Raw genomic sequence first — 57671 nt, forward strand, 5'->3', positions numbered from 1 at the left:
GTATGGTATATCTGAGTGCCTCAACCTATAAAGAATGTATGTAACTGATTTGGTAAATGCAAATTATTGAAAGTGAAAATTTTATAATCGGTCAGACTTTCTGAGCCAGATCGGAGTGACATCCCTTTTTGTTATCAAGGCAAGCCTTGGCACAAAAAAGATATAGCGGAGAGCTGGAATAAGCTCCTGAAAACTCATTATGCTTTAATTTGTAATTGGTTCAAAAGTAATTTTATTTGATGTTGAATTCTTGCAATGGATAAATTCACTTTCTAATTCGATTTTACCAAAACAAGATATTGCCACGGTTGGATATCAAAATGAGTTTTATCCTGAGTAATGTTGATTTCTTTACCTGAGAACAACTCTTTATATTTCCCTTTATAATATTTTGTTTCCAGATTTACGGATGACTCTTGATCTGAAAAATTAATTACAGGCAAAACCGCATCATTATTTTTTTCTCTGTAAAAAGATAAAATATTTTTCATGTTATCATTCGAGACTCTGATCATTTCTCCTCCCCATTTGCCATTCCATAAAGCCTGGTTTTTATGCTTAAGATTAAAAAGGGTTTCATACATTTTCGAAAACCGGTGTTCATTCCATTTGATTAAATCTTTTTCAAAGAAAGACAGGCTTCTGTTAAGTCCGGCTTCCTGTCCGCTGTATACCAATGGCATTCCATTAACAGTACTGCAAAAAACCATGGCAGCTTCAAGACCTTTTCCAAAGTTTGAATATTGATTTCCTTCCCAGGAGTTTTTATCGTGATTATCCGTAAAAGTCATTCTATAGGAATTGTAAGGAAAGCTGTTCACATCATGAGCCATATATTCAAAAAGTGCCGGAGCGCCTTTCCCTTCTACAGTTGCCGATTTCATTTTGTCCCATAGTGACCAGGAATAGGTCATATCAAATGATTTTCTGTACAGATCTCTTGATTCCCACTCTGCCAGCATAAATACTGGTTTTATAAGATCAAGCTCAGTTCGAGCATTTTCCCAGAAATCAACAGGAATAAATCCGGCTACATCACAGCGATAGCCATCAATATCAGCCTCTCTGATCCAATATTTCAATGCACCGGTCATGTATTTTCTGAAATCAGGATTGTTATAATCAAAATCAATAACGTCATCCCAATCGTACCATGGCGTGGGCTGAAATTTTCCTTCTTTGGTTTTTGTATACCATTCGGGATGCTCTTTTGCCAAAGGATTGTCCCATGCAGAATGGTTACCCACCCAATCGATGATGACATACATTCCCATCGAGTGGATTTTGTCAACCAGATTTTTAAAATCTCTCATTGTACCAAAGTCAGGATTGATCCCTTTAAAATCTTTCACTGAATAGTAACTGCCCAATTTGCCTTTTCTGTTGAGCTCACCAATAGGATGTACAGGCATAAGCCATAGAATATCAATCCCCATTTTCTTTAATCTCGGAAGGTGTTTTTCGAAAGCCCTGAAAGTTCCTTCGGGAGTATATTGACGGATGTTAACTTCATAAATGGTCGCATTTTTTGACCATTCCGGATGGTTGATTTCCACGTACTCTTTTGGCTGATATCTTGGATCTTTGTTTTGGGAATGTAGATTGATGAAATAAAGTAACAGAAATATAGAAAATATTTTTGATCTCATAAGTATTATTATTTCATCCTAAGTTAAATAAAAAAAGCGTTTCAAAATGAAACGCTTAATTGATATTGATAAGAATATATTTTAAGAATACATTTTCTCTCTTAATTCTTTAATTTTCTTGTCAGCAAGATATTCATCATACGTAGTTTCTCTGTCGATGATTCCTTTTGGTGTCAGTTCAACAATTCTGTTACATACCGTCTGAAGCATTTCGTGGTCATGAGATGACAATAAAAGGTTTCCTTTGAAATTAGACAATGAATTGTTTAATGTGGTAATACTCTCAAGATCTAAATGGTTTGTAGGCTCATCCAACAGCAATACGTTGGCTTTCTGGAGCATCATTCTGCTGAACATACATCTCATTTTTTCACCTCCGGAAAGCACCTTACAGGACTTTAAAGCTTCATCTCCTGAAAATAACATTCTTCCTAAAAATCCTCTCATAAATTCTTCGTGACGTTCCTCATCATTTTTAGTAAACTGTCTTAACCAATCTACTAAGTTGATGTCTTCCTGGAAGAAAGTAGTGTTATCTAATGGCATATGAGACTGATTTGTAGTAACGCCCCAGGCTACTGATCCTTTGTCCTGTACATTATTCCCAGCTAAAATTTCGAAAAATTCTGTGATCGCAAGAGAGTTTTTAGAGATGATGGCAACTTTATCTCCTTTTTTGAGATTCAAGTCAATATTAGAAAATAACAATTCTCCATCTTTTGTTTTCTCAAGACCTTTAACATCTAAAATCTGATCGCCTACTTCTCTTTCCATTTCGAAAATGATTGCAGGATATCTTCTTGACGAAGGTTTAATATCGTCGATATTTAATTTGTCGATCATTTTCTTTCTTGCCGTTGCCTGTTTTGCTTTTGCAACGTTTGAACTAAATCTGGCGATGAAATCCTGAAGTTCTTTTTTCTTTTCTTCAGCTTTTTTATTTGCCTGTGCTCTCTGTCTCGTTGCTAATTGTGAGGCTTGGTACCAGAATGAATAGTTACCTGTATAAAGATTTAACTTAGCATAGTCTAAGTCACCGATATGTGTACACACGGTATCCAGGAAGTGACGGTCGTGAGATACTACAATTACTGTATTTTCGTAATCAGCAAGGAAATCTTCCAGCCATGCGATGGTATCAATATCAAGATCGTTGGTAGGCTCATCCAGGATCAGTACGTCAGGATTTCCGAACAGTGCCTGAGCCAAAAGAACCTTTACTTTATCCTTGTTCTCCAGTTCGCTCATCATCTGCCAGTGCATATCATCTTTAATACCTACGTTTGAAAGCATGGTCTGTGCATCAGATTCTGAATTCCATCCACCCATTTCTTCATAGATAACTCCAAGTTCACCCGCTTTTATTCCATCTGCGTCAGAGAAGTCTTCTTTAGCATATAAAGCATCCATCTCTTCTTTTATCTCAAATAATTTCTTATTTCCTCTTAAAACAGCATCAAGAACTGTAAATTGATCATATGCGAAGTGATCCTGTTCCAAAACTGACATTCTTTTCCCCGGTTCCAGAGATATGTGTCCTGTAGTTGGATCCTGCTTTCCTGTTAGTATTTTAAGGAATGTGGACTTTCCTGCGCCATTTGCTCCGATGATACCGTAGCAGTTTCCTTTCGTAAACATAATGTTCACCTCGTCAAAAAGGACTCTTTTCCCAAATTGTAAAGATAAGTTAGATACTGTTAACATATTAGTTTGTAAATTTGGCGCAAAATTACGAAAAGAAATCGGGTATTTATAATATTGTAATACTCAAGTTTTAATGTAAGGTAATTTTGTATATTACAGTAAGGAAATTTTAGATATGAAGATCGAAAAAACAGTTAATATATTAAATAGAAGAGCACGTTTTGAGTACGAATTTATTGAAGAACTGGAAGCCGGAATGGTGCTTACAGGGACAGAAATAAAATCTTTGCGCTCTTCTAAAGCATCCATCACAGAAGCCTTCTGTCAGTTTATTGACGGGGAATTATACATCATTAACATGATGATTGATGAATACAAATTAGGAACTTTTTATAATCATAAAACAAAAAGGGAACGAAAGTTGCTGTTGCACAAAAGAGAATTGTTAAAACTCGAAAAAAAACTCAAAGATGCAGGTAACACGATTATACCTTTAAAATTATATATCAACGACAGAGGCAAAGCTAAAGTACTGATTGCGTTGGGAAGAGGTAAAAAGCTTTTCGATAAAAGAGAAGCAATAAAAGACAGAGAAAGTAAACGGAGCCTCGATAGAATATTAAAGAAAAGTTAAAAATCATCCTGAAAACTTTGTTTATAAAGAAAAATTATATTTATTTTGCAATATCAATTATTTAATCATTTAATTCTATGAAAAATCTAAAATTAGGAATTTCAGCATTGGCGCTTACTGTTGCCTCTACTGTGTTCGCTCAGACTACCAACAATCCGTGGATGATCGGGGTTGGTGCTCACGCAGAGAACCATAAAGCACAGGCAGGTAATTTCAGTAATACGTTTTCTGCTAACAATTTGACGAAGACTATGTTCAATATGAACAACTTCTCTATCACTCCACCATTGTCTAAACTTACTGTTGCAAGAAACATCGGTAAAGGTTTGGTATTGGACTGGCAGACTACTGTTGGAAACGTTGAGAACCAAAGATTCAACATGGGTAAAGAATTCATGTTAATGACTGGTCTTGGTTTCCAGGCTAAAGCTGCAGGTTTACTATGGGACGAAGAGTCTTGGTTTGATCCGTATTTAAGAGTAGGTGCTAACTACCTTAGACATGATTACACAGCTTTGACTTTCCCTAGAACAGATTTCAGAGGTGAAACAGTTTCTAACGGAGACAACGGTAACGAAAGCGGTAAAGCTAATCACTTTGCAGTTGCTACAGGTGCTGGTGTTAACTTCTGGTTAACTAAAAACTTTGGTCTTGGTGTACAGGGAGATTATGTTTCAACTCCAGGTGATAAAGCTAACTATGCTAACTTCTGGCAGGCTTCTGCTTCTTTGAACTTCAGATTCGGGAACAGAGATAGAGATAAGGATGGTATCCTAGACAAAGACGATTTATGTCCTGATACTCCAGGTTTACCTGAATTCCAGGGATGTCCTGATACTGATGGAGATGGAGTTCCAGACAAAGACGATCAGTGTCCAGATGTTGCTGGTCCTGTTGAAAACAATGGTTGTCCTTGGCCAGATACAGACGGTGACGGTGTAATCGACAAAGATGATGCTTGTCCTACTGTTGCAGGTCCTGCAGAAAACAACGGTTGTCCTTGGCCAGATACAGACGGTGACGGTATCTTAGATAAAGATGATGCTTGTCCTACTGTTCCAGGTCTTCCAGAATACAACGGATGTCCTAAGCCTAAAAAACAAACTGCAATTGAATTAGAGCAAAACTTTGGAAGTGTATTCTTTGATTTCAACAAAGCTACAATCAAAGCTGATTCAAAAGGTGCATTAGATGCTGCTGCTGACTTGATCAAGAAAGACGGAGGTAACTATCTATTAGAAGGTAGAACTGATGCTAAAGGTGCTGAAGCTTACAACTTGAAATTATCTAGAGAAAGAGCTGCTGCTGTAGTTGCTGCTTTAGATGCAAGAGGTGTAGATGCAAACGCTCTTAAATCTATCGGTGTAGGTAAAGCGAAAGCTACTGTTCCTGCTACTGCTTCAGATACTGAAAGACAAGTTGACAGAAAAGTAGTTGTAACTGCTATTGAAGATGCTGCTCAGTGGAATGCTCTTAAAAAGAGAGATTATGAAGATCCAGCTCCAGTAAAAGTTAAGAAAAAAGCTCCAGCTAAGAAAAAAGCTCCAGCTAAAAAAAGAAAATAATTAATTTTTCTAAATAATAAATACCTCCGGATTTTCCGGGGGTATTTTTTTTATTGTTGATTTTGAGTAATTTTGTGAAAATTAAAATATAAAATGGGAAGAGCATTTGAATATAGAAAAGCTTCGAAAATGGCACGTTGGGACAAAATGGCCAAGACTTTTTCTAAAATAGGTAAAGATATAGCATTGGCTGTTAAGGCAGGTGGTCCTGATCCGGAAGCCAATCCAGCACTGCGTCGATGCATTCAGAATGCAAAAGGGGCCAACATGCCAAAAGATAATGTTGAAAGAGCAATTAAAAAGGCAAGTGGAGCAGATGCGGAAAATTATGAAGAAATCAATTATGAAGGATACGGGCAGGGTGGTGTAGCTTTTTTTGTCGAGTGTACTACAAACAATACGACCAGAACTGTAGCAAATGTAAGAGCTGTTTTTAATAAGTTTGACGGTAACTTAGGGAAAAATGGTGAACTGGCATTCATTTTCGACAGAAAAGGTATTTTCAGTATTGATCTTGCACAAATCAAAATGGATTGGGATGATTTTGAAATGGAGATGATTGACGGAGGAGCCGAGGATATTGATAAAGACGACGAAGAAGTGATGATTACGACAGCTTTTGAGGATTTCGGTTCTTTATCACATAAGTTAGATGAACTTGGAATTGAAGTAAAAAGTGCAGAACTTCAAAGAATCCCAAATAATACTAAAGAAGTAACAGAAGAACAGTTTAAAGCCAATATGAAAATGCTTGACCGCTTTGAAGAAGATGATGACGTACAGAACGTTTATCATAATATGGAAATTACTGATGATCTGTTAGAGTCATTGTAAAATAAGATTAATATCAGTTAGTGCTGATCACTTTTTTGCCACGAATACACATAATGTCAAATCTTGAGCCACCTGAAATTCTATTAACAGGAAATCAAGAAATGTATTTTCGTATTCGTGGCTATTTTATATTATTAGTAGCTGGGAGGCAAAAAATAATATTACATTCATATATAATTCATTTTCATGTAGTTTCTTTGCAAAAATCATATATTCAATCTTTTCAGCATGCAGTTTAATATGCGAAAGGTTGTGTAATTTGTTAGAAAGAAAAAGATCTGTAAATGAAAAGAAACGTAGAATTGGTTGTCATTTCGGATATACATTTGGGAACTTACGGATGTAAAGCTAAAGAACTGCTTAGATATTTGAATTCTATTCAACCCAAAACATTAGTTTTAAACGGTGACATTATTGATATCTGGCAATTTAAAAAATCTTATTTTCCTAAGCCTCATCTGAAAGTGATTAAAAAGATCATTTCATTTGCCACAAAAACGACTGACGTTTATTACATTACAGGCAATCATGATGAAATGTTCAGAAAATTTACCGATTTTGAATTAGGTAAGCTAAAAGTCATTAATAAATTATGCTTGACTCTGCATGGAAAAAAGACATGGATTTTTCATGGGGATGTCTTTGATGCATCTGTACAACACTCAAAATGGATCGCTAAATTGGGCGGAAAAGGATATGATCTTCTGATTGTTATTAATAATATGGTCAACTGGTTTTTAGATAAAATGGGTAAAGAGAAATATTCATTTTCAAAGAAAATCAAAAATAACGTTAAGAAAGCAGTCAAATATATTGGAGATTTTGAATTAACAGCCTCTGAACTTGCTATTGACAATGGATATGATTTTGTAATATGCGGACACATTCATCAACCACAGATACGTGAGGTGACGACTAAAAAAGGTTCCTGCACTTATCTGAATTCCGGAGACTGGATTGAAAATCTTTCTGCTTTGGAATATAATGATGGAGAATGGAAAATCTTTCATTATGAAGATCATCAGCACCTACTTTTAGATGACGAATCTGAAGAAATTCAGGATATGAATAATTCTGATCTCCTGAAAATAGTAACTCAATTCTCTTAGGATGAAAGCTCTAATCCCATTTTATGGTGTGGAAAAACTGTTGAAGTGCTTCACTCATCTATCTAAAATGATAAATATTTACCAATGAAAGTATTGTATGCATTTCAGGGAACAGGAAACGGTCATGTTGCGAGAGCTCAGGAAATCATTCCCATTTTAAAAAAATATGCGTCCGTAGATACTCTTATCAGTGGACATCAATCCCAGTTGAAAACTGATTTTAATATAGATTTTAAACATCGCGGTGTATCCCTTCTTTACAACAAATCAGGCGGAATTTCATATAAAAAAATTATTTTTGAAAATAACTTTCTCAAAGCGGCTTATACAATACGGAATATTGAATTAAATCATTACGATCTGATTATTAATGATTATGAACCATTAACTGCCTGGGCCTGTAAACTGAGAAACCTGAGAATGCTCGAACTCAGTCATCAGGCTTCAATGAGTTTCAAAGAAACTCCAAAACCGGATAAAAAAGATTTTTTAGGTGAATTGGTTCTTGAACATTATTGTCCAAGTACAGATAAAATAGGTTTCCATTTCAATAATTACCATCCACAGATTAAAAAGCCTGTGATCAGAAAGAAAATCAGAAATTTAAATCCTGTTAAAAAAGGATTTTATGTGGTCTATTTACCAAGCTTTTCAGATGAAAATATCACTAAAGTTCTTAATCAGATTCCTGTTGAATGGAAAGTGTTTTCAAAATATACCAATATTCATAACCAAATAAAGAACGTAGAAATTTATCCGATCGATGAAACTCATTTTCTGGAATGTTTTGAAAGTTGTGACGGTATATTATGCAATGCAGGTTTCGAAGGTCCGGCAGAAGCTCTGTTTATGGATAAAAAACTGTTTGTTATTCCTATTCATAATCAGTATGAACAGGAATGTAACGCATGTGCATTAGATAAAATGGGGATTCAAAGTTCAAAATCCCTGAATATAGAAAAAATTAGAGATTGGGTTCATCGGGATCTTCATTTCAAAGTAAATTATCCAGACAATATTGAAGACATCATTTTAAATGAGGTTTTAACGTTCTAAAAAGATGTCTTCCACATCGGTCATTCTTCGCATCACAGCTCTGGCATACGAACAGTGGGGATATACATTCCATTCGTTTTCTCTTGAGAATTTGATTGCTTCTTCAACCAAATATTTCCCCATTCCACGACCTTCAAATTCGGGATGAACAAGAACAAATGAGATAATAAGTTTATTATCTTCAGGAAATATAGTATATGTCAGTCTTCCGACTTCTTTGATTTCGTTATTAAGGGTAATAACCCCACCGTTGTCGGATCTGTTATTTTCGAATTTCATAGGTAAAGGTTTATGTGATACGTATTTAATATTTTTGTATCAAAAATAATTAAAGTAAGACTTGTTTGCTGTTAGAAATGATACAAAATCTGCACCGAATGTGATTATCAGATGCAAATTGTGAATCTGTTATGTTCTAAGTTTAAATAATTATCTCACGTTATATTTAAAATAAAATTGAGGATTATCCTTAATCACTCTTTTCCTGTGTAATAATTATAATCTTTAATTACAACTCCGATAAACTGTCTTTCAGTGAATTTTGTAGGGTCAACCTCCAGTTTTAAAATGCCTTTTATTTTATCTGAAAGTTTGCTGATGATCTGACGGTCATCAATTTTTAAAGCTTTCAGATAATTATCTTTAATAATCCTCATATCATTATCGCTTAAACCAATTACCTGTGGAAAGGTAGGTATGTAATCACTTTTTAAGTTTTCTAAAATGGTATGCGAAATATTGATATTGTTTTTAAGAGAGATAACAGCCGTTCCTGCAGCAATATCTCCAAAACGCTGATTGTTTTTTGTTATAATCATGGTAATGAAACCAATCATCAAAAAAGATACATCAATAACCCGAAAGACCCACCGAATCAGATAATCTCCAAAACCTGCCTGGTAGCCATCAATTTTTACGACACGGATTTTCATTACTTTCTTTCCAAAGGTCTGCCCTTCCATGAGGCTTTCCAGCACTACCGGATAAATAATGGTGGGAAACAGAAGAATACTGTAGACTGCACCAATTGACCACTCGTCAAGACCGTTTAAGATATATCCCAGATCAAAAAAACCAAAAAAAAGATAAAAAATCACGATTCCATATGCAATCTTAATTAAGGAATCAATGATAAAGGCAAGAAATCTTTCACCCACACTTGAAATGTTAAAATTAATATTTACATTTTGTGAGGTATTAATCGCAATTTGAGACATAATTTTTATTATTTTAGCCTTACAATTATGAGAGAGGTTTATTTTATTAAACAAAATAAAGAAAAATGGTTGGGAATCGAACAGGTTATTCAAGGGAAAATCAAAAAAAATCCTGATGACCTGTCTTCATTGTACATTAACCTGATCAACGATCTGTCTTTTGCCCAAACTTATTATCCTAAAAGTAATACAACCGTTTATCTTAATCATCTGTCATCTCAGATATTTCAGAAAATTTACAAAACCAAAAGGGTTGAAGAAAACAGGCTTTTGTATTTTTTCAGGACCGAAGTTCCGCTTCTGGTGTATCAATACAGAAGATACCTGCTGTATGCCTTTATCTTTTTTCTTCTTTTTACCTCCATGGGGGTTCTATCTGCAATTTACGATAAAGATTTTGCCAAAATTATTTTAGGTGAAAGCTATGTAAACACGACAATAGAAAATATCAAAGCAGGAAATGCTGTCGGAGTATATCAGAGTGGATCAAATTGGGGAAGTACTATAGGAATTACTTTAAATAACATCGGTGTTGGTGCAAAATTATACATCTATGGGATTTTTGGCGGCGTAGGATCACTATATGTACTTTTATCCAATTCTGTTATGTTAGGCTCATTTCAGTACTTTTTCTATGATTATGGAGCATTGAAAGACAGTGCAAGAGGAATTTGGCTTCACGGAGTATTCGAAATATTTGCTATGGTGGTGGAAGCGATGTGCGGTCTGATTCTTGGGACATCACTGCTTTTTCCGAAAACACTTTCAAGATTTGAATCTTTAAAAATAGGATTAAAAGATTCGTTTAAAATATTTTTAAGTACCGTTCCATTCACAGTTTGTGCAGGAATTATTGAAGGCTATGTCACAAGACACGCTTTGAAAATGCCGGAATTTTTAAATTTAATCATTATCTTCGGATGTCTGTTCATTATAGGATTTTACTACTTTGTTTATCCATTTATTGTTAACAGGAAAATTAATAATACACCTTCAATCACCCATGATGCAGTTTTATAAAAAAAGAGATTTCGGAACGTTCATCAGTGACAGTTTCGGATTTTTCAAATTATACGGTAAAAATTACTTTAAAAATTATATTCTCCTGAACGGGCTTCTGCTTATCTTGCTTGTAGTAGTGGTGATATTTGGCTACAGAGAGATTTTAATGCAGGTTTTCGGGTCTAATTTAAGCGGAAATGGTTCTTACATGGAAAGTTATTTTGAAGATAATTCAGGGATGCTTATCGCTGTCGGACTGATAACCTTTATGCTTTTCGCCGTTCTGACGATCGTTAACTATCTATACCCTGTTTTTTATCTTAAAAGACTGGCTGAAGGCGAACAAAAAACCGGCACAGAGAATATATTAAACGATTTTAAAAATAATGCAGGACGGATTGGAATTCTCTGTATAGGAATGATTTTTATTATAACTCCCATATCGTTTATACTAATAGGGATTTCTTATGCTCTTGTATTTATTATTATCGGGATACCCATTCTCTTATTTGTATTTCCAACTGTATTTAATGTAATTACATTCCTGATGTATGATTACTTTAACAGTAGCAAAGGTTTTTTTGAAAGTTTAAGCTATGCTATACGTTCACAGTTTTCTTACCCCAACGGGAGGGAATCATCTCCTTACTGGAAATATTGGGGATCCACGACAGTGATATCAATTATTCTTTATGTAATTACCACCATCTTTACCATGGTTCCGATGATTATATTTTTCGGAACGATGATGACCACAGAACCGGATGGTAACTTTGAGCAGAATCCGTTCGTGGGAACGATGGGTATTTTGTTTTTTGTGATGTATGGAATTTCGTTATTGGTGTCATTTTTCCTGTCAAATATAATGTATATCAATTCAGGACTTATGTATTATGACAGCAGGAGAGACCTTCACCAGAAAGTGGAATTAAAAGAAATTGACACGATAGGAATCAATGAATAAAATATTTTTTATCACAGCACTCCTGCTTTTTTCCGGGTTTTCTGATGCTCAGTACGTTGACAGTACAAGTGTTTATGATGATTACTACGAAGAAGTATATGAAGATTCTCTGAATACGTCTCATTATAAAAATATGTACCGTGCTGATTCTGTTTTGCTGAAAAATCCTGTTTCTGAAAACACTGCTCATCCGAAAAGTTTCAAAGAAAATATCAGATCAAGATACAAAGGAAATGAATTTGACTATTCCACTTCAAAACCTAGGGAATCATTTTGGAATAAGCTGATGAGAAAAGTTTTAAAACTGATTCAAAGTATTTTCGGTGATACGAGTTTAGAAAGTTCAGCGCAGGTTACAGTTGTTGTTATACGGCTGTTTGCCATTATTCTGGTTGGATTCCTTTTGTACTTCATCGTTAAATTTATAATTGGAAGAAACGGAAACTTTATTTTTGGAAAAAGAAATAAAAAAGTGATTATTAATGATGAAGAATTACATGAAAATATTCATGAAATTAATTTTCCTGAAAGTATTTCCGCTTTTGAAAGATCAAAAGATTACCGGTCAGCCATACGATATCACTTTTTATTTCTCCTGAAAAAGCTCAGTGATAAAAAGCTCATTATCTGGAATCCTGAAAAAACAAACAGGGATTACACTGCAGAATTAAAAGCTCTGAATATAAAGAATGAATTTTCCGGTCTTTCCTATATTTTCGATTATGTATGGTATGGAGAGTTCAACATAGATGAGGATAGTTATTTGAAGTTTAAAGAACAGTATCAGTCATTCAAACCCTAATTTAAATTTTCACAATGAATAAAACTTTCAAAATATATGCTTTAATTTTCATCATCATCATGGTGATTCTGGCATTGTTTGAAGTTAACAAAAAAGAGGTTGTCGACTGGCGGAAAAATTTTGATGTCAACGAAAAGTCTCCTTTCGGATTGTTTGTTTTTAATCAGGAGGTTAAAGAGCTGTTTAAAAGCAATCTTACAAAAGTTGATGTCACTGCATATAATTACTATAGTCAGAATAGAAAGAAGGCTCATAATATTTTAGTCATCGAAAATGAAATAGATATTCAGTCATGGAATAAAATTCTTGATGAAGTTTCAAAAGGTTCTGATGCCATGTTAATTATAAGCAGAATGCCGAAAGAAATTTCAGACAGCATAGGGTTTTATGATTCGCAGATTTCTTTTGAAGATCAGAATGTTCTGAAACTGACGGACAAAAAATATCAGAACGATTTTATCAAATTGGATAAATTTCCGTCAGGACGTGGATTTTCGTATATCAAACCGGGAGTTCAGGTTTTAGGAAAAACAGTTGAGAATGAAAATACTGATCAAGCCAATTTTATAAAAACAAAATTTGGAAAAGGAACTGTTTATGTACATTGTGAACCTCTCTTTTTAACAAATTATTATCTTTTACAATCAGGAAACACAAAATACGCACAGGATGTTTTTTCTTATCTGGATAATAAAGAAACACTGTGGTTTGTAGAAGCAAATACGAAAGAATCCCGTTTTTTCATGAGATTTATATTGGGGAATCCGGCGTTAAAATATGCATGGTGGATTTTCCTTGGAGGTTTGGTCTTATTTATTTTTTTCAATGCCAAACGAAAACAGAGGATTGTTCCGATTATTGAAACATTGAAAAATACGTCGGTAGATTTTGTAAAAAGTATCGGGAACCTTTATTTGCAGGAAGGTGATTTTCATGATATGATGGCGAAAAAAGCACAGTACTTTCTGAATAAGGTAAGACTTGATCTTTTAATTGATACCCAAAATTTAGATGCAGAATTTGCTAAAAAACTTCAGCTCAAAACGGGTGAAAATATTGAGATCATCAACGAAGCAGTTGATTTACTCAGTAAAGCTCAAAACCCTTACGCCAATGTAATGAAAGAAGATCTGGTCAGAATGAATAAGCTGCTGGATGATATTATTAAAACATAAAGATCAGAGTATAAAATATACCATCCCTGAATTTTAAATTTTTAAATTACCCACAGAATAAACTGTTACATTGAATAGATTTCTACATTGTTACATTAAATATATTGTTACATTAAATAAATTGCTACATTGAATAAACTCTTACATTGTTACATTAAATAAATCGCTACATTAAATTGTAAAAATAAACACTATGGAAAACCAGGAACATCATAATACAGAACAGGTATCTATTAATTTAGAAAAAAAAGATGCTGGATTTGAGTCGAGGATTGATATGATTGAACTTCGCGAAAGTATAGAAAAAGTAAAAGCTGAAATTTCAAAAGTAATCGTTGGGCAGCATGATATGATCGAGCATCTTCTTGCGGCGTTGCTGTCAAACGGGCACGTCTTAATTGAAGGTGTGCCGGGGGTTGCAAAAACCATTACGGCAAAACTTTTGGCAAAAACCATTGATGTTGACTTCAGCAGAATACAATTTACCCCGGATTTGATGCCTTCTGATATTTTGGGAACATCCGTTTTCAGCATGAAGAATTCTGAATTTGAATTTAAAAAGGGTCCGATATTTTCACACTTTGTTTTGATTGATGAGATCAACCGTTCGCCTGCTAAAACTCAATCTGCCTTATTCGAAGTGATGGAAGAAAGACAAATTACAATGGACGGAACACGATACGAAATGGAAGCACCATTTTTGGTAGTTGCAACACAAAATCCAATCGAGCATGAAGGAACTTACAGACTTCCGGAAGCACAACTTGATCGGTTTTTATTTAAAATAAATGTTGGATATCCGAATCTTGAACAGGAAATTGCCATTATCAAAAACCAGCATGAGAGTCGTCAGGAGGAAAAAACTGATGTTGTTAAGCCCGTTATCAGTGCTCAGCAATTAAGTCGCTATCAGACCTTGGTAAAAGAAATCATCGTTGAATCTCAACTAATAGAATACATTGCCAAGATCATCATCAACACAAGAGAAAATCAGTTTTTATATTTAGGAGCTTCGCCGAGAGCGAGTTTAGCTTTGCTGACGGCTTCAAAAGCTTTTGCTGCTCTCAGAGGAAGAGATTTTGTTACTCCGGAAGATATTAAAGAAGCGAGTTATGCAGTACTGAGACACCGAGTAATTGTGTCGCCTGAAAGAGAAATGGAGGGATTGACCGCAGATGAGATCATCCGTCAGATTTTAGAAGGAATTGAAATTCCGAGATAGGAAATACAATAGATAAAGTTAAAATTTTAACTATATTTATTCTAATGACTTTCATTTTTAGTTGTGGCGATGGTTATGAACAAAACTATGAGACATTTGGTGAGTTTAATGAGAAAAATGAAAGAAATAAAGGATAGTTTCCTGCAATTATTTATTCTGATGCAACTGAATTAAAAAAGATTTCATATTTAGATTCCGGTAGTGCTTTTGGAAGATTTGGTTATATTAACTCAAGATTATAAAATAAGAGAAGATATCAAAAGAAAACCAGATTGGTTTTTAGATTTAAAAAAAACTTTACAAATCAAATCTTGAGATAATCAAAAATCGGAGATTTTATATTTTGAAAAATAAAAATGAAAAAAATGTATACTTTATACTTTCTAAATAATTGAACAGGTAAAGTATAAAAATAAAAAATGAAAAATTTATACATCAATAACCGCTTTTTTTTCATGCTCATCGGAGTGGGGATTCTGTATGTTTTTGCATTTTTCTTTCCGTTTTTACTGATAGTTGGTCATGTTGTTTTATTGTTGGTTTTTTTAGCAGGAATGGTTGATTACCTGCTTCTGTTCAGAGAAAAAGATAGTGTTCTAGCTCAAAGGATTTTGCCTGAAAAATTATCTAACGGCGATGAAAATCCGGTGAAAGTTGATATAAAAAATAATTACAGTTTTAAAATCTGTACGAAAATTATTGATGAAATACCATTTCAGTTTCAGAAGAGAGATTTTCTAATCGAAAAATATATTGAGCCAGGGAAAAATACTTTATTTCAATACATTCTGGAGCCGAAAGAAAGGGGAGAATACAGTTTTGGAGCTTTGAATATCTTTGCTTCATCGCCTTTGGGTTTGGTATCTAAAAGATTCACTTTTCAGAAAGATGCTATGTTGCCGGCGTATCCCTCATTTGTTCATCTCCGTAAGTATGAATTAATGGCTTTGCAAAATGAATTTTTGCTTGGCGGTATCAAAAGAGTCAGAAAGCTGGGACATACAATGGAGTTTGAGAAAATTAAAGAATATGTTCCGGGTGACGACATTAGAACCATCAACTGGAAAGCAACTTCCAAGACAAATCGTCTCATGGTGAATCAGTTTCAGGATGAAAAATCACAGCGTATTTTTATGCTGATTGACAAAGGTCGTACGATGAAAATGCCTTTCAGGGGATTAAGTCTTCTTGATTATTCAATTAATGCAAGTATGGCATTATCCCACATTATTCTTAAAAAAGGCGACCGTGCCGGAATGATGACTTTTTCCAGAAAAACCGAGAATAAAGTTGCAGCAGATAATAAATCAGGACAGCTCAGGAAGATTTCAGAATCACTATACAATATCAAAACAGATTTTTTCGAAAGTGATTTCAACAGGCTTTATCAGGATGTAAAATATTCTGTGAACCAAAGAAGCCTGGTTTTGCTTTTTACTAATTTTGAAACTTTAGACGCCTTGAACCGTCAGATGAAATATCTCCGGGGGATTGCCAAAAACCATTTATTGGTTGTTGTTTTCTTTAAAAATTCTGAATTACAGACTTTACTTCAGAAAAATCCTGAAAGCATGCAGGAGATCTATGATGAAGTTATTGCAGAAAAATTTGAATTTGAAAAGAAACTGATCATTCAGGAACTTAGGAAATACGGTATTTATTCGGTTTACACGCTTCCGGAAAATCTCAATGTTGAGGTGATTAATAAGTATCTTGAGATCAAAGCAAGAGGGATTCTGTAAAATATGAAATTTATGATGCGAAGAATTTTAATGATGGCAGGTATTTATTTACTTGTAGTGAGCTGTGAGAATAAAAGGGAAAGAGTAGAAAGAGATGGGAAACAGGAAGTCGTTCTTGTTGAATCAAAGGATGGTGAAATGAATGCCGCTATTGAGAAGGCAAGGAAAACCTTTAAATCAGATTTTCATCAGGCGCTTTTAAGCGAAAATCCAAATTTTTCAAACTTTACAGTTAAACAGCGATTTGATACTCCGAATGGTGGTGGTGAACATATTTGGATTGGAGATATTATTTTTCGTGACGGAAAATACCATGGAATTATACAGAATGATCCAGTAGAACCCATTAATGTTAAGCTTGGTGATAAAGCAGTGGTGAATAGCGATAATATTTCAGATTGGATGTATTATGATAAAAATATTGTGAAAGGAGCATACACAATAAAAGTTTTAAGAAAAACTCTTACAGAGGAAGAACTACAACAGATGGATTCTGAAGGATTGATTTATGAATGATTGGTGATGAGTCATTTACTAGTGGATCCGTAACGGGAGATTTTATAATTTTGCAATAAGCAATAAGCAATAAGCAATAAGCAATAAGCAATAAGCAATAAGCAATAAGCAATAAGCAATAAGCAATAAGCAATAAGCAATAAGCAATAAGCAAATGAAAATTACATTAAACAGAATCAACGACGATTTTTTATTTGAATGTACCAATTCACAGGGGAATTCTATACTTTTGGATAATACTTCTCAGCCTGGCGCAACAGGAGTTTCTCCCATGGAAAGTATATTAATGGCAGTTGCAGGATGCAGCGGTATTGATATTGTTTCAATTTTAAAGAAACAAAGACAGGAAATTACAGATTTTAAAGCTGAAGTTGAAGGTGACAGAGTACCTGTTGAAGATGCAAAACCATTTAAATCCATTACTGTAAAATTCTATTTAGAAGGAAAAATCGATCCCAAAAAAGCTTTAAAAGCATCAGAATTATCATTTGAAAAGTACTGTTCAGTTTCAAAAACTTTAGAACCTAATGTTGAAATAGGGTATGAAGTGTATGTAAATGGTGAGAAATTTTAGGAGACCGAATTGAGGGCATAAAAAAAACCGGATACTGCTATCCGGTTTTGTTTTTTAATTTTTTATTTCTTAATTACTTTAGTACTTTTTAATGTACCGTCTTTCATCATAAATGTCAGAATATAAAGTCCTGCTTTTACACCTTCAAGGCGTAATGCAGACACAGGATTTTCAACGGTTTTCACAACAATTCCTGATAAATCTGTAACAGTTAGTTTCTTAATGTTTTCAGGCTTATCAATAGTTAAAACATCTTGGAAAGGATTCGGATAAACCAGTATTTCTTTAGTATTAGAATTACTCTCATTTACTGCTAATGATGCAGGTACTAAAGTTACTGTTACCTTCCATGTATTATTATCTACTTTATTGTAATCGGCATTACAGTCAGAACCGCCATAAGTACGCCATGCCCTAAGTTCAAAATTTACACTTCCCGTAAGATTATTGGCAATGGAAAGTCCTGATCTGTTATACGAAAATGTTCCTGTATTTGATCCGGATCCTGAAGAAACAGAAGCTTCTGATGTGTTATTCGTTGTGCATACAAGTATACTTTGTTGTTCTTCCATCCAGCCGTTTGATACTGTAGACATCGTATAAGATACATTGGTAGAACTGATTTTGTATCCTGCAGGAACATTTACAGTAAGAGTTCCGGGACACGTAGTCGATGAAGTTATGGTAGGATCTGATTCATACATCGTATTGATATCACCTGCAGTATAAGTGGTTGCTACCTGTCCTGTAGAAAATTCAATCATTTTCCAGAAACCTTTTACGGAGCCGCAATTTGAGCGTATCCAGAAATAGTAGTTTTGACCTGTTGTAAGCCCACTTAAAGTTACTGTGTTTGTGCCGGCAGGAACTGTTCCTGATAATGGAGTAGTAGAAGTAGGCGGAGTGGATGAGGTACTGTAATAATATTCATATCCGGATGACGGAGCAGTTGCAGGAGCAGTCCAGCTTACTGTCGCTCCCTGTATGGCGGAGGTGTATGTAAGATTTGAAGGAGCCGGGCATGAATTATACAAATCGGCAGATATTGCAAAAATATTCGGAATACCGCCAGTTCCTGTTTTTGTAAAAGTTACACTCTGGATGTTTTTTGATTGATTTGCAGCAGATATAGCTAACGGTATCTGATACAATCTTGGATTGGTTCCGTTACCTGATTCAAGAATATTGTTGTTCAGGTTTATTCGTCCTATTCCCTGAATGGCAAAATTGCTCCCTCCATACCAGTCTGATATGCTTAAAGAAGGAAAAGTCTGGTTTGTACCGTCTGAAAAATTAACCACTGCATCTACAGCGGTATCACCACTGCCGCCGGTAGCTAAAACATAGAGGCTTATCGCTGGAGTTGGGGTGGAAAAAGTCAGAGTGCCAGAATTACCGGCAGCAAGTAATCTCAGTGAATTGTTAGAACTGTACGAAGCCAGTGTATAACTCAGACCAGAGGTAGATCCGACAGCTGAATTGATAATCCGGTTAACCGGTAAACCATATGTAAGTGCTGTGCTGGATGCCGTAAGTTGAAAGTCACGCGATAGAAATGCATAACTCACACCATCTACATCATTATTGGTGGAAGTTGATCCTGCACCCACTCCATTAGCAATCACGTCAGCATTAAAACCGCCTTGAATGGTAACAGGCTGGTACTGCTGTGCGTTAATTTGATTAAATACTAAGGCAGCCATAGCAGCGACTCCCTTAAAAAGTAGTTTTGTTTTCATAAATGTTTATTTATTATTTATACTGCGAATATAGTTAATTTGTGAATTATAGTTAATTTAAACTAGTGTTTTTTGTCAAATTTATGTTTGATTGCTGTTTTGGATGTTTCAGTTATATTTTAAATAATAATCTGTCTTTATGTGTTTTTTATAATGGTGAATTCTCTGTTTCATGTAAAAGATAAAAAATGCAGGAACCAAAAAAAACCGGGATATTTAAATCCCGGCTTAATTATTATCTTAAACTTATCATCACGCCAGTCTAGGCTTCATCAGTTTTGCTACTGTTGCAGTCCATCCTGTTTGATGAGATGCTCCTACACCACGACCATTATCTCCATGAAAATATTCAAAGAATGTGATATAGTCCTTAAAGTTTGGGTCGTAATTAAATTTGTAATTTCCTCCATTGAAAGCTCTTTGTCCACTTTCATCTTTTAAGAATATGGAACAAAGTCTGCTGCTGATATCAGATGCAACCTCATCAAGATTTTTATGTTCACCGCTTCCCGTAGGGAATTCAATTTTCAGACTGTTTCCGTAATAAAAATGAAAACGCTGCAGGCTCTCTACGATTAGGAAGTTAATAGGAAACCATATCGGTCCTCTCCAGTTACTGTTTCCGCCAAACATTCTGCTGTCACTTTCTGCAGGTGTGTAGTGAACCACATTTTTATTACCATGAACAGTGAATACAAAAGGATTTTCTTCATATACTTTTGACATTGCACGGATCCCGTAAGAACTTAAAAATTCTTTTTCATCAACCATCCTTTTCAGAACTTTTTTAAGCCTTGTTCTACGGAGAATGCTCATCAGATGTTTTCTTCCGCTTCCCTCTTCATCCCAATGTGAAACCAAATTTGCCAATTCAGGCTTATTTTTGAGTACCCATTCCATTCTTGCTTTAAAATTGGGCATTTTATCTAAAAGATGATGATCGATAATTTCTACAGCAAATAAAGGGATCAGACCTACAATACTTCGTAAACGTAAAGTCACACTTTCTCCGTTTCCAAGTTGTAGTACATCATAAAAGAATCCATCTTCTTCGTTCCAAAGACCTTCTTTGTCTTCACCCATGCTTTCCATTGCTTCAGCGATATAAAGATAATGTTCAAAGAATTTGATCGCCATATCTTCATACACCTTATAATACTGTGCCAGCTCCATAGCAATACGCATCATATTCAGGGCATACATTGCCATCCAGCTTGTTCCGTCAGCCTGTTCCAGATGCTCCCCGTCTTTCAGTTCCATATTTCTGTCAAATGCTCCGATATTATCAAGTCCGAGAAATCCACCGCCAAAAATATTTTTGCCATTCTTATCTTTACGGTTAACCCACCAGGTAAAATTTAGAAGCAATTTCTGAAAAACCTTTTCTAAAAACAACAGATCGGGTTTGCCGTTCGTCTTCTCATCAATTTTAAAAACTCTGAAACATGACCAGGCATGTACGGGAGGATTGACATCGCTTAAATTCCATTCGTATGCCGGCATTTGTCCGTTCGGATGCATGTACCATTCTTTCGTAAGAAGAAGAAGTTGGTTTTTGGCAAAATCACCGTCGATGATTGCGTAAGGAACACAATGGAATGCCAGATCCCATGTAGCATACCAGGGATATTCCCACTTATCAGGCATTGAAATAATATCTTTATTATGAAGATGATCCCATTCAGTATTTCTTACATAATTATTAAAATCTCTAGGGGCTTCAAGATTAGGATCGCCTTTCAGCCATTTACCTACATTATAGTGATAAAACTGTTTGTTCCAGAGAAGTCCTGCAAAGGCCTGACGCTGTACATTTCTTTCATCCTCGTTGCAGACATCCTGCTGGATTTCTTCGTAAAATTCATTGGCTTCAGAAATTCTGGTATTAAAAAGAGTTTCAAAATCATGAAATGCATCATCCATTTCATGAGGTGCCAGTCTGAATTCAAATACTTCACACTGTCCCGCTTTCACCTCTGCTTCAACAACAAATGAAGCTTTCGAACCTCTTTTATCGGGATTTACAGTATTTTTCTGATGAACAATATAATCATTAATTCCGTCCTTGTAATAACTGTTTTCAACTTCCGGACTTCCGTAAAGTTTAGGATTATTGGTTTCATTGTCACAAAATACCCTTTGAGCATCCTTTCTTTTAGAATAAAACTTTTTTAACGGAACGCTGTCATGATTGATATTGATACATCCATCATGAGAATCTTCCAACTGCCCCATATATTCATTATATCCCCACTTCCAGTTGTTTCTGTACCAGCCTGTAGGTATTACAACGATGGGAGCATCCTGATTACTTCGGTTACAGACAGTCACCCTAACTAAAATATCATCTATATTACTTTTGCAGTATTCAATGAAAATATCAAAATACTCATCATTATCAAAAATACCTGTATCGATGATTTCATATTCAGGATCCTTCTTGCTCCGTCTGCCATTTTCTGACACCAGATCTTCATACGGAAATTGATTAATAGGATATTTGTAAACCAGCTTCATATAGCTGTGTGTCGGCGTATTGTCCAGATAATAGAAGATTTCTTTGATATCTTCCCCGTGATTTCCCTGAGGGTTGCTCAATCCGAAAAAACGTTCTTTGACTCTTTCATCATTCTTATTCCAGAATGAAAGTGCGAAACAAAACAGCTGCTTGGTATCAGAAATTCCGGCAATACCTTCTTCTGCCCAGCGATAGGCGTAGCTTTCGGCATTGTTATGATTTGCAAAACGCCAGGCATCACCATTTGTGCTATAGTCTTCACGTACATTTCCCCACTGCCTGTTACTTACATACGGACCCCAATTCAGCCAGTTTTTATCTTTTAGTCTCTGTTTTTCAACACTCATATAACATCATTTTCATAGCTAAGGTAGATTTTTTAGCAAAAAGAAACAATTTTTTTCAGCTTAATAATTCTTAACATGCTGCTAAAATGCTTCTGATGAAAGAAATTTTGACGGAAAATATTTTTTTTAATATTTAAGAGAAATGTTATATATTTGCATCACTCGTTCATTTACATATTGAAAATGTTATCAAGAAAGGTTGAGGGATAGACCCTGTGAAGCCTTAGCAACCCTTTGTGCAAACAAAGAAGGTGCTACGTTCTACCAAAAATTTTATTTTGGACAGATAACTTACTGAAGTTCTTTCAGCCATTCCTTTATGGCATTTTCAAGTTTATTTTAATAATATAAAATTGAAAACAGAACTGCTACATATTAATTTTTTGTATAAAACCGATTCTCAAAAAGAATATCAGATCCCATTAAGCTATCAGCTTTTTGGGAAAGAACTGTTTACAGCACCTTTAATTTTAGTAAATCATGCTTTAACCGGAAACTCTAATGTTACAGGAGAAAAAGGATGGTGGAAACAGCTGATCGGTGAAAATCAGGTTATTGATACAACTCAATATACAGTGCTGTGTTTCAATATTCCAGGAAACGGATATGATGATTTTTTTATTGAACAGTATTCAGACTTTACTCCTTCAGATATCGCCAATATATTTCTGAAAGGTCTTGAAAATTTGAATATCAAAAATATAAATGCTATTATAGGCGGTTCACTGGGAGGAGCGATCGGTTGGGAAATGCTGTCTAAAAATCCCGGTTTAGCAGAGCTTTTTATTCCAATAGCCTGTGATTCTAAAACACACGATTGGTTGCACGCCCAATGTCTTGTTCAGCAATTTTTGCTTAGTGGAAATGAAGAACCACTAAAGAAAGCAAGAATTCATGCAATGCTGTGCTATAGGACCCCACAGTCTTTAAATGACCGGTTTAAAAATAAATTCAATCAGGAAAAGCAGCAGCTGGAATCCGAAGAATGGCTGAACTATCACGGAAATGTTCTTGCGGAACGGTTTAATTTAAAATCATATCAACTGATGAATCATTTGCTTATGAATATCAATACCGATGATAAATCTCTAAATAAGATCAAAGCACGAATGCACATGATCTCTGTAGATACAGACTTATTCTTTCCTGCTTCCGAAATACGGATGTGTTTTGAAAAGCTGAAAAGTAAAAAAGAAGACGTTTTCTACCACGAGATCAAATCAATTCATGGGCATGATGCCTTTCTGATGGAATATGAACAGTTAAATTATATCATAAAAAATATTTTATAGAATACAGCTTTACGAATTGTATCCTATAGTAAATTAAATAAATACATAAAACATGAAAAAGATTAATGCAAACGAAATTAAATTTTTTAAAAACAGATCAATCATTAAATTTGAAGGAGCAGATTTTCTGGGTGAAATAGGGATCGACGGACGTGTTTTTAAAGCACTGACTTTAGCGAGGATCAGTGTGGGAGTGATTTCTCAGCAGGCAGTTGAAAACGGTCTTTCAATACTTGTACACGAAGATGATTCTGAAAAAGCAGTGACCTGTCTGATTGAAGAATTTGCAGACGAAAGAAAATCCGGTAAAGTTTCACAGATTTACAGCATCAACAATGTTTCTGTCATCGGTTTTATAGCCGATGATTTGAATAAAATACTTACAGAGTTAGCAAGAAACAATGTTTTTCCTTTGATCCTAAACCAAAATTCAAGTGAGAAGAGAATCAATATTGTTGTTACTTCTTCTCAGGATGAGAAAACTAAAAATATTATAGAGTCCGAAATTTTTAAAAAACCTAAAACGGTGCACCTGGCCATTATCGGGCATGGAAATGTAGGGAAAACCCTAATTGAACAGGTTTTGCATTCTTCGGAAGAAATAAAAAGAAGGAAAAATATACACCTGAAAGTGGTGGCAGTTGCCAACTCCAGAAAAATAGCTTTCAATAAAAAAGGATTTGACAGCCAATGGAGTGATGAGGTTTTTGCATCTGAAAAATCTTCAAGTGTTGACGAATTAATTAATTTCTCAAAAGAAAACCAACTTGAAAACCTGATCGTCGTAGATAACACAGCAAGTGCAGATTTTGTAAAAAACTATCAGGCTCTTGCGGAAAATGGCTTTGATCTGGTTTCATCGAATAAAATTTTCAATACGCTTCCTATAGAGGAATATCGGAAATTAAGATATATATTGAATAAAAGTAATAAACGTTATCTGTATGAAACTAATGTGGGGGCTGGATTGCCTCTAATTGACACCATCAAGCTTTTACACTTGTCAGGAGAAAATATTACCAGGATCAAAGGGGTTTTTTCAGGAACATTGAGCTATGTTTTCAATAACTTTTCCTTGAGGAATGATAAGTTTTCGGTTATTGTTAATGAAGCTTTGGAAAAAGGTTTTACGGAACCTGATCCGAGAGAGGATTTGTCAGGAAACGATGTGGCCAGAAAACTGTTGATTTTAGCAAGAGAATTAGACTTAATTAATGAGTTTAATGATATTAATATTCAAAATTTAGTTCCCGAATCCCTGCTTTCTGTTTCTAAACAGGAATTCCTTTCACGATTGGAAGAATTGGATGATAAGTATGATAAAATTAAGAGAGATCAGCAGCCCGATCACGTATTAAGATACGTAGGTGATTTGCATGGTGACTTACAGAAAGAAAAAGGTGAACTTGATGTAAAATTGATTTCAGTACCCGCAACTTCTGCTTTAGGACAGTTAAAAGGTTCAGATTCAATTTTTGAAATTTATACCGAAAGCTACGAAGAAAATCCAATTGTTATTATGGGAGCGGGAGCCGGAGCTAAAGTTACGGCAAGAGGAGTTTTCGGAGATATTTTAAGGTTAAGTGAAACTAAATAAAGAAGAGATTAATGTAACAGTATAACAATCTTACAGTTTAACAATGAGAGTTTCGGGTATTTCCTTAAAACTGAATTGTTACCCTGGCAGATTGATAAATTTAAATTTTTATGGAAAATTTTGAAACCCTCGCAATAAGAACTCAGACTGAAAGAACTCAGTTTGATGAGCATTCTACTCCGCTGTATCTGACCTCAAGTTTTATTTTTGAAGATGCTGAAGACATGAGGGCGAGTTTTGCAGAAGAAAAAAGCAAAAATCTGTACAGCAGGTTTTCAAACCCTAATGTCACAGAATTTACTGATAAAATAGCACTAATGGAAGGTGCTGAAGCCGGTTATGCTTTTGCAACGGGTATGGCAGCAATTTATTCAACTTTTGCTGCGCTTCTCAATGCGGGTGATCATATTGTAAGCTGTCAGTCAGTTTTCGGTTCTACTCATACATTGTTCACAAAATATTTTCCAAAATGGAATATCGAAACTACTTATTTTAAAGCAGAAGATTCTGAAAATGTAGAAAATTATATTCAGCCCAATACAAAGATTTTATATCTGGAAACACCTACAAACCCGGCAATCGAGATTTTAGATCTGGAATTTTTTGGAAAGATTGCCCAAAAGCATAATCTGATTTTCATTGTTGACAACTGTTTTGCTACACCATATCTGCAACAACCAATTAGGTATGGTGCTGATATTGTTGTGCATTCAGCTACGAAATTGATTGATGGTCAGGGAAGGGTTTTAGGCGGGGTAGCTGTCGGAAAAGAAGATCTGATCAGGGAAATTTATCTTTTCGCAAGAAATACGGGCCCTGCTATGTCGCCGTTTAATGCCTGGGTACTGTCAAAAAGTTTGGAAACTTTGGCAATCCGTGTTGAAAGACATTGTGAAAATGCATTAAAAGTTGCAGAATTTCTTGAAAGTCATCCGAACGTAGATTTGGTAAAATATCCGTTTTTAAAATCTCATCCAAATTATGAAATTGCAAAGAAGCAAATGAAATTGGGAGGAAATGTCGTTGCTTTTGAAATTAAGGGCGGTATTGATGGCGGTAGGAATTTTTTAGATAAAATAAAAATGTGCTCACTTTCTGCCAATCTGGGAGATACGAGAACAATTGTAACACATCCTGCATCAACAACGCATTCTAAACTGTCTGATGAAGAAAGGAATGAGGTGGGAATTACCGCGGGATTGGTCCGTTGTTCCGTAGGCCTGGAAAATGTGGATGATATCATTGCTGACTTGAAACAAGCTTTAGGTTGATATTATCATTCTAAGCAGAGATTTGTTTCAGGAGCAACAGAGAAAGTCTTCAAAACAAACTTCTACCCGCTGTCCGCTATATCTTTTTTATTTTGAGAAAACAAAAAAGGATGCCGCTTCCATCGGGGCTATGTTGAAGATTTGTACTTCAATTCATGAATGAAAATGATTTGGAAAACTTAAAGATTTTCAGATCAAAGTCGCAATGGGACGATTTTATAAAGTATAGGATGCAATCCTGTTAAAATAGGTCATAATAAATAAAATGAAAAATTCAGAACAACTATATAAAGTATTACAAGAACGCATTCTCATTCTCGACGGAGCTATGGGAACCATGCTTCAGAGATATAAATTTCAGGAAGTAGATTACCGTGGCGAGCGTTTCAAAGATTGGGAGCATCCGGTACAGGGGAATAATGATCTTCTTTCGCTTACGCAGCCTGAGGCTATCGAAGAAGTTCACAGAAAATACCTTGAAGCCGGAGCAGATATTCTGGAAACCAATACATTTTCCGGAACAACCATCGCAATGGCAGATTATCACATGGAAGGTTTGGTTTATGAGCTCAACTATGAATCAGCAAAAATTGCCAGAAAAGTCTGTGATGAATTCACTGCCAAAAATCCTGATAAACCAAGATTTGTTGCGGGTTCTATTGGACCAACTAACAGAACGGCAAGCTTAAGTCCGGATGTGAATGATCCGGGATATCGGGCAATTACCTTTGACGAATTGAGAACTGCCTACAAGCAGCAGTCTGAAGCTTTGCTTGATGGAGGCTCAGATATCCTTTTGGTTGAAACCATTTTTGACACCCTCAATGCAAAAGCAGCCCTGTTTGCGATTGACGAAATTCAGGAAGAAAGAGGAATAGAAATCCCGATCATGGTTTCGGGGACAATTACCGATGCTTCAGGAAGAACGTTGAGCGGTCAGACTGCTGAAGCATTTCTTATTTCAATTTCACATTTAAATTTATTAAGTGTAGGATTTAACTGTGCTTTGGGAGCCAGTCAGTTAACGCCATACTTAGAAACTTTAGCACACAATTCAGAATTTTGTGTCTCAGCATATCCCAATGCAGGACTTCCTAATGCATTCGGTCAGTATGATGAATCTCCGGAACAGATGGCTGGTCAGATCAAGGAATACGTAGAAAAAGGATTGATTAATATTATCGGAGGATGCTGCGGAACAACTCCTGAGCATATAAAAGCAATTGCTGATCTGGTAGATAAATACGAGCCAAGGAAATTTAATGTATCAGTATAATAATTTTAATAATGTAACAATTGATGTTATTATTATGAAATCAAAAAAACGAATTGTTGCCTGTTACGTCGATACATTACTAAATTAAATTATGAAATATTTAAGATTATCAGGCCTTGAGCCTTTGATTATAACCCCGGAAAGTAATTTCATCAATGTTGGTGAAAGAACCAATGTGGCCGGGTCTAAAAAATTTTTAAGGCTAATTAAAGAAGAAAAATTTTCCGAAGCTTTGGATATTGCGAGGGATCAGGTAGATGGGGGAGCTCAGATTCTTGATGTTAATTTTGATGACGGACTGATCGATGGTAAAGCCTCGATGATTAAATTCCTTAACCTTATCGGTTCTGAACCTGACATTTCCAAGATTCCCATCATGGTTGATTCTTCAAAATGGGAAATTCTGGAAGCTGGTCTGCAGGTTGTTCAGGGGAAATGCGTGGTAAACTCGATCAGTTTAAAAGAAGGAAAAGAAGAGTTTGTAAAACATGCAAAAGCAATTAAAAGATATGGTGCAGCCGTTATTGTTATGGCTTTTGATGAGGTCGGACAGGCTGATAATTATGAGCGAAGACTGGAGATTACAAAACGGTCCTATGATATTCTGGTTAATGAGGTAAAGTTTCCCGCAGAAGATATTATTTTTGATTTAAATATATTTCCGGTTGCTACCGGGATGGATGAACACCGCAGAAATGCAATTGATTTTATTGAAGCAACCAGATGGGTGAGACAGAATCTTCCTTATGCTTCTGTAAGTGGCGGCGTTTCTAACGTCTCTTTCTCTTTCCGTGGAAATGATACTGTGCGTGAAGCCATGCATTCAGTTTTTCTTTACCACGCCATCCAGGCAGGAATGAATATCGGAATTGTAAATCCTGCAATGCTGGAGGTCTATGATCAGATCAATAAAGAACTTTTAGAGCTTGTAGAAGATGTTATTCTTGATAAAAGAGAAGATGCTACAGAGCGTTTATTAGATTATTCTGAAAGAAACAAATCGGTTAAAAAAGAAAAAGTTGAAGAATTAGAATGGCGTACGTATCCTCTGCAGGAGAGAATTACACATTCTCTGGTCAAAGGAATTGACCGTTTCATCGAAGAAGATGTCGAGGAAGCCAGATTGCAATCTGAAAGACCGCTTCATGTAATTGAAGTCAATCTGATGACAGGGATGGGAGTTGTCGGAGATTTATTTGGTGCCGGAAAAATGTTTCTTCCGCAGGTAGTAAAATCTGCGCGTGTCATGAAAAGAGCTGTTGCCTATCTGCAGCCATTTATCGAAGCTGAAAAAGATGTGGCTCAGAAACCTAACGGAAAAATATTAATGGCTACTGTAAAAGGAGACGTTCATGATATCGGAAAAAATATTGTAAGTGTAGTTTTGGGTTGTAATAATTATGAAATTGTCGATTTGGGAGTAATGGTTCCTGCAGAGAAAATTATTCAGGCCGCAATTGATCATAATGTAGATGTTATTGGCCTAAGTGGATTGATTACGCCTAGTTTAGATGAAATGGTGTATATCGCATCTGAACTCGAACGCCAAAATCTTAATTTTCCACTGCTGATCGGTGGTGCTACGACTTCAAAAGCGCATACTGCAGTCAAGATCGACTTAAAATATAAAAATGCAGTGGTTCACGTTAATGACGCTTCAAGAGCGGTAAATGTTGTAAGTTCTTTGCTTGGTGACAGAAATAAAGAATACGTTGATGATCTGAAAAGCGATTATTCAGATTTTCGTGAGAAGTTTTTGAACAGACAAATTGATAAGGATTACGTTTCGCTTGAACAGGCGAGAGCGGATAAATTTAAAATCGATTGGGACAACGAAGAGATTTTTACCCCAAACCAATTGGGGATTCAGGTTTTTGAAAATCAGGATTTAGAAGAGTTGATTCCTTTCATCGACTGGTCTCCATTTTTCAGAAGCTGGGATCTGCACGGTAAATATCCTAACATTCTTCAAGACGAAGTTGTAGGTGAACAGGCCAGAGAATTATTTGAAGACGGAAAGAAAATTTTAAAAAAAATTATTGATGAAAAGCTGTTAGTGGCAAAAGCAATATTTGGAATTTTTAAAGCCAATGCTAACGAAACCGATGATATCTTAATTTATGATGAAGATGATCAGGAAAAGGTTAAGTTTTTAACTCTGAGACAACAGGTTCAGAAATCAAAAGGCAAAGATTATATCGCATTAAGTGATTTTATTGCTCCAAAAAGTCTTGGAAAAACTGACTATATGGGTGCATTCTGTGTATGTACAGGTTTCGGAACAGATGAATTATCGGATCAGTATGAAAAAGACAACGATGATTACAACGCCATTATGGTAAAAGCAATCGCTGACCGTTTTGCAGAAGCTTATGCGGAATTTTTGCATAAAAAAGTGCGTACAGAATATTGGGGGTATGCGAATCAGGAAAATTTAAGCAATGAAGATCTGATTGCTGAAAAATACAAAGGAATACGTCCTGCTCCCGGTTATCCTGCATGTCCGGACCATTTGGAAAAGCATGCGATTTGGGATCTTTTAAAAGTAGAAGAAAATATAGGTGTTTACCTTACTGAAAGTTTAGCAATGTTTCCTACTGCGGCCGTTTCCGGATATTATTTTGGAAGCCCGCATGCTAAGTATTTCGGTTTGGGAAAAATAACAGAAGAGCAGGTAAAAGAATACTCAGTGAGAAAAGGGATCTCTTTGAGAGAGGCAAAGAAATGGCTTTCACCCAATTTAGCAGACGGAATTTAGGGCTTTTATCTTCCTCAAAAGCGATGAGTCATTCAGAAAAATTAAACTTACTATTTATTAAATGAAAATCACAGACCATATAAAAAATGCCAATGGCAAAACTCTGTTTTCTTTAGAGGTTGTTCCGCCTCAAAAAGGAATAGGGATTGAAGATTTATATACGAATATTGAACCTTTAATGGAATTTAAACCTCCGTTTATTGATGTTACTACTTCAAGAGAAGAGTATATTTATATTGATAAAGGGAATGGTTTGATGGAGCGGAGAATTACAAGAATGCGTCCGGGGACTTTGGGAATCTGTGCAGCGATACAGCATAAATATAATGTAGATACTGTTCCCCATCTGCTTTGTGGTGGTTTTACCAAGGAAGAAACAGAGTACCTTTTGGTAGACTGTATGTATTTGGGGATTGACAATATCATGGCACTTCGCGGTGATGCGATGAAAGGGCATCAGTATTTTGAGCCAACTCCCAACGGTCATGCAAGTGCTATGGACCTTGTGCGTCAGATCAGTGATTTGGGGAGAGGTAAATATCTTCATGATGAACAGGCGTGCGAGGAGCACAACAAATTCTGTATCGGCGTGGCAGGATATCCGGAAAAACATATGGAAGCTCCATCCATGAATTATGATTTGAAGTGGCTGAAACAAAAAGTAGATGCCGGTGCTGATTATATTGTTACACAAATGTTTTTTGACAATAAAAAATTCATTGAATTTGTTACCAAAGCAAGAGAAATGGGTATTACGGTTCCTATTATTCCAGGAATCAAACCAATAGCCACCAAAAAACATTTGAAATTATTACCGCAGGTTTTTAATATAGATCTGCCTGAAGACTTAATTAATGCAGTAGAAAATGCAAAAAATAATGAAGCCGTAAAACAGATTGGCGTTGAATGGGCAGTCAGTCAATGCCGTGAACTTCTTGATTTTGGCGTTCCGGTCCTGCACTTTTACTCGATGGGGAAAAGTGATAATATTAAGAAAGTGGCAGGGGAATTATTTTAGATAGTTAGTAATAATAAAAAAGTAGGGCTTTAGAATATTCTAAAGCCCTACTTTTTTATAGTTCGTTTTGGTATTGTATCAATCTGTCAAATACACTTTTGGTTGTCGGTTTTGAGGAGTTCGTATTAAAAATAAACATCCCGCTTTCTATATTAAAAAAATATTTTTTAGAATTATCACTGATTGAAAACCATTTTAATAAGCCGTTGACCAGATTAACATCTTCCCATTTAATTGTCGATTCATCTGCAATAAATGTGTGTGGGTTAAGATTCAAAGTATCCCTGAAAATAATTTTGCGGTCTTCGATATAAATAATTCCACTTCCCTGAAAAGCCTTTAATTTAAAGAACTGATCCTGAGTGTTTCCCATATTATAACGAACGAAAGCATAGTATTCAGGAGTACCAATCTGTTCTAAAAGCACATTTTGTTTTTTCTTTCTGCTTTTAGCGGCCAAATAGGCAATTAGGAATATAATTGCAGGGATAGATAAAATAAAAAGAACGAACAGTATCAATACGAAAATTAATGAATCCATAAAATTTATATTTTAGATTAAACAACCGGATGTTTCTCAAATTCCTTATTTCTGTCAAACAAATATCTGTAAGTTGCCAGCTTTCTGGTAACTTCAGTGTCAAGATGTTTAGCAAGACCAAGCATCTTAGGGTTAAAATCGCCAATCCACTGCATTTCGAAATCTTCGAATCTCGTGGCAACCTGAAAATGTTTAGCTGCTTCTACGATAAGGTAGCCTTCTACTCCTTTGTTCTGCCACTCTGGGAGAACTCCAAAAATCAAACCAACAAATTTAGAATTATGCTTGAAAGTTTTATAATATAGAAATTTCAGTTTTCCCCATATTCCGAATTTCCCATTAAGATATTTAAACCACTGATTAAGATCAGGGATGTTAATCCACATAGCGATCGGATTGCCGTTTTCATAGGCAAACCAGGCTATGTGTTCATTCATGACCGGTTTCATATTGTTGAAAAGCTTTTTTACTTCATTCAATGACATTTGTTTTCCTCCTCCGTGACTTTCCCATGACTTGTTATAAATGGTATAAAAATCTTCTGCAAATTTATTAATATTCACTTTCGTGACAGGCTTAGCTGAAAATGCTTCATTCTTAGAATGCTTTGCATGCATGATATTAAAGATTCTTGAAGTGGGAGCGTGAGCTTTTCTGCTGAAACATAACTGATTGAAATAAATTTCAAATCCGTAATTTTCAAAGAGTTCCCTGTAATAAGGGAAATTATAATTCATTCCATACAGAGGCTGGGAAAAACCTTCAATCAGCACGCCCCAGAATTTGTCCCGTTCTCCGAAATTGATTGAGCCGTCCATTGCTTCCATTCCTTTTTCCTGAAGCCAGTCTTTGCAGTAATCAAATATGAAATTGGCAGTTTCCTGGTCATTGATACAGTCAAAAAAACCAATCCCTCCTGTTGGCTGTTTTTCAATATACTGGCTGTTAACAAAAACAGCTGTTTTTCCTATGGTTTCACCTTCACTGTTCTTAAACAGAAAACGTTTGCTTTCGCCATGGGCAAAACATTTATTCTTACTGATGTCAAATACATTTTCGATATCTTTATCCAAAGGACGGATATACGCTTTGTCGTCTTGATAGAGTCTTGCAGGAAACTCCAGGAATTCTTTTTTATGTGCGTCACTCAGTACTTCTTCAACGGTAATCATAAATATTTAAGATAATTGATGGGAAAGGTAATTCAAATTTGAGCTAAATTAAAATATAGAATTAATTTTATCCGTATTTTTGTTGCAAAATAAATAAAATGGTTGATTTTACCGATAACGATGATGATATTTTTACTGGAAAAGAGCATACGCCTATCCGTGAAGATGCTTTTGAGAAATCGCCACAGGAGAAAATAGAAATTATCACGAAGCTTTTCGGAGAAATTATGGAAACTTTGGGGTTAGACATGGATGATGATTCTTTAAAAGATTCTCCGAAAAGAGTTGCTAAAATGTATGTTAATGAAATTTTCGGTGGACTTCTACCTGAAAACAAACCCGGAATTTCTACGTTTTCAAATAAATATAAATACCGCCAGATGTTGGTGGAGAAAGATATTACCGTATATTCCTTTTGTGAACATCACTTTTTGCCGATTATTGGAAGAGCACATGTTGCCTATATTTCCAATGGTGATGTTATAGGGCTTTCAAAGATCAACAGAATCGTAGATTACTACGCCAAACGGCCACAGGTTCAGGAAAGGCTGACAATGCAGATTGTTGATGCTCTGAAAGAAGCTTTGGGAACACAAAATGTAGCCTGTATCATTGATGCAAAACATCTTTGCGTCAACTGCAGGGGAATCAAAGATACCGCAAGCTCTACGATCACAGCCGAATTGAGCGGGATTTTCAGAACCAATCCTATTACAAGACAGGAGTTTCTACATTACGTAGGAAGCCACGCCAAACTTGATTATTAGAATAAAGAAATGATAAAATTTAGAAAAGTTTCAAACAAGATTTTTTTCATAACAGTTATTTGTTGTGGATAATTTTGTCATGAATTAATTTCAAACCTCAAATTTCAAATCAAATAATGCAGCTAAAAATATACAATTCGCTTACAGCGGAAAAAGAAATATTCAATCCGATTTTAGAAGGAAATGTCGGGATGTACGTTTGTGGACCTACCGTCTACAGTAATGTACATTTAGGAAATGTGCGTACGTTTCTATCTTTCGATTTTATTTACAGAAGTTTAATGCATTTAGGCTATAAGGTAAGGTATGTAAGGAACATTACTGATGCCGGTCACCTGACGGATGATGGAGATGTAAATAACGACAGATTCGTAAAGCAGACCCGACTGGAAAAATTAGAACCCATGGAAATTGTACAGAAATATACAGTCGATTTTCATAAGGTTTTGGAAATGTTTAATCTTCTTCCTCCCAATATTGAGCCTACTGCAACGGGGCATATTGTTGAGCAGATAGAACTGACACAAAAATTAATTGAAAAAGGTTTTGCTTACGAGAGCAACGGATCGGTTTATTTTGATGTTCTTGAGTACAACAAAAGGGGCCTGAATTATGGTGAGCTTTCAAAACGAAATATAGAAGAACTTTTTGCCAATACCAGAGATCTTGATGGACAGGGAGAAAAGAAAAACCCACAGGATTTTGCTTTATGGAAAAAAGCATCCCCCGCACATATTATGCGCTGGAACTCTCCATGGGGAGAAGGTTTTCCGGGATGGCATCTAGAATGTACTGCCATGAGTACAAAGTATTTGGGAGACAGATTTGACATTCACGGAGGTGGAATGGATCTTAAATTTCCACATCACGAATGTGAGATTGCCCAGGGAAAAGCATGCAATGATGTAGAGCCGGTTAATTACTGGATGCATGCCAATATGCTGACAATGAATTCCCAGAGAATGAGTAAGTCTACCGGAAATTATATTTTACCGAAACAGTTAGTTTCAGGAGAAAATGATTTCTTTGAAAAGCCTTTTCATCCCACAATTGTTCGCTTCTGCTTTTTACAGGCGCATTACAGAAGTGTTTTGGATATTTCCAATGACGCCATGATTGCCAGTGAAAAAGGCTTTACCAGATTAATGGACGCATTTAAAATATTAAATTCAGTATCTCCAAATGACCAGAAAGAATCTGGGTTTAACCTGAAAGATTGGAAAGTCAAAGCATATGATGCATTGACGGATGATTTCAATTCTCCGGTTTTGATTGCGCATCTATTTGAAGCTGTAAAATTTATTTTTGCGTTAAAAGATGAGAAAGAAACAGTTTCCACAGAAGATCTGAAAGATTTGAAAGCAACTCTGAGTGCGCTTATATTTGATGTTTTGGGTCTTCGGACGATTGAAGAAAACAATAATGAAAAATTAGACCAGACATTGCAGGTTTTGATTGAATTGAGAAATCAGGCAAGAAAATCTAAAAACTTTGATCTTTCTGATCAGATCAGAGATAAACTTTTAGCTGAAGGTATTGAATTAAAAGACGGAAGAGACGGAACTTCTTATGTTTTAAATTAAAAATAAATTTCCCTAAGCTTAACAGAGCTCTCGCAGAATGAACGGACTATCCAGATTTAAATATAATTATCTGCTTGTCCATTCAGTCTTCGGGAGTTTTTTATACAGCTGAATGTCATAGGAAAGATGTGAGATCGTTATGAAAACTTGAATTCAGACAAACAGATCAATTTTAATTCTAATTTTTTTAAAAAGCAATTTGAAAATTGTTTAACTTAGTAACAATAAAACAATTACAAATAAATTAATACCTATGAAAAAACATTTATTCCCTATTATTCTATTAATACTTGGAAATACAGTCAGTGCACAGCAGGATTTTTTTGCGCTTACAGGAAAAGATTCTCCCGGAATTGAGTTCAGTGATTTTCGTGCGATGAATGCAGACGGAACTTCTGGTCAAAGTGTTTTTGGGGTATCATCAGAAGCAAAGGTGATTTCCCAGTCCAAAAAAACTTTAATTACTGAAGATAAGACTTCGTTCGGTCATGCACAGTCTGCTTCTTTAGCAGCTTTGGCGTATGATTATTCAGGTGATAATCTGGTTTATATGCCGATGTTTTCACCCAATATTTATGTTTTAAACCGGAAAACAAAAGAAATTACTTTAGTTGAAAATACAGTTGCAAGAGTTACATCTTGTGATATCAATTCACATATCACCAGAATGACTACAGGTTATGACGGAAATATCTATGCTGTCAACAATTCAGGAACGCAGTTTATTCAGATCATTAAAAAGAACAATCAGTTTGTAGTTAACGACCTTGGAATTATAGAAGATGATGTCTCAAACGGCAAGAATTCTTTCACATCATTGGAAACAGGTTTTGGTGGTGATATGATTGCAGATGCAGATCATAATTTTTATGTTTTCGCAACATCGGGAAATGTCTTTAAAATTTCACCCAAGGAGTTAAAAGCGAAATTTATAGGAAAAATATCAGGACTTCCGGAAAATTATTCAGTGAATGGAGCGGCTGTAAATTCGCAGGGTAAAGTGGTCATTGCAAGTGCTAAAGGTGCAGCGTTATATGAATTAGGTCTTGAAAATCTTGAGGCTAAACAGCTTCCGGGGAAAACTAATTTACATATTTACGATTTGGCAAGTAAATATTTTGCAAATGACAGAGCAGTTTCTGCAAGTGTTCTTGCTAAAATAGATGTTTATCCGACACAGGTTGATGAACATTTTATTTACGTGAATGCCAATGATCAGTCGGTTAAAGGAAATATCAATGTCAGCATCTTTGATATTTCAGGAAAGATGGTGCTGACCCAGAAACTGTCAGTGAAAGAGGGACAGCTGAATCAAAGACTTGATATTAAAAACCTGATCAGCGGTTCTTATATTGTTAATATTACTGAGGAATCAGGTAAGTCTTTACTGAATAAAAAAATTCTGGTAAAAGAATAATTTTCGCCTTTAAATAATTAAAACAACCTTTTTTCAAACTTGAGAAAAGGTTGTTTTTTTAATGATTATTTGATACTGTAACCGTTTGCAATTCAATTTTAAAACTGTATTTTTATAAAAAAAAGATAGATGAAGTTATATTTTAACGTTGGATATCGGGCAAATGCTGGTGAAAACCTCCAGTTGATAATTAATGAAGAGGATAATGCAGCTCAGAAGCATACGATGTTTTACACAGAGGATGGATACTGGAAATGTGAGGTTGATTATTTTTCAAAATCAGTTTCTTATCATTATCAGCTTATTGACGATAAAAATAATATTTTGAGACAGGAATTTGTTTCACATCAACTGAATTTTCCCCATAATTATAAAGAATTTTTAATTTTTGATGAATGGAACAGTAAGAATTTTCCTGAAAATTATCTCAATAATAAGATATTATATAATAAACTGAATCAGTTTAGACCCAAAAAACTGGCGGTACTTAAAAAGCACAGCCATTTATTCAGAATCGAAGCGCCAATATATAATCAGGACTGGGAAATTGTGTTGTTTGGGAACGTGGAGTCCTTAGGAAATTGGGATCCTGATAAGACTGTTCGTCTTTCTCAGACAGATTTTGGGATTTGGGAGGCATCTGTTGATATTTCTGAAAATAATTTAATTCAGTATAAATATGCAATTTTTGACAAATCCGCAGGAAAAGTAATTGACGTTGAAAGTGGAGATAACAGATATACAGTTCCTAATCTTCAAAAAGATGTTCTTCAGATTTCTTCAGATCATTATTTCCGTTTTAAGTCTTACCAGATGTACCATGATGCGGGAGTAGCAGTTCCTGTTTTCTCCTTGCGAAGTGAAGAGGGTTTTGGAGTTGGTGAATTTTCTGATTTGAAAAAACTCGCAGATTGGGCTAATGAAGTCTCACTTGGGATTATTCAGATTCTTCCGATTAATGATACTACGGCAAATTATTCATGGACAGATTCGTACCCGTACGCAGCAGTTTCTGTATATGCTTTACATCCACAATATATTTCTGTTCAGAATTTAGATTTCAAATTACCGAAAGAATTAGTTGAAGAGTATCAAGATGAAAAATCTGAATTAAATTCATTAGATTTAATTGATTATGAAAAAGTCATTTCTTCCAAATGGAAATATCTGAAAGCTGTATTCAGTTCTGAAAAAGAGAATATTTATAAGGATAAGAATTTTAAGAAATTTATTAAAGAAAATGAAAAATGGCTTTTGCCTTACTCTGCGTTCTGCGTGCTCAGAGATAAATATAATACGCCTGACTTTAATAAGTGGAAAACTCATAAGAAATATATTGCCGGCAAAATTTCACCCTTTTTCTCGCCGAAAAATAAAGATTATGACAGCTCTATGCTCCATGCTTGGGTGCAGTTTCAGCTTCACAGGCAGTTAAAGGATGCTGTAGAATATCTTCATGATAAGAGAGTTTCCTTAAAAGGCGATCTGCCGATTGGAATTTACAGATATTCTGTAGAAGCATGGGCTGAGCCTGAACTGTTCGGAATGGATTTCCAGGCTGGTGCACCTCCGGATCAGTTTACGGAGATCGGACAAAACTGGGAGTTTCCGACATATGATTGGGAAGCCATGAAAGCTGACGGTTATCAATGGTGGAAAAACAGGTTCAAAGCATTAGAACAGTATTTTGATGCGATGCGGATTGATCACATTTTAGGGTTTTTCAGAATCTGGAGGATGCCTGTTTCTGCTGTTCAGGGGATTCTCGGATATTTTTATCCTGCTGTCCCGGTTGTGTATGAAGAATTTAAGGCAAGACACATTCCTTTTCATTTCGACAGATACTGCAAACCCTATATCAATGATCTGATTCTATGGAATTATTTTGGAGAGCAGAGCAATCAGGCTTTAGATTTTTTAAATGATAATCTTGACGGTACGTATTCATTCAAAGAAGAATTTGATACACAGAGAAAAATTTCAGATTATTTTAAGAAAAAACCTGGTGGCGTAGTCGAAGAACAATTGATTACATTATGTGCGAATGTGTTGTTTGTAACAGAAGAAAGAGATGGGGAAACAGTATTCCATCCAAGGTTTGATGCTTTTAAAACCGCATCCTATCAATATCTTTCAGATTGGGAGAAACAGTCAATCTATGAATTGTATATTGATTATTTCTTCAAAAGACAGGATTACCTGTGGAAGGAAAAAGCGATGGAAAAGCTTCCTATAATATTAAATGCTACAAAAATGTTGATTTGTGGGGAAGATTTGGGGATGGTTCCGGATTGCGTGCCTGAAGTGATGAACGAACTGGCAATTGTTGCCCTTAAAGTTCAGCGTATGCCTTCAGAGAAGATCCTTTTCTATGATCCTAAAAATGTGGATTATATGAATGTAGTGACAGCATCATCTCATGACAGTTCAACATTAAGACAATGGTGGAAAGAGGATCATCACCTCACACAGCAGTATTATAATCAGCAGCTTATGCAATATGGGAAAGCACCTGAAAATCTCGAACCGCATTTGGCAGAAATTATTATGAAACAACATTTATATAATGATGCTATGTTAGCCATTTTCCCCCTTCAGGAATTTTTAGCAACCGATGAACATTTGACCAATCCCAACATGGATAATGAAAGGATTAACAATCCTGCAGTATTCCCACACTATTGGCGCTATAGAATGCATGTAAACATTGAAAATTTAAAAGAAAATTCAACATTTAATCAGAAAATAGCCTATTGGTTAAAAGATAGCGGTCGCGCATAATGAAAATAATAGAATTGATAATCAATTGATTAATGATTTAATGAAAGAAGTTTTACTTTAGGGTTTAACTTCTTTTTTGTCTTTATATCCAAAAGACAGGAATGAGAGTTCTTTTGTATTAACCAATTAATGATTATAGAAATGAAAAAAATACTTTTGGGATTTGCTTTGACTTTATCGATTTTGTCGTTTGCTCAGCAATATCCTGATAATGGATATCATGATGGATATGGAAATAATGACGGATATTATTCTGATCAGGATGATCAGAATTATTTTCCTGACGACTATTATTATAATTATCCTCAGGATTATTATCCCCAGGATTACTATCAGAGTTATTATAATGATTACAAAAACAGTATTGTCAATGTTAACTGGAATGTTTTTTTTCAGCAGAATAGGTTAAACCGTTGGCAGATAGACCAGATTCTATACCTGAATAATCTGTACTCCAGTTTTTCAAACTGGAACAGCTTTTACAGATATAATCCGGACCGTTGGTACTACGACAGGTTTTATGCAATGGAGAGAATCCTGGGGCCCAGGGTATTTGTAGTTTTTCAGAATAATTATTACCAGGGACACAGGCCGATCGCTTATTTTCAAAACTACAGAAGGTCATATTATTCGCCGAGGTTCAGAGTAATGCCAAGATACCGAAATGTAAATATCAATATTTACAGAGTCGACAGAAACAGTTTTCGTAGAAATGATAATCCAACATTGAATGTAGTCAGAAATTCAGGTTTCAGAAATTCTAATAGCAATTCATCAGGCGGATTTAGAAATCAAAATAATAATGCTGTACGAAGAAATAATGGAAATTCAGGAGGATTCAGAAATTCTGATAATGGAATTCGTAGCAACAGTGGAACACGGGAAAATAATGGGATCAGAAGAAATGAAAATGCAGGAGGAGGGTTCAGAAATAATAACAGGAACTCTGAGGCTGGTATCCCGAGACCGTCTGCTCCCAGAACTGAAAATAGCGGAACGAGAGGAAACGGCGGATTTAGATCCCAACAGAAAAGTGAAAGTTCGGGTCCGAGAATTCAAAACAGTTCTCCACGAGAGCAGAACAACAGAGGGGATGGTAGAAGTTCAGGCGGTTTTAGAAGCAGTTTAGTTAATAATTAGTTTTCATATATTATATTTGAGTGGTGTAGAGATCAGGTTTTTTGCCTGATCTCTTTTTATTTTTAAATAATGTTGATGAATTAATAATTAAAATTAACATATTTTATGAATTTTGTATTTTAACTTCGTCTTTTATTATGTATCAAAAAGACATAACAAAACAATTAATTAAAGTAAAAATGAAAAAATTAGTATTAGCAATAGCATTGATCGGAGTAGGAAGTTTTGCAATGGCTCAACAGGTTCCGCAGGACAAAAAAGTAAACAGAGCAGAAATGGAGCAGAAAATGCAGCAGAGAGAACAGGAAAGAATAACTGCGATGCAGAAAGATCTGAACCTGAACCAGAGTCAGGTTGCTCAAATTAAAAACCTGCATGAAAAAAGAAAAGCCGAAATGAAGAATGAGTTTGATAAAAACAAAGAGCAGAGACAGGCAAGGATGGAGCAGATGAAAGCCAAAAGGGAACAGATGGATAACGATATGAAGAAAATTCTTTCACCGGAACAATATGATAAATGGCAGGCTGGCAAGAAGGCTAAAATGGAGGAGAGAAGAGCGATGATGAAAGAAAAGGGAATGAAGGGAGACCGAAAGATGAGACACGGTTTGAAGCCGGCTCCTCAGCCTCAGGTGAACTGATTGTTTACGTAATTTGATTTTTAATGTTGGAGGGTGGAAGTAGTTCCACCCTTTTTATATTCAATCTAAATCTAAATTTCTGCGTAAATTTTTCAATTTGTGATATAATACGTATTTTTGAGTATAAATTTTTTATTATGGTAAGCGAAAAAATTGCACAACTCATCAACGAACAAATAGCTCACGAGCAATATGCTGCTCAGTATTATCTTTCCATGTCTGCATGGTTTTCAGCAAAGGATCTGGATGGGATTGCTAATTATTTCAGAGTTCAGAGCAAAGAGGAATTAATGCACGCAGATAAGATGTTTGACTATCTTAACGATGTAGGAGGCGAAATTATCGTTGGCGAAATTCCAAAACCGCCGCATGTATTTGACAATGCAGTAGATATTTTTGTAAAAGCGCTAGAGCATGAAAAAACTGTAACAAGAAGTATTTTTAATATTGTTAAAAATGCCAATGATGAAGGAGATTTTGCAACGACTTCTTTTCTGCAGTGGTTCATCAATGAGCAGGTAGAAGAGGAAGCCAGTGCATCACAGTATGTCACTAAAATTAAAATGGTGAGTGAAAATCCTTCAGCATTATATCTGTTTGATCAGGAATTGGGACAAAGAGTATTTGTGCCGGATACAAAGGCTTAATAATTCTAACACTATAATACATAGTAAGGCGGAACTGTCAGTTCCGCCTTACTTATTTTTAAGTAAATAAATCAATCCGACAGAATCAGAAAAAATAGATTACCCCGATTCTGTAAACATCTCTTCGGGCTTCATAGTAGGTTAATGCCAATTGATTAAACTGTTTTGTAAATCCTTTTGAAAAAGTACCTTCAACAGTAAAATGCTCAGATAGCTTATAATCTATACCTATATCTGTGCTGATACCAAATCTCTTTGAGAAATAGTTGAAATTATTATATTGTTCGTCAGGAATGTAATTTAGTTTTCCTCCTGCCAATAACGAAAAACGTTTGTAAAAATTATATTTGTAATAAACAGGCAACTCTATAAAGGTAATATCGTCAGTGAAAGAAACTGTAGGTGAAATTTGAATAAATGATTTTTTGGATATTTGTTTTTCAAAGACGAAGCCTCCATAAATTTCATCAATGATCCCACTTAAATAACCTGAAGGTTGACCTGTTTCATCAATTGCATTGACACTGGAGTAATTCCAGCCTGCCTTGATTCCAAATTTGAGGGGATCGTTCTGAGAATATAACATTCCTGCGAATAAGAGGCAGGAAATCTGAAAAATTACATTCCAAATTTTGGTAATCATATTAATATATTTTATCTTCAAAATAATTTCTTTTCTATTGGGCTATACCGAAATACTTCTTTAGGTTTCTGAATTATTATTGAGTTTTAGAGGCCTAAAAATTTTAGAATAATTTTTAATACAGTTATTTAGTCCCTGACGAATCAGAAAATATAGATTATCCCGATTCTGTAAACATCTCTTCGGGCTTTATAATATGTTAATGCCAATTTATCAAACTGTTTTGTAAATCCTTTTGAAACAGTACCTTCAAGGGTGAAATGATCACACAGTTTATAATTTAAACCCATATCTGTACTGATGCCAAATCTCTTTTTAAAGTAGTAAAAATTATTAAACTGTTCATCTGGAATATAATTCAGTTTTGGGCCCGCAAGTACTGAGAATTTTTTATAAAAATTATACCTATAATATACAGGCAGTTCTATAAAAGTGACCGACTCCGTGAAAGAAACGATAGAAGAAAGCTGGATAAAAGACTTCGATGAAATTTGTTTTTCTATTAAAAAGCCTGCATAAGCTTCATCAATGAGATCACTTAAATAACCTGAAAGTTTACCTACTTCATCAATTGCATTGATGTGGGAATAATTCCAGCCTGCTTTTATTCCAAACTTCAGTGGATAGTTCTGAGAATATAATATTCCTGCTGTGAAGAGGCAGGAGATCTGAAAAAAAACATTCCAAATTCTGGTATTCATATCAATATATTTCATCTTCAAAGTAATTTCCTTCCTGTTTATGGATACTAAAAAGTCCCTTTGGTCTGAGTTTTTTACTCTGCAGGTTGCTGCCGGGATCATTTAGAGATTTTATATTTTTTAATCTTTTTCTCCTTTTCTCTTTAGTAGAAGTCAGAGATTCTTCAGTACTACAGTTGGAGTATACTACACCTTTAAGATCTGCTGTGATCTTAGCTCTGTATTTTTTCCATTTCCCATTTTTTTTTCTGTATGATTTTGTTACAGATTTTCCTTTTACTGATGAATTTGAGCCAATTCCAGCTCTTCTCACAAATTTATGTTTCCACTTGATTCTTCTGTTGCTGTTAAATATTTTTTCTCCCTTTTCCTTTGCATATTCTTTACAGCCATCACTCAGCGGGCCAAGCTGCCCTATAACAGCACCTATATCTTTGATGTCTACTTTGTAATTTCTTTTGATGGAGTTTAAATACTGAGTAACCTGCTGGTGAGTCGGACCATCAATATGTGATGGGTGTATTATATGATTAAGAGAAGTAATTGTATTTGAAAGTGTATTAAGGTCTTCAATATCTAATTCAACAGTACCCCAGCCAAATTGTTTAAAATATTTATATCCGTCTGCACAGTTGCCTATTATGTATTCTGCCCCGATGCTTAACAGGGCTCTTTCCGTCTCATCATCAATGTAGTGACTGTCCGGACTGGTATTCAAATTCCAAGCGCCATCACCTTGCTGGCTCAGCCAGTCTTTTTCTAGGGTTTCAACATAATTTCGGTGAGAACAGAAATTTAAATCCTTTTCAAAATCAAGCAGGGGCTGATCTTCATTAAATCCTAAACTGTCAGCATAATCATCCGCTTTAACATCTGTCATGTTAAAGGTATTTTGGTCAAAATTATCATTATGACTGTCAATAAGTTGATCTAATATTGTTATTGCGTTTTCATAAGACTGGGCTGTCGGAAAAATCAGAATATTATTATCACATTTTGTTGAAATGCCATTGTCCACATGTACACCTTTTACACCTTGTATTATAGAGCTTTCTACAGCGTTATGGAAAACTTTACAGATGTCCATATTACGTTTGAGTATTAAATTTTCTTTGTTGTGGGAATTTTCAGTTTCAGGTTCCCTTTCCGTTGAACATGAATACATCAACAACGAAGCAATACTCGCTATTGCAATAGCGTTAATTTGTTTCATAATTTTTAAACATCATTTTGAGTTTTTAAAATTATAAAAATAAATTAGATTGGCAAGTGAATTTTTATTGTCAAGTAATTGTTAATCAATTATTTGTGTTTGTTCTGTGTTATTTTTAAAGAAGATTTTACGATAAAATAATACAGATGTTAAAAACGTAAATATATTGATCTTTAAGTATTGGAAAAATATTTAGGGGTGAGGTAAAGAATAAAAGAGAATTTAATAAAAATTATTAATTATAAATAGATCAGTTGGGTTTTAAGGACTTTCATCCCCAAATTTTCCAGCACACTTTTATAGGTTTCTATCTGTTTTTCGTTCTTTTCAGATTCCTGCCCCGTTTTGAAATCGACAATGATACAACCTTCGCTGTTTTTTAAAATGCGGTCAGGGCGGTATATTTTACTGACCCCCCGTTCGGAAATCATAATGTCTTTCTCATTGATGACTTCCCATTTTTCATCAAAAAATTCAGAATAAGTATGAATTATTTCCTGTAAAGCACTTCTTATTTCTTGTCTTTCCTCTAAAGTGATCTGGCCTTCGAGCGTGTAAGATTCCAGTACTTTTTCAATATCCTTTTCCGTATTTATTCTTGATAATAATTCATGGACAAAGATTCCTGTTCTCACTTTCGTGTTACGTTCCTGATATGTTTTTGAAGGTGTGGCAATCTTTATAGAAGTGGTCCTTTCGTGCTGGTTATTCAGATTTTGAATGTTTTTTGTCTGGTATGATGAAACTTTATGTTGTGTGTGTTTTACCAGCATTTCACCATCTGTTTTATACAGATCAAATTCATCGAGATTGTCAGTGTTTTTAGATTGTATAAATTCTAAAATTTCAAGATTGTTTGACGTTTTATTAGCTTTCTGAAGATAGAAGAAAAGCTGTTCTACAGGTCTTGTTGTTGCTACATACTGGAGGCAGAGCCGGTCTACAAAGTTTTTGTAAGAATTGATCTTGTTAAATTTTTCAATCTCCGGATCATAGGCTTCAAGGCTTTTATTGAACTGGTTGATGTTCACAGATTTCAGGGCATCATCATCAGTCGTATCAAACCAATTGTTAAACTGGCTGTCAGCATTTTTATTCTCAAGCGGTATGAAAACAATTGGAAATTCAAGGCCTTTTGCTTTGTGAATCGTCATGATCTGAATAGCATCGATGTTTTCAGACGCCTGGATGGTATGTTTTGAAGCTTCTTCATCCCAGTATTTCAAAAATTCTTTCGTGCTGGCCCCTGCATTTTGAGTAAAATTGAACAGCATTTCAAGAAAGTTAAGAAGAAAGTCTGTTTCTTTGTTTTCTACAGTAAATTCATTGATATAATATTCAACAAAATTATAAAGATTGAACTTCGGAAAATGATCCTGCTTTAGCTTAAGAGTGTATTTTTTCTGTATGTATTCTAAAATCTCTTCGTGGGAATCAATAGAAAGGATTTCTTTCATATCCAAACTGAAATCAACCATTTTAACCCTGCCCAAACGGTTCAGATAAAACATAAGCATAATCAGATGAGGCTTGTTTTTGGGGTTGGTTTCCCATCTGAGAAACTGAACAACTGCCTGTAATGTATTTGATAATTCTAAAGTCAGGCCTTTGTCAGAAATCGTTTTGATATTGGTTTCTTCACCTTTATAGATGACTTTAAGATTTCCTAATTTCTGTGAATAGCTGAAAATATCAAAGTTGCCGCGGCAGAGAATGGTGATGTCAGAAAAGGTAAATCCATTATTCAGACATTCCTGGATGTCCTTCTGCATTTTTTCAGAAACATCGTTGTAAAAATCTTCCTTGGTGAGGTTTTCAATCAGGTTAACTTTTACTCTTCCCTCTATTTTTGATTTGGGATTCTGTTCAGCATCGGTTCCGAAAATATTTTTATGTTCCTCTTCCAGATCATTTGAATGGAATCGGTATAATTCATTGTTAAACTCAACGATATTCTTCGCACTTCGCCAGTTATCTTTTAAAACCAGTAATTCTGCTTCTTTTGGTGAAATTTCTTTTTTGTTGATAATATCCAGCATCAGTTTACTTTCTCCGCCCCGAAAACGGTAAATACTCTGTTTTGGGTCTCCCACTAAAGTAAAAGAAGTATTTTCTGTTGAAACACTGTGGTCTCTTAACGGCATAAAGTTTTGCCACTGTAATTCGGATGTATCCTGAAATTCATCAAAGAAGTAGTGCTGAAACTGTGAGCCTACTTTTTCATAAATGAAAGCCGATGGCTCATTTTTAAGGTTTTCATTGATAAGGATATTGAATTTTGAAAGGAGAACCAGATCATTTTCATCTTCTATTTTTTTCAGTTCGTCCTGAATATCTTTATTTACTTTTAAGGGAAGAAGTGCTGAAAGTATTTTCTCTTTTTTCTGAGTTTCAATAAATAAAAGGATTAACTGCATTCTGTTATCCAGTAACTGTTCAAGAATTTCAAAAATTTCTGATTCTTTGTGCTTAGATTTTGCGGCAGCTCCCTTCTGGATATTGTTTAAAGCACTTTCCTCATTAGTAGGAAATGGAAATCCCGGTCTTTTTTTATTGTAAAAATCTAAAATTTTAGTAAAGAAACCTCCAATTCCGTTTTTACCCTGAGAAAAATCTTCGACTTCGATATTTCTTGATGTGAAAAGAGCAATGGATTCTGCCGCAATTTCTAAGGAACGTTTTTTATTGGAAACAATTTCTTTACGAAGCGTGTTCTTGATATCTTCGTATTTGATATCGTCAAAACTTTTATTATTTTTAAGGTGTTCGTAGTGAATGTCTTTGACAAACTCTTTCGCAGAATCGTAAAGATTTTTATTCAGATTAATTCTCTCGTTATTTTCAAGGCTGTAATCTACATAATCCATAAAGGAGTGTGAGATACTTTCATTTTCTCCGATCTGATCGAGCATTTTGTCAACGGCTTCAATCAGAAAAGGTTCTGCATCAATTTCAAGATTGAAATTTTTAGCAAGGCCCAATTCATACGAAAAGCTTCTTACAAGTCTTGAATTGAAACGGTCAATCGTTCCGATGTTTAAAGTGGAATAGTTGTGAAGAACATAGTCCAGTAGCTTTTTTGACCTGTAATGAAGTTCATCAATGGTGATTTTCAGACTTTCATTTTCAAAAGCGGTCTGAATATTTTTTAAATCTTTATTTTCTGAATAATTCGGAGCAGTGAAATTTCCAAGCCAGGATAAGATTCTTTCTTTCATTTCATTGGCTGCCTTATTGGTAAAAGTCAGTGCCAGAATGTTTCGGATCGCATGCTGTTGGTAAGGATGTCGCAGGCAGATCATCAGAAGACGCTGTACAAGCGCATAGGTTTTGCCAGAACCTGCGGAAGCGTTAATGACGGTATAAGAATTCTGCATGATAAAGGAATTAAGACTGCAATTTAATTAAAATTTAAATGGGATTTTAACAAAAGATGATTGGTTTTTAACAGTTTGAAATAGAAAATTTCAAAAAAAAATACTAAAAGCGTTAACGGTGGTTAAACTTCTGAATTGCAGTAAAAATTACTTTAGTTTTGCTTGATAAAACAATAGTCTGTGAAATTAAAATTATTCTTTATTTTATCCTTTTTTTTCTTTGTTAGTGCCCATGCTCAGGATTTTATTTTTGGCAAGGTAACTTCTGAAGAAAATGTAGAAATGTCTGAAGTTAATGTAATCAATATCCGCACCGATGAGCGTGTATTGACCAACCGTGACGGGCATTTTATGATTTCCGGCAGGCAGGGTGACAATTTACGTTTTGTAAAGACAGGATATGAGAGAGTCAATACAAATATTACCAAAGAAAATATTTCCTCACCCATCAATATTAAATTGGTAAGAATTGCAGAACTTATTGATGAAGTTGAAATCAAAAAAGCACTGACCGGGGATTTGAAAATTGACACTAAAACTTTAAATCCGCCAAAAAGAGTTGAAAAACTTAAAAACGATTTAGCTCTTTACATTTTACAGAAATCTGATCCAAGAATTCTTGCTGCTAAACCCGGCGAATTTGTACAGCCGAAAGGGCAGGGTTTTGTTATTGGAAAGGTGAAAAACAAATGGGATGATATGGATTTTGTAAATAATATTGTAACAAATTTAGGTTATCAGTATTTTAATGATCTGAAAATAGAGAATTCACAGGTTTTGCATTTTATCAATTATGTTCTGGCAGGAGGTTTTGAAAGGAAAAATATCCTGAAATACGGTTTTATCAGTGATGCAGATCTTATGCGTTTTCAGAGAGCTGTTTTAACCAGAATTACTTCATATAAAACACCATAAACACAAATAAACACAAAAATGATTAAAAATATATTCGATGAGAACACAATTATTATTCTTTACGGTATTAATCTATAATAATTTTTTTACGCAACAGCAAATTACGGGTAAAGTTGTCAGTGAGAATGACATGATTATCAGAGATGTTTTGGTTGTCAATATTTCAAATGACAAAAAAACATATAGTGATGCTACAGGAAACTTTGTAATAGATGGTTCAGTAAATGACGAAATCAGATTTTCAAAAGTGGGTTATGAAAGAGTCTCCAGGAGGATTTCTGAGTACGGCTCTTTATTAACTGTTATGCTGATCAGAATTCCGGAAGAAATAAAAGAGGTACAGGTTTTTAATCTTACAGGAAATTTAAATAAAGATTCTAAAAGATTAGCCAGAGAAGATAAATTCTCTAAATTACAAAAAGATATAGGTCTTCCAAGACCACCTGAGATCATGAGAGAGAAAGCCCCGGAGCTTTCTGATGCATTTGTTATCGGGTTGCCAATGGCCGCAGTCAATCTTGACGCCCTGTACAAAGTATTAAGTGGAGATGCGCGCAGAATGAAAACGCTCTATCGGTATGAAGATCTGCAAAGATATCAGAAATGGATGGTAAGCAGGCTTGATGCTGAGTATTTTATTAATGCAGGAATTCCAGATGAACGGATCTATGAATTTTTGGAGTTTGCTTTTACTGAAAATCCCCGGTCACTGGACTTTGTCAAATCCAGAAATATAAACGGAGCAGTTTTCGAAATTGAAAAAGCAATTCCCAAATATCATGAAAGAATGAAAATCGCAAATAAAAAATAATATCAGGTGAAAGGAATTTTTACCAAAAGTCTTATGGTTTTTTTTGGATTCCTGGTTAATCAGCTATTTAGCCAGCAGAAGATTTCCGGAAAAATTATGGATGATCAGAATTTGGATGTTGGTGGAGTTTTAGTTTTGAATAGTACTAAAAATGTTCGTTCTGTGAGCGATATCTCAGGGAACTTCACAATTGAAGCTGATGAAAATGATGAACTGCGCTTTGTGAAAGAAACCTATTACCGGGCTGATAAGATTATCAGAAAAGAAAGTTTTAATTCACAAATGAGTATTATTCTTTTAAGAGTGGAAACGCTCATTCCGGAAGTAAAGATTACCTATACACCTACCGGTAATCTGGACCGGGATAACAAACGTCTTAGTGATTCCAGAAAAGTGCAGGAACTGAAATCATCAATGGAAGAATATGTAAAATCACCAATGTCTGTTCCGATGCCGAAAAATGAAATTCCAAAAACATTTCAAGGTCATGATTTCAATGCAGGTCATGTGAATCTGATCAATGTAATTGGTAAGGCGATACGGTTAGTGAAAAAATCATCAGCACCCAAAATAACAGCTCCAACCTTTGGTGAAACTCAGGATTTTCTTAAAAGAATTAAAAATGAAACTGATCTTACCTTTCTGACCAAGTATGGTATGAACGAGGAAGGAATTGATCATTTTCTTTACTATGCTGAAAGAGTAAATCATCTTTCAAAAAGATTCAGAAAAACTTTTAAACCTGCAGAAATAGAGTATGAGCTAAAAACAGCGTTCACAGAATATTCTAAACTGAATAAATTAAGCGTTGAACAGCCGGAAGTATAAGAGATTAATGATAAACCACGTCATAGATTTCATCTTTTACTTCATCAATGTTTTCCGGATGATAATTCGATAAAAGCCATAGCTGAAGGGGACGCTTATCTTCGCCGTAACTAGGCTGAATGTACATTTCGTCGATCAGGTGGAAGCCGTTTCTCTGGTAAAACGTGAAGCGGCGTTTTGAATTTTCATTCAAATGTTCAGGCTCAATCTCTAAAATGATTCTCGGGTAATTGTCAAAAAGATAATTGGTAATGTAGGATCCTAATTTCTGATTCCTGAATTCAGCGAAAACTTCAAAGTGTTCTACGAAAACATGGTTTTTTAATTCCCACAAAACCAGATAGCCGATAATTTCAGATTTATTTGATACTGAAATTACCTTCACCTGCGGATGCACAAATAAACGCACAAATTTGTACCAGTCTCTTCGTTCGTCCTCCGGAAAACTTGAGCTGTAAGAATCGTAAATTTTCTGTACACGGTAATCGTCAGGAGATGTAATCTTTAAAAAGTCCATAATTATAAATCAAAAACACTTGGCCTTCTTGTAATGAAAATATCTTTGATCCAAAGCGTGAAAGCCAGTCCCAGATAAATTAAAAAGAAGAAGCCTGCTGTTGCAAAAGTAGAATAAATAAAGAAGACCCGTAACTTAGAAACAGGAATTCCAAGTTTGGCTCCCATTCTGGTCAGTACCCCAAACCATTCCCTTTCCATTTTGTGACGCAGATTGTCAAACATGATTGTTTTCTTTTAAAATTTTTAATCCGATGCTGCAATTTAAGCAATTTTTTGATGTGCAGTAATTTTTGTAATGATAAATCAGACTTTGAGTATGAAGTGCATTTTTAACTGTTAAGCCTATGTTCTGCCAGCCCTTGATAATTGAGTTCTTTTCAGCAGAAAGTTTTTTGTAGAATGAGAGTATTTCGTCGGTAGTATCATCATAAAGATATTTATGATACGTATATTTTATAGGTAAAATGCTGTTGATTATAACCAATTTAATGAAATCTTCAGTCAAGAATTTAGGTTGGTCAACAGGTGAGATTTTTCCGAAATTAAAACGGTTGTTCCAATATTCGGAAGCTTTTACTTCTTTAAATAGATTTATCAATTCGTCGGTGTTTTGTACATTGATAATTTTCGAAAATAAGTTTTGATGCTGATGATAAAGATCTGCTAACTGCGATAGGCGAATGGTGGGGAAATTTGGAGGACGGAGTCTCAGGAATTTAGGACGGATCGTTAGGTCTGATATTTTAAATTTTACTTTTAAAAAATCAAATTCTCTTTTCCATATTTTCATCTGTTCATCTTCGGGGTTTTCAAGCCAACCGGAAATGCCAAAAAGTAAAGCTTCCAACTGTGTCCTGTTTTGGCAGATTTTCATAAAAACCTTAAAATCGATGCTTTCGGCAATTTGTCTGAACAGGTGCGCATTGACTTTCAAACCAAAAGAATAGGCTAGGCTGTAAAAGAGAACGGCCTCGTAATCGTTTTTACAGAGTTCAAGATCTTTTTCAAATTCCGAGCATTTCTCTTCCAATTTTTTCAGTAACGTCTCTTCGTAGAATCTAAAAGGGATCTCATGGGGATTAAATAAATCTTCACATGAAATAAATTTGCTTTCCCTGAGCAGTGTTTCATGTTTCTCAAAAATGCTTTCGTCAATATGATCTTTCAGCTCAAGAGTCGGAATGTTATTTTTTGTCAGTTCATCAATATCTGCATCATTATGAAAAACGACATGCAGAATAATATTTTCGTAATTGGGATCTGTAGAATGCTGATGGAAGATCCAGTCTGATGAGCGTACGTGCAGTTCAATATTTCCTGCTAAGGTTACGTCGTTGATTTTAATTTTCGCCATCAGAAAATCAGGTCCTGAATCTTTGTTCCATTTTCCAAAATCTATGATTTCGATACAGTTTCCGGTAAGGTCTTTGAAATTTAAATGAGTGAAAACCTTATAATTCCAAAGATATTGCAATAATCTTTCGTTCATCTGTGGTGTTTTTGTGTTACCACTAATGTAATAAAATTTTGAGTGACATAAGTTTTGTTAACAAAAAAAACTATTCTTTTCAGAATAGTTTTATAGATGAACGGGGTGGTAGATTGTTTTTTTACTTTAAACTTTCTCTGTCTCCTTTTTAAAATCTGCAATGGTGGTTTTATACATTTCCTCATAAATAGGAAGAATATTTTTCAGATCAAATTTGATGGCCTGCTCTTTAGCATTGATTTTCATTTGAGCTAAAAGTTCATCGTTGCTGAGAAGCTTAATGGTATAATTACTCATTGCTTCCACATTCCCGATTTCAGCTAAAAATCCGGTTTCACCCTGAATATTAACTTCCGGTATTCCGCCTGCATTAGAGCTTATAACCGGTGTGTTAGCCGCCATTGCTTCCAGTGCCGCCAAACCAAAACTTTCCTGTTCAGAAGGTAGTAAAAAGACGTCAGACAGCTGTAAAATCCTATACAGGTCATTTACTTTTCCTAAAAGACGGATTTTAGAGATCAGTTCCGGGTTTTCTTCCAGAAACTGATTTACTTTTTCCATTTCCGGACCTTCGCCGATAATAATTAATTTAGACTTTACTTTTTTCTCTACACTTTTAAAGATCTGAAGGACTTCTTCCACACGTTTTACAGGTCTCAGGTTCGAAACGTGAATAAGGATTTTTTCGTCTTCACTGGCAAATTGTGTTCTCTGGCATTCGTTGAGCTCATTAAACTCTGAATTATCGATGAAATTCGTGATGACCTGAATTTCTTTTTTAATATGAAAAAACTGCAGTGTATCTTTTTTAAGACTTTCAGAAACAGAAGTGATTGCGTCTGACTGGTTGATCGAAAATTCTACAGCATGTTTATAACTGGGGTGCTGACCTACCAAAGTAATATCAGTGCCGTGCAGGGTGGTGACCAATGGAATATCATTGTTATCCTGCTTCAGCATCTGCTTGGCTGTAAATGCTGCATAGGCGTAAGGAATAGCATAATGGGCATGAAGCAAATCCAGTTTATATAGATTTACAACACGGTAAATCATGGAGCTTAATGCAATATCATAAGGCTGGTACTGGAAAAGTGGATACGTCTGTACATTAACTTTATGAAAGAAAATATTGGGGTTGGTGATATCTAATCTTGCAGGAAGCGCCGAACTGATGAAATGTACTTCATAGCCTTTATTGGCGAGAGACATCCCTAGTTCTGTTGCAACGATTCCGCTTCCGCCGTATGTTGGGTAGCAAAGTATGCCTATTTTCATCTTTTTAATTTTAATGTTCTGTGATGAGATGAAACGCTGTTTATTTATGTTTCATCCGTCTGCTTTTATTTTGTTGTGGTGAATTTCGTGGACTTTGAAAACTGCTGAGATTCTAAGTTGATTCCCATTCCCGGCTTCAGCTGATCATTGACCAAAACAGGAAGTCTTCCGGATATTTTAGTTTTACCGTTCACAGCATCTGCTGTTGCGGTCATGGAGTCATCATTATTCTCGTAAGAGATCAAAACGGTAGAAATTTTAGATAAATCTATATCTTTCAATGCATAAGCACTTCCAAAAACATTCAAAATTACATTTTGATTTCTCGCTAAATCAGCTAAAGCCTTTTTCGACTCAGCTGAAATTTTATAGGGTTTGTAAGCAGTAGAGTTGTCTTTATGAAAACCAACAATGACTGTGGAATTTTTCGGAATAGACCTGATCTCTGAAATCTTTTTAACAATCACAGTTGAGTATTCATTTAACCGATCTGCAAAAGTCTGATAAGGAGCTTCTTCAAGAGGAATATAATAACAGGTTTTTTTATTACTCAATGGAAGCAGTGCTTTCTCATCTTTGATTAAAGTCAGGGCATTTGCATAGAGATTCTGAACCAGCTTTTTGTGAGAATCGTTATTAATATCCTGATTAATATTTTCAGGATTTTTTGGAGTATATTGATTTAGTCCTAAAAAATATTTGGTCAGTAAAATTTTTTTTACGCTTTCTTCTACTCTTGATTGTAAAATTTCCCCATTGTCAATAGCTTTCTGAATGAGTTTTTTACCTTCTGCAACGCCCTGTGAAAAAAGCATGATGTCGTTTCCGGCTTTAAAGGCCAGTGCATCGAGTTCGCCCGGTTTGTATTTATTGGCAACTGCACCCATATTCAGAGCATCAGTAATAATCAAGCCCTTGTAACCAAATTTTTCTTTCAGTAAACCGGTAATGATGTTTTTTGAAATAGAAGCTGGAATCCCTTTTCCTGATTCCAGACTTGGAACGTAGAGGTGAGCAATCATCACGCCGCCAATTCCTTTATCCATCAAAGCTTTGAACGGTGCTAGTTCTATTGAGTTTAGTCTTTCTAAATTGTGTGAAACTACAGGAAGGTCCAGATGAGAATCAGTGCTGGTATCTCCGTGCCCCGGGAAATGCTTGATTGCAGCTAAAATACTGTTATCCTGCAGACCATTTGAATAGGAGAATGCAGATTGAGTAACATTAGAAACTCCAGAACCAAAACTTCTGTTTCCAATAATCGGATTGTTTGGATTAGTGTTGACATCCACAACGGGAGCGAAATCCCAATTTACTCCCATCCTTTTACAGTCTTCTGCTATTTTTGCAGCCATTTGGTAAATCAGGTTTTTGTCCTGAATGGCTCCCAAAGTCATTGCCCAAGGAAATTTATGTGCTGCAGGGATTCTCTGATAAAGTCCCCACTCAGCATCCATTCCAATCATCAGAGGGATTTTTGATTTTTGCTGAAACTCGTTCACTAAGTTAATTTCTCTTGCTGCGTCATCCTGCATCAATATTAAGCCTCCAATTTTATCATGGATAACGATATTTCTGATCTGGTTAATATGGTTTTCATCTTTATTGGTATAGAGGGCAACGATAAAAAGCTGTCCAAGCTTTTCATCCTGTGAAAGAGAGCTGTACGTATCATCAACCCATTGTCGGGCTTTTTTCTGATCTGACTGAGAAATGTTTTTCGGCTGATATTGTGCTGAAATTTGAGAAGAGATGAAAAGTATAATGAAGAGTAATTGAAAAGCTACTTTGTTCATAATTTAGGAATAATAACAAAAATACAACTAAAAACAACAGGAGAAACAAAGTTTTTAATTTTTTTGGTATATGTTTTGATTGGGCTTAAGTACTTATATTATTAAATTTAAAAAAATGAAAAAATTTCTTCCGATCTTTATACTTGCTTTTGTAAGTCTGTTTATATTTAGCTGTAAAGATGATAATGATAATGAGGATTTCGATACATATTCTCAAGTCCGTGATGTTACCGCTACTTTTACCAATGCAAATAATTATGCTGTAACACAAGGAATAAATATTCAGTCAACAGATGTGGTTTTAGTTTATAGAAATTTAGGCTCTGCATGGCAGTTGATTCCTAAAATGGTGTATTTAGATGATGTGACAGGATTGCCAACGGGGAGAGAATTTCAATATAATTTTGTATTTGATTCTCAGAATGTTCAAATAAGAATAGATGATCAAAATTTTAATTTACAATCTGGACTGAATACAACAGAAGCAAATGAATATCTTAATAATCAGAGGTTTCGAATTGTATTGGTTCCGGCCAGCGCAGCCAAAGGAGGAAACAATGTTGATACAAGCGATTACAATGCAGTGATTAAATATTATCAATTAAATGATTCAAATGTGAAAAACACGAAAATCAATTAAAATATATCTTTTCAGTTTTTATAATTAAAAGCTCCGGAAAAAATTCCGGAGCTTTGCTTTTATATACGTATGATGATTCACTAATCCTGATCATCTAAAAGATGTCCAAAGTAATCCTTCTTTGTCTTTAAATAGCCACGGCTTGAATCATTAGCTGGAATCTGCAAAGGAATTCTTGAATTTAGATTAATACTGCTCTCTTCTACAAACCTGACCTTTTCAGGATTGTTAGTTAGAAGATTTATATTTTGAATCTCAAGAATAGTAAGAATTTCGACAGCAACAGAAAAATTCCGGTCATCAACAGGAAGTCCCAGTTTTAAATTAGCCTCAACTGTATCGAATCCCTGCTCCTGAAGTGAATAGGCTTTCAGTTTATTGATAATTCCTATATTTCTCCCTTCCTGACGCAGATAAACTATGATTCCACCATTTTCGTGCATGTATTTCATTGCGGCATCTAATTGCTGACCACACTCGCATTTCTGAGAATGAAAAACTTCACCGGTAATACATTCGGAGTGAAAACGTACATTGACAGGTTTTGAAAAATCTGTATGTTCAGCTACAATCGCCATGTGAGGCATCCAGTCGCTGGAATCTTCTGAAAAAGCGATCATTCGGAAATTCCCGTGATCTGTAGGAACATTAGCTTCCGCCTGAATTTTTATCATTAAATTGTTAATTATTTTTTACTGTTTATTGAGTCTTCAATAAAAGTCACATTGGTCTTTAATCTTACCAGATATCTGTTTAAAACTGCATCATCATCATTATTGAGATTTTTTCTCAGTTTCTGAATTTTCTTGTAAGATTTTTCTAAATTTCTAAGTGTTTTGTTTTTTCCCGGAATATGACCTGCATCAATTGCGTATAAATAGTTCTGTAATGAATATTTCAAAATATTTATCTCATCATTTAAAGCAGTATTCTTAAATTTAGGAAAATTTGAAATCAAATTGGTGATTTCGGCCGCATTCACATTTTCACGGATATTAATAGAAAAAGTACTGCTCATTCCTGCTTCGGCATCAGCTTTTCTCGCTTCACTGTAAAAGCTTGTTGACAGAGGAGAAACATTTGGTTTTTCTGTAGCGCAGGAAGAGATAATAATTATTAATAGTAATCCGGAAAAATATTGTCGTTTCATTTTTGCTCCTTTTGATAAAGGATTGGGTTAAGACTTTCATCGTTGTACATTTTCATCTGTTTGTACACCTTCATCTTAATATCACCGTTCTCAATATCAGTAAG

50 protein-coding genes and 1 riboswitch (1 of these 51 running past the window's edge) are annotated in these 57671 nt (G+C 35.0%); of the genes, 30 read left to right on the forward strand and 20 right to left on the reverse strand.

What is annotated here, in order from left to right; genetic code table 11:
* Positions 1-272: 272 nt before the first annotated feature.
* Positions 273-1649: an alpha-amylase family glycosyl hydrolase gene (locus AC2A07_RS09895; RefSeq protein ID WP_484050247.1), complete on the reverse strand. Its 1377-nt coding sequence runs from the start codon at positions 1647-1649 to the stop codon at positions 273-275.
* Positions 1650-1730: 81 nt separating this feature from the next.
* On the reverse strand, positions 1731-3353 hold the full coding sequence (locus AC2A07_RS09900) for an ABC-F family ATP-binding cassette domain-containing protein (RefSeq protein WP_484050248.1): 1623 nt from the start codon (positions 3351-3353) through the stop codon (positions 1731-1733).
* A gap of 115 nt (positions 3354-3468) precedes the next feature.
* On the opposite strand from AC2A07_RS09900, the gene smpB reads away from it, so the two are divergent.
* From smpB to AC2A07_RS09925, 5 genes are all read left to right on the forward strand, one after another.
* Positions 3469-3927 (forward strand): SsrA-binding protein SmpB, encoded by a 459-nt coding sequence (smpB, locus tag AC2A07_RS09905; RefSeq protein WP_484050249.1) that lies wholly within the window; start codon positions 3469-3471, stop codon positions 3925-3927.
* Between the two features lie 77 nt (positions 3928-4004).
* Positions 4005-5492 carry an OmpA family protein gene (locus AC2A07_RS09910; protein WP_484050250.1) on the forward strand — a complete coding sequence of 496 codons (1488 nt, stop codon included), beginning with the start codon at positions 4005-4007 and terminating at the stop codon, positions 5490-5492.
* A 93-nt stretch (positions 5493-5585) separates the two neighbouring features.
* The gene (locus tag AC2A07_RS09915) at positions 5586-6326 is read left to right on the forward strand and encodes a YebC/PmpR family DNA-binding transcriptional regulator (RefSeq protein ID WP_484050251.1); all 741 of its coding nucleotides are present in this window, start codon (positions 5586-5588) and stop codon (positions 6324-6326) included.
* A gap of 284 nt (positions 6327-6610) precedes the next feature.
* Positions 6611-7435, forward strand: a complete 825-nt coding sequence (locus AC2A07_RS09920; protein WP_314499803.1) for a metallophosphoesterase — start codon at positions 6611-6613, stop codon at positions 7433-7435.
* 84 nt (positions 7436-7519) lie between these two features.
* Positions 7520-8491, forward strand: a complete 972-nt coding sequence (locus AC2A07_RS09925; protein WP_484050252.1) for a glycosyltransferase family protein — start codon at positions 7520-7522, stop codon at positions 8489-8491.
* On the opposite strand, the gene AC2A07_RS09930 is transcribed toward AC2A07_RS09925, so the two are convergent.
* Together AC2A07_RS09930 and AC2A07_RS09935 are read right to left on the reverse strand one after the other, a co-directional pair.
* On the reverse strand, positions 8480-8770 hold the full coding sequence (locus AC2A07_RS09930; protein WP_484050253.1) for a GNAT family N-acetyltransferase: 291 nt from the start codon (positions 8768-8770) through the stop codon (positions 8480-8482). The two genes, AC2A07_RS09925 and AC2A07_RS09930, sit on opposite strands and share 12 nt — an antisense overlap.
* Before the next feature lie 194 nt (positions 8771-8964).
* Positions 8965-9708: an RDD family protein gene (locus AC2A07_RS09935; RefSeq protein ID WP_484050254.1), complete on the reverse strand. Its 744-nt coding sequence runs from the start codon at positions 9706-9708 to the stop codon at positions 8965-8967.
* A gap of 27 nt (positions 9709-9735) precedes the next feature.
* On the opposite strand from AC2A07_RS09935, the gene AC2A07_RS09940 reads away from it, so the two are divergent.
* From AC2A07_RS09940 to AC2A07_RS09975, 8 genes are all read left to right on the forward strand, one after another.
* Positions 9736-10728 carry a stage II sporulation protein M gene (locus AC2A07_RS09940; protein ID WP_484050255.1) on the forward strand — a complete coding sequence of 331 codons (993 nt, stop codon included), beginning with the start codon at positions 9736-9738 and terminating at the stop codon, positions 10726-10728.
* Complete coding sequence (locus AC2A07_RS09945; RefSeq protein WP_484050256.1) at positions 10715-11674, forward strand: DUF4013 domain-containing protein; 960 nt, start codon at positions 10715-10717, stop codon at positions 11672-11674. Before AC2A07_RS09940 ends, AC2A07_RS09945 begins: the two co-directional genes overlap by 14 nt.
* Positions 11667-12476: a DUF4129 domain-containing protein gene (locus AC2A07_RS09950; RefSeq protein ID WP_484050257.1), complete on the forward strand. Its 810-nt coding sequence runs from the start codon at positions 11667-11669 to the stop codon at positions 12474-12476. The genes AC2A07_RS09945 and AC2A07_RS09950 overlap by 8 nt, the downstream gene beginning before the upstream one ends.
* Before the next feature lie 14 nt (positions 12477-12490).
* The gene (locus AC2A07_RS09955) at positions 12491-13651 is read left to right on the forward strand and encodes a DUF4350 domain-containing protein (protein ID WP_484050258.1); all 1161 of its coding nucleotides are present in this window, start codon (positions 12491-12493) and stop codon (positions 13649-13651) included.
* A gap of 277 nt (positions 13652-13928) precedes the next feature.
* Positions 13929-14873, forward strand: a complete 945-nt coding sequence (locus AC2A07_RS09960; RefSeq protein WP_484050379.1) for an AAA family ATPase — start codon at positions 13929-13931, stop codon at positions 14871-14873.
* 419 nt (positions 14874-15292) lie between these two features.
* Positions 15293-16615, forward strand: coding sequence for a DUF58 domain-containing protein (locus AC2A07_RS09965; RefSeq protein WP_484050259.1), 1323 nt, complete (start codon positions 15293-15295; stop codon positions 16613-16615).
* A gap of 12 nt (positions 16616-16627) precedes the next feature.
* Complete coding sequence (locus tag AC2A07_RS09970; protein ID WP_484050260.1) at positions 16628-17131, forward strand: DUF2314 domain-containing protein; 504 nt, start codon at positions 16628-16630, stop codon at positions 17129-17131.
* Between the two features lie 154 nt (positions 17132-17285).
* Complete coding sequence (locus AC2A07_RS09975; protein ID WP_484050261.1) at positions 17286-17705, forward strand: OsmC family protein; 420 nt, start codon at positions 17286-17288, stop codon at positions 17703-17705.
* Between the two features lie 62 nt (positions 17706-17767).
* Here the strand turns inward: AC2A07_RS09975 and AC2A07_RS09980 are convergent, their stop codons facing one another.
* A complete protein-coding gene (locus AC2A07_RS09980) occupies positions 17768-19444 on the reverse strand; it encodes a T9SS type A sorting domain-containing protein (RefSeq protein WP_484050262.1) in 1677 nt (558 codons plus the stop codon).
* A 252-nt stretch (positions 19445-19696) separates the two neighbouring features.
* Positions 19697-22309, reverse strand: a complete 2613-nt coding sequence (locus tag AC2A07_RS09985; RefSeq protein WP_484050263.1) for an MGH1-like glycoside hydrolase domain-containing protein — start codon at positions 22307-22309, stop codon at positions 19697-19699.
* A gap of 183 nt (positions 22310-22492) precedes the next feature.
* A riboswitch (SAM riboswitch) is annotated at positions 22493-22602 on the forward strand.
* 60 nt (positions 22603-22662) lie between these two features.
* Between AC2A07_RS09985 and AC2A07_RS09990 the strand changes: the two genes are divergently transcribed.
* The 6 genes from AC2A07_RS09990 (at position 22663) to metF (ending at position 31521) form a co-directional block, all read left to right on the forward strand.
* Positions 22663-23601 carry an alpha/beta fold hydrolase gene (locus AC2A07_RS09990; RefSeq protein WP_484050264.1) on the forward strand — a complete coding sequence of 313 codons (939 nt, stop codon included), beginning with the start codon at positions 22663-22665 and terminating at the stop codon, positions 23599-23601.
* Between the two features lie 52 nt (positions 23602-23653).
* Positions 23654-25198 (forward strand): ACT domain-containing protein, encoded by a 1545-nt coding sequence (locus AC2A07_RS09995; protein WP_484050265.1) that lies wholly within the window; start codon positions 23654-23656, stop codon positions 25196-25198.
* Between the two features lie 110 nt (positions 25199-25308).
* Complete coding sequence (locus AC2A07_RS10000) at positions 25309-26469, forward strand: O-succinylhomoserine sulfhydrylase (RefSeq protein ID WP_484050266.1); 1161 nt, start codon at positions 25309-25311, stop codon at positions 26467-26469.
* 265 nt (positions 26470-26734) lie between these two features.
* Positions 26735-27745 carry a homocysteine S-methyltransferase family protein gene (locus AC2A07_RS10005; RefSeq protein ID WP_314498215.1) on the forward strand — a complete coding sequence of 337 codons (1011 nt, stop codon included), beginning with the start codon at positions 26735-26737 and terminating at the stop codon, positions 27743-27745.
* Positions 27746-27836: 91 nt separating this feature from the next.
* Positions 27837-30503, forward strand: coding sequence for a methionine synthase (metH, locus tag AC2A07_RS10010; protein ID WP_484050267.1), 2667 nt, complete (start codon positions 27837-27839; stop codon positions 30501-30503).
* 61 nt (positions 30504-30564) lie between these two features.
* On the forward strand, positions 30565-31521 hold the full coding sequence (gene metF / locus AC2A07_RS10015; RefSeq protein WP_484050268.1) for a methylenetetrahydrofolate reductase [NAD(P)H]: 957 nt from the start codon (positions 30565-30567) through the stop codon (positions 31519-31521).
* Positions 31522-31576: 55 nt separating this feature from the next.
* On the opposite strand, the gene AC2A07_RS10020 is transcribed toward metF, so the two are convergent.
* Positions 31577-32062, reverse strand: coding sequence for a hypothetical protein (locus AC2A07_RS10020; protein WP_484050269.1), 486 nt, complete (start codon positions 32060-32062; stop codon positions 31577-31579).
* Positions 32063-32079: 17 nt separating this feature from the next.
* A complete protein-coding gene (locus tag AC2A07_RS10025; protein WP_484050270.1) occupies positions 32080-33234 on the reverse strand; it encodes a hypothetical protein in 1155 nt (384 codons plus the stop codon).
* A gap of 98 nt (positions 33235-33332) precedes the next feature.
* Between AC2A07_RS10025 and folE the strand changes: the two genes are divergently transcribed.
* From folE to AC2A07_RS10060, 7 genes are all read left to right on the forward strand, one after another.
* Positions 33333-34001 (forward strand): GTP cyclohydrolase I FolE, encoded by a 669-nt coding sequence (gene folE, locus AC2A07_RS10030; protein WP_314498224.1) that lies wholly within the window; start codon positions 33333-33335, stop codon positions 33999-34001.
* Between the two features lie 116 nt (positions 34002-34117).
* Complete coding sequence (cysS, locus tag AC2A07_RS10035; RefSeq protein ID WP_484050271.1) at positions 34118-35584, forward strand: cysteine--tRNA ligase; 1467 nt, start codon at positions 34118-34120, stop codon at positions 35582-35584.
* 253 nt (positions 35585-35837) lie between these two features.
* Positions 35838-37001 carry a T9SS type A sorting domain-containing protein gene (locus AC2A07_RS10040; protein ID WP_484050272.1) on the forward strand — a complete coding sequence of 388 codons (1164 nt, stop codon included), beginning with the start codon at positions 35838-35840 and terminating at the stop codon, positions 36999-37001.
* Between the two features lie 129 nt (positions 37002-37130).
* Positions 37131-39782: a 4-alpha-glucanotransferase gene (locus AC2A07_RS10045; protein WP_484050273.1), complete on the forward strand. Its 2652-nt coding sequence runs from the start codon at positions 37131-37133 to the stop codon at positions 39780-39782.
* A gap of 141 nt (positions 39783-39923) precedes the next feature.
* Entirely contained in the window at positions 39924-40922 is a 999-nt protein-coding gene (locus AC2A07_RS10050; RefSeq protein WP_484050274.1) for a hypothetical protein, read from the forward strand.
* A gap of 179 nt (positions 40923-41101) precedes the next feature.
* Positions 41102-41563: a hypothetical protein gene (locus tag AC2A07_RS10055; protein ID WP_314498234.1), complete on the forward strand. Its 462-nt coding sequence runs from the start codon at positions 41102-41104 to the stop codon at positions 41561-41563.
* A gap of 137 nt (positions 41564-41700) precedes the next feature.
* Positions 41701-42210 carry a ferritin-like domain-containing protein gene (locus AC2A07_RS10060; RefSeq protein ID WP_314498236.1) on the forward strand — a complete coding sequence of 170 codons (510 nt, stop codon included), beginning with the start codon at positions 41701-41703 and terminating at the stop codon, positions 42208-42210.
* Positions 42211-42295: 85 nt separating this feature from the next.
* On the opposite strand, the gene AC2A07_RS10065 is transcribed toward AC2A07_RS10060, so the two are convergent.
* The 4 genes from AC2A07_RS10065 to AC2A07_RS10080 all read right to left on the reverse strand — a co-directional run bounded on the left by AC2A07_RS10065 (position 42296) and on the right by AC2A07_RS10080 (position 48144).
* Positions 42296-42853: a hypothetical protein gene (locus AC2A07_RS10065; RefSeq protein WP_484050275.1), complete on the reverse strand. Its 558-nt coding sequence runs from the start codon at positions 42851-42853 to the stop codon at positions 42296-42298.
* Positions 42854-42996: 143 nt separating this feature from the next.
* Positions 42997-43554: a hypothetical protein gene (locus AC2A07_RS10070; RefSeq protein ID WP_484050276.1), complete on the reverse strand. Its 558-nt coding sequence runs from the start codon at positions 43552-43554 to the stop codon at positions 42997-42999.
* Position 43555: 1 nt separating this feature from the next.
* Positions 43556-44767, reverse strand: coding sequence for a hypothetical protein (locus AC2A07_RS10075; RefSeq protein ID WP_484050277.1), 1212 nt, complete (start codon positions 44765-44767; stop codon positions 43556-43558).
* A 239-nt stretch (positions 44768-45006) separates the two neighbouring features.
* Positions 45007-48144: a UvrD-helicase domain-containing protein gene (locus AC2A07_RS10080; RefSeq protein WP_484050278.1), complete on the reverse strand. Its 3138-nt coding sequence runs from the start codon at positions 48142-48144 to the stop codon at positions 45007-45009.
* A gap of 180 nt (positions 48145-48324) precedes the next feature.
* Here AC2A07_RS10080 and AC2A07_RS10085 point away from each other — a divergent pair, with 180 nt between their 5' ends.
* From AC2A07_RS10085 to AC2A07_RS10095, 3 genes are read left to right on the forward strand one after another with little or no spacing between them, the layout of a single operon-like run.
* Complete coding sequence (locus tag AC2A07_RS10085; protein ID WP_484050279.1) at positions 48325-49059, forward strand: hypothetical protein; 735 nt, start codon at positions 48325-48327, stop codon at positions 49057-49059.
* Between the two features lie 37 nt (positions 49060-49096).
* On the forward strand, positions 49097-49870 hold the full coding sequence (locus tag AC2A07_RS10090; RefSeq protein ID WP_484050280.1) for a carboxypeptidase-like regulatory domain-containing protein: 774 nt from the start codon (positions 49097-49099) through the stop codon (positions 49868-49870).
* Positions 49871-49876: 6 nt separating this feature from the next.
* Positions 49877-50698: a hypothetical protein gene (locus AC2A07_RS10095; protein ID WP_484050281.1), complete on the forward strand. Its 822-nt coding sequence runs from the start codon at positions 49877-49879 to the stop codon at positions 50696-50698.
* Positions 50699-50702: 4 nt separating this feature from the next.
* Here the strand turns inward: AC2A07_RS10095 and AC2A07_RS10100 are convergent, their stop codons facing one another.
* The 5 genes from AC2A07_RS10100 to AC2A07_RS10120 all read right to left on the reverse strand — a co-directional run bounded on the left by AC2A07_RS10100 (position 50703) and on the right by AC2A07_RS10120 (position 55777).
* The gene (locus AC2A07_RS10100) at positions 50703-51215 is read right to left on the reverse strand and encodes a GNAT family N-acetyltransferase (RefSeq protein WP_484050282.1); all 513 of its coding nucleotides are present in this window, start codon (positions 51213-51215) and stop codon (positions 50703-50705) included.
* A gap of 2 nt (positions 51216-51217) precedes the next feature.
* A complete protein-coding gene (locus AC2A07_RS10105; RefSeq protein WP_034678114.1) occupies positions 51218-51439 on the reverse strand; it encodes a PspC family transcriptional regulator in 222 nt (73 codons plus the stop codon).
* Positions 51432-52706 (reverse strand): DUF2851 family protein, encoded by a 1275-nt coding sequence (locus tag AC2A07_RS10110; RefSeq protein WP_484050283.1) that lies wholly within the window; start codon positions 52704-52706, stop codon positions 51432-51434. The genes AC2A07_RS10105 and AC2A07_RS10110 overlap by 8 nt, the downstream gene beginning before the upstream one ends.
* A gap of 126 nt (positions 52707-52832) precedes the next feature.
* Positions 52833-53981 (reverse strand): N-acetyl-alpha-D-glucosaminyl L-malate synthase BshA, encoded by a 1149-nt coding sequence (gene bshA, locus AC2A07_RS10115; RefSeq protein ID WP_314498257.1) that lies wholly within the window; start codon positions 53979-53981, stop codon positions 52833-52835.
* 65 nt (positions 53982-54046) lie between these two features.
* Positions 54047-55777, reverse strand: coding sequence for a glycoside hydrolase family 3 protein (locus tag AC2A07_RS10120; RefSeq protein ID WP_484050284.1), 1731 nt, complete (start codon positions 55775-55777; stop codon positions 54047-54049).
* A 115-nt stretch (positions 55778-55892) separates the two neighbouring features.
* Here AC2A07_RS10120 and AC2A07_RS10125 point away from each other — a divergent pair, with 115 nt between their 5' ends.
* Positions 55893-56417, forward strand: coding sequence for a hypothetical protein (locus AC2A07_RS10125; protein WP_484050285.1), 525 nt, complete (start codon positions 55893-55895; stop codon positions 56415-56417).
* A gap of 80 nt (positions 56418-56497) precedes the next feature.
* Here AC2A07_RS10125 and ribA read toward each other — a convergent pair whose 3' ends face one another.
* The 3 genes in view from ribA to AC2A07_RS10140 are tightly spaced (at most 11 nt apart) and all read right to left on the reverse strand, a layout consistent with a single transcriptional unit that may run on beyond the window.
* Positions 56498-57091, reverse strand: coding sequence for a GTP cyclohydrolase II (gene ribA, locus AC2A07_RS10130; protein ID WP_484050286.1), 594 nt, complete (start codon positions 57089-57091; stop codon positions 56498-56500).
* Positions 57092-57102: 11 nt separating this feature from the next.
* Positions 57103-57567 (reverse strand): hypothetical protein, encoded by a 465-nt coding sequence (locus AC2A07_RS10135; protein ID WP_484050287.1) that lies wholly within the window; start codon positions 57565-57567, stop codon positions 57103-57105.
* A protein-coding gene (locus AC2A07_RS10140) for a DUF4254 domain-containing protein (protein WP_484050288.1) crosses the window boundary here: on the reverse strand, positions 57564-57671 show its 3' portion. It continues 504 nt past the right edge of the window; only the last 108 of its 612 coding nucleotides appear in the window; its start codon lies beyond the right edge, outside the window; the stop codon is at positions 57564-57566. Before AC2A07_RS10140 ends, AC2A07_RS10135 begins: the two co-directional genes overlap by 4 nt.

The sequence above is a fragment of the Chryseobacterium sp. HNCC26DJ238 genome (assembly GCF_057180465.1).

Coding starts and splice junctions, on each gene's coding strand:
- AC2A07_RS09895 (WP_484050247.1), bottom strand. CDS start 1,649: ATGAGATCAAAAATATTTTCTATATTTCTGTTACTTTATTTCATCAAT.
- AC2A07_RS09900 (WP_484050248.1), bottom strand. CDS start 3,353: ATGTTAACAGTATCTAACTTATCTTTACAATTTGGGAAAAGAGTCCTT.
- smpB (WP_484050249.1), top strand. CDS start 3,469: ATGAAGATCGAAAAAACAGTTAATATATTAAATAGAAGAGCACGTTTT.
- AC2A07_RS09910 (WP_484050250.1), top strand. CDS start 4,005: ATGAAAAATCTAAAATTAGGAATTTCAGCATTGGCGCTTACTGTTGCC.
- AC2A07_RS09915 (WP_484050251.1), top strand. CDS start 5,586: ATGGGAAGAGCATTTGAATATAGAAAAGCTTCGAAAATGGCACGTTGG.
- AC2A07_RS09920 (WP_314499803.1), top strand. CDS start 6,611: ATGAAAAGAAACGTAGAATTGGTTGTCATTTCGGATATACATTTGGGA.
- AC2A07_RS09925 (WP_484050252.1), top strand. CDS start 7,520: ATGAAAGTATTGTATGCATTTCAGGGAACAGGAAACGGTCATGTTGCG.
- AC2A07_RS09930 (WP_484050253.1), bottom strand. CDS start 8,770: ATGAAATTCGAAAATAACAGATCCGACAACGGTGGGGTTATTACCCTT.
- AC2A07_RS09935 (WP_484050254.1), bottom strand. CDS start 9,708: ATGTCTCAAATTGCGATTAATACCTCACAAAATGTAAATATTAATTTT.
- AC2A07_RS09940 (WP_484050255.1), top strand. CDS start 9,736: ATGAGAGAGGTTTATTTTATTAAACAAAATAAAGAAAAATGGTTGGGA.
- AC2A07_RS09945 (WP_484050256.1), top strand. CDS start 10,715: ATGCAGTTTTATAAAAAAAGAGATTTCGGAACGTTCATCAGTGACAGT.
- AC2A07_RS09950 (WP_484050257.1), top strand. CDS start 11,667: ATGAATAAAATATTTTTTATCACAGCACTCCTGCTTTTTTCCGGGTTT.
- AC2A07_RS09955 (WP_484050258.1), top strand. CDS start 12,491: ATGAATAAAACTTTCAAAATATATGCTTTAATTTTCATCATCATCATG.
- AC2A07_RS09960 (WP_484050379.1), top strand. CDS start 13,929: ATGATTGAACTTCGCGAAAGTATAGAAAAAGTAAAAGCTGAAATTTCA.
- AC2A07_RS09965 (WP_484050259.1), top strand. CDS start 15,293: ATGAAAAATTTATACATCAATAACCGCTTTTTTTTCATGCTCATCGGA.
- AC2A07_RS09970 (WP_484050260.1), top strand. CDS start 16,628: ATGATGCGAAGAATTTTAATGATGGCAGGTATTTATTTACTTGTAGTG.
- AC2A07_RS09975 (WP_484050261.1), top strand. CDS start 17,286: ATGAAAATTACATTAAACAGAATCAACGACGATTTTTTATTTGAATGT.
- AC2A07_RS09980 (WP_484050262.1), bottom strand. CDS start 19,444: ATGAAAACAAAACTACTTTTTAAGGGAGTCGCTGCTATGGCTGCCTTA.
- AC2A07_RS09985 (WP_484050263.1), bottom strand. CDS start 22,309: ATGAGTGTTGAAAAACAGAGACTAAAAGATAAAAACTGGCTGAATTGG.
- AC2A07_RS09995 (WP_484050265.1), top strand. CDS start 23,654: ATGAAAAAGATTAATGCAAACGAAATTAAATTTTTTAAAAACAGATCA.
- AC2A07_RS10000 (WP_484050266.1), top strand. CDS start 25,309: ATGGAAAATTTTGAAACCCTCGCAATAAGAACTCAGACTGAAAGAACT.
- AC2A07_RS10005 (WP_314498215.1), top strand. CDS start 26,735: ATGAAAAATTCAGAACAACTATATAAAGTATTACAAGAACGCATTCTC.
- metH (WP_484050267.1), top strand. CDS start 27,837: ATGAAATATTTAAGATTATCAGGCCTTGAGCCTTTGATTATAACCCCG.
- metF (WP_484050268.1), top strand. CDS start 30,565: ATGAAAATCACAGACCATATAAAAAATGCCAATGGCAAAACTCTGTTT.
- AC2A07_RS10020 (WP_484050269.1), bottom strand. CDS start 32,062: ATGGATTCATTAATTTTCGTATTGATACTGTTCGTTCTTTTTATTTTA.
- AC2A07_RS10025 (WP_484050270.1), bottom strand. CDS start 33,234: ATGATTACCGTTGAAGAAGTACTGAGTGACGCACATAAAAAAGAATTC.
- folE (WP_314498224.1), top strand. CDS start 33,333: ATGGTTGATTTTACCGATAACGATGATGATATTTTTACTGGAAAAGAG.
- cysS (WP_484050271.1), top strand. CDS start 34,118: ATGCAGCTAAAAATATACAATTCGCTTACAGCGGAAAAAGAAATATTC.
- AC2A07_RS10040 (WP_484050272.1), top strand. CDS start 35,838: ATGAAAAAACATTTATTCCCTATTATTCTATTAATACTTGGAAATACA.
- AC2A07_RS10045 (WP_484050273.1), top strand. CDS start 37,131: ATGAAGTTATATTTTAACGTTGGATATCGGGCAAATGCTGGTGAAAAC.
- AC2A07_RS10050 (WP_484050274.1), top strand. CDS start 39,924: ATGAAAAAAATACTTTTGGGATTTGCTTTGACTTTATCGATTTTGTCG.
- AC2A07_RS10055 (WP_314498234.1), top strand. CDS start 41,102: ATGAAAAAATTAGTATTAGCAATAGCATTGATCGGAGTAGGAAGTTTT.
- AC2A07_RS10060 (WP_314498236.1), top strand. CDS start 41,701: ATGGTAAGCGAAAAAATTGCACAACTCATCAACGAACAAATAGCTCAC.
- AC2A07_RS10065 (WP_484050275.1), bottom strand. CDS start 42,853: ATGATTACCAAAATTTGGAATGTAATTTTTCAGATTTCCTGCCTCTTA.
- AC2A07_RS10070 (WP_484050276.1), bottom strand. CDS start 43,554: ATGAATACCAGAATTTGGAATGTTTTTTTTCAGATCTCCTGCCTCTTC.
- AC2A07_RS10075 (WP_484050277.1), bottom strand. CDS start 44,767: ATGAAACAAATTAACGCTATTGCAATAGCGAGTATTGCTTCGTTGTTG.
- AC2A07_RS10080 (WP_484050278.1), bottom strand. CDS start 48,144: ATGCAGAATTCTTATACCGTCATTAACGCTTCCGCAGGTTCTGGCAAA.
- AC2A07_RS10090 (WP_484050280.1), top strand. CDS start 49,097: ATGAGAACACAATTATTATTCTTTACGGTATTAATCTATAATAATTTT.
- AC2A07_RS10100 (WP_484050282.1), bottom strand. CDS start 51,215: ATGGACTTTTTAAAGATTACATCTCCTGACGATTACCGTGTACAGAAA.
- AC2A07_RS10105 (WP_034678114.1), bottom strand. CDS start 51,439: ATGTTTGACAATCTGCGTCACAAAATGGAAAGGGAATGGTTTGGGGTA.
- AC2A07_RS10110 (WP_484050283.1), bottom strand. CDS start 52,706: ATGAACGAAAGATTATTGCAATATCTTTGGAATTATAAGGTTTTCACT.
- bshA (WP_314498257.1), bottom strand. CDS start 53,981: ATGAAAATAGGCATACTTTGCTACCCAACATACGGCGGAAGCGGAATC.
- AC2A07_RS10120 (WP_484050284.1), bottom strand. CDS start 55,777: ATGAACAAAGTAGCTTTTCAATTACTCTTCATTATACTTTTCATCTCT.
- AC2A07_RS10125 (WP_484050285.1), top strand. CDS start 55,893: ATGAAAAAATTTCTTCCGATCTTTATACTTGCTTTTGTAAGTCTGTTT.
- ribA (WP_484050286.1), bottom strand. CDS start 57,091: ATGATAAAAATTCAGGCGGAAGCTAATGTTCCTACAGATCACGGGAAT.
- AC2A07_RS10135 (WP_484050287.1), bottom strand. CDS start 57,567: ATGAAACGACAATATTTTTCCGGATTACTATTAATAATTATTATCTCT.